This is a genomic window from Stenotrophomonas sp. STEN087, assembly GCF_056759115.1.
The window spans coordinates 1-54,957 of sequence record NZ_JBRRCR010000024.1; the positions used below are offsets into that span (position 1 = coordinate 1).

At 68.3% G+C, this 54,957-nt stretch carries 54 protein-coding genes and 2 tRNA genes (1 of these 56 only partly in view); 39 read left to right on the plus strand and 17 right to left on the minus strand.

Features of this window, described 5'->3' with window-relative positions; translation table 11 throughout:
- On the minus strand, nucleotides 1–448 hold a 448-nt coding region (locus ACVOK1_RS08625), incomplete at its 3' end, for a DUF6538 domain-containing protein (RefSeq protein ID WP_481561759.1).
- A gap of 84 nt (nucleotides 449–532) precedes the next feature.
- Nucleotides 533–625 (minus strand) — tRNA-Ser (locus ACVOK1_RS08630).
- Between the two features lie 145 nt (nucleotides 626–770).
- On the opposite strand from ACVOK1_RS08630, the gene dnaX reads away from it, so the two are divergent.
- The 4 genes from dnaX to ACVOK1_RS08650 all read left to right on the plus strand — a co-directional run bounded on the left by dnaX (nucleotide 771) and on the right by ACVOK1_RS08650 (nucleotide 4,259).
- Complete coding sequence (dnaX, locus tag ACVOK1_RS08635; protein ID WP_481561760.1) at nucleotides 771–2,831, plus strand: DNA polymerase III subunit gamma/tau; 2,061 nt, start codon at nucleotides 771–773, stop codon at nucleotides 2,829–2,831.
- A gap of 6 nt (nucleotides 2,832–2,837) precedes the next feature.
- Entirely contained in the window at nucleotides 2,838–3,158 is a 321-nt protein-coding gene (locus ACVOK1_RS08640; protein ID WP_005408298.1) for a YbaB/EbfC family nucleoid-associated protein, read from the plus strand.
- 81 nt (nucleotides 3,159–3,239) lie between these two features.
- On the plus strand, nucleotides 3,240–3,839 hold the full coding sequence (gene recR / locus ACVOK1_RS08645) for a recombination mediator RecR (protein ID WP_108760009.1): 600 nt from the start codon (nucleotides 3,240–3,242) through the stop codon (nucleotides 3,837–3,839).
- A 60-nt stretch (nucleotides 3,840–3,899) separates the two neighbouring features.
- Nucleotides 3,900–4,259: a histidine triad nucleotide-binding protein gene (locus ACVOK1_RS08650; RefSeq protein ID WP_108770623.1), complete on the plus strand. Its 360-nt coding sequence runs from the start codon at nucleotides 3,900–3,902 to the stop codon at nucleotides 4,257–4,259.
- Nucleotides 4,260–4,397: 138 nt separating this feature from the next.
- Here ACVOK1_RS08650 and ACVOK1_RS08655 read toward each other — a convergent pair whose 3' ends face one another.
- The 4 genes from ACVOK1_RS08655 to ACVOK1_RS08670 are packed head-to-tail and all read right to left on the minus strand — an operon-like array spanning nucleotide 4,398 to nucleotide 8,764.
- A complete protein-coding gene (locus tag ACVOK1_RS08655) occupies nucleotides 4,398–4,925 on the minus strand; it encodes a Slp family lipoprotein (RefSeq protein WP_108767977.1) in 528 nt (175 codons plus the stop codon).
- A complete protein-coding gene (locus ACVOK1_RS08660) occupies nucleotides 4,922–6,871 on the minus strand; it encodes a transglutaminase TgpA family protein (RefSeq protein WP_108767978.1) in 1,950 nt (649 codons plus the stop codon). Before ACVOK1_RS08660 ends, ACVOK1_RS08655 begins: the two co-directional genes overlap by 4 nt.
- Entirely contained in the window at nucleotides 6,864–7,814 is a 951-nt protein-coding gene (locus ACVOK1_RS08665) for a DUF58 domain-containing protein (RefSeq protein WP_406232753.1), read from the minus strand. Before ACVOK1_RS08665 ends, ACVOK1_RS08660 begins: the two co-directional genes overlap by 8 nt.
- Entirely contained in the window at nucleotides 7,811–8,764 is a 954-nt protein-coding gene (locus ACVOK1_RS08670; RefSeq protein ID WP_108770624.1) for an AAA family ATPase, read from the minus strand. The genes ACVOK1_RS08665 and ACVOK1_RS08670 overlap by 4 nt, the downstream gene beginning before the upstream one ends.
- Before the next feature lie 44 nt (nucleotides 8,765–8,808).
- On the opposite strand from ACVOK1_RS08670, the gene ACVOK1_RS08675 reads away from it, so the two are divergent.
- On the plus strand, nucleotides 8,809–10,647 hold the full coding sequence (locus tag ACVOK1_RS08675; RefSeq protein ID WP_481561761.1) for a glycosyltransferase family 39 protein: 1,839 nt from the start codon (nucleotides 8,809–8,811) through the stop codon (nucleotides 10,645–10,647).
- 119 nt (nucleotides 10,648–10,766) lie between these two features.
- Here the strand turns inward: ACVOK1_RS08675 and ACVOK1_RS08680 are convergent, their stop codons facing one another.
- Nucleotides 10,767–11,339 carry a Maf family protein gene (locus ACVOK1_RS08680; RefSeq protein WP_481561762.1) on the minus strand — a complete coding sequence of 191 codons (573 nt, stop codon included), beginning with the start codon at nucleotides 11,337–11,339 and terminating at the stop codon, nucleotides 10,767–10,769.
- Nucleotides 11,340–11,453: 114 nt separating this feature from the next.
- On the opposite strand from ACVOK1_RS08680, the gene ACVOK1_RS08685 reads away from it, so the two are divergent.
- The 14 genes from ACVOK1_RS08685 to ACVOK1_RS08750 all read left to right on the plus strand — a co-directional run bounded on the left by ACVOK1_RS08685 (nucleotide 11,454) and on the right by ACVOK1_RS08750 (nucleotide 22,944).
- Nucleotides 11,454–11,963: a YceD family protein gene (locus ACVOK1_RS08685; protein WP_108770625.1), complete on the plus strand. Its 510-nt coding sequence runs from the start codon at nucleotides 11,454–11,456 to the stop codon at nucleotides 11,961–11,963.
- A gap of 116 nt (nucleotides 11,964–12,079) precedes the next feature.
- Complete coding sequence (gene rpmF, locus ACVOK1_RS08690) at nucleotides 12,080–12,274, plus strand: 50S ribosomal protein L32 (protein ID WP_004154640.1); 195 nt, start codon at nucleotides 12,080–12,082, stop codon at nucleotides 12,272–12,274.
- Nucleotides 12,275–12,364: 90 nt separating this feature from the next.
- Nucleotides 12,365–13,345 (plus strand): beta-ketoacyl-ACP synthase III, encoded by a 981-nt coding sequence (locus ACVOK1_RS08695; protein WP_108767982.1) that lies wholly within the window; start codon nucleotides 12,365–12,367, stop codon nucleotides 13,343–13,345.
- 73 nt (nucleotides 13,346–13,418) lie between these two features.
- Nucleotides 13,419–14,201 carry a BUD32 family EKC/KEOPS complex subunit gene (locus ACVOK1_RS08700; protein WP_481561763.1) on the plus strand — a complete coding sequence of 261 codons (783 nt, stop codon included), beginning with the start codon at nucleotides 13,419–13,421 and terminating at the stop codon, nucleotides 14,199–14,201.
- 147 nt (nucleotides 14,202–14,348) lie between these two features.
- Nucleotides 14,349–15,293, plus strand: a complete 945-nt coding sequence (gene fabD / locus ACVOK1_RS08705) for an ACP S-malonyltransferase (RefSeq protein WP_481561764.1) — start codon at nucleotides 14,349–14,351, stop codon at nucleotides 15,291–15,293.
- 81 nt (nucleotides 15,294–15,374) lie between these two features.
- Entirely contained in the window at nucleotides 15,375–16,118 is a 744-nt protein-coding gene (gene fabG / locus ACVOK1_RS08710; protein WP_079220844.1) for a 3-oxoacyl-ACP reductase FabG, read from the plus strand.
- 153 nt (nucleotides 16,119–16,271) lie between these two features.
- A complete protein-coding gene (gene acpP, locus ACVOK1_RS08715) occupies nucleotides 16,272–16,511 on the plus strand; it encodes an acyl carrier protein (RefSeq protein ID WP_005415509.1) in 240 nt (79 codons plus the stop codon).
- A 141-nt stretch (nucleotides 16,512–16,652) separates the two neighbouring features.
- Nucleotides 16,653–17,915 (plus strand): beta-ketoacyl-ACP synthase II, encoded by a 1,263-nt coding sequence (gene fabF / locus ACVOK1_RS08720; RefSeq protein WP_481561765.1) that lies wholly within the window; start codon nucleotides 16,653–16,655, stop codon nucleotides 17,913–17,915.
- Between the two features lie 165 nt (nucleotides 17,916–18,080).
- A complete protein-coding gene (locus ACVOK1_RS08725) occupies nucleotides 18,081–19,445 on the plus strand; it encodes an aminodeoxychorismate synthase component I (protein WP_481561766.1) in 1,365 nt (454 codons plus the stop codon).
- Between the two features lie 227 nt (nucleotides 19,446–19,672).
- Entirely contained in the window at nucleotides 19,673–20,734 is a 1,062-nt protein-coding gene (mltG, locus tag ACVOK1_RS08730; protein ID WP_481561768.1) for an endolytic transglycosylase MltG, read from the plus strand.
- Complete coding sequence (gene tmk / locus ACVOK1_RS08735; protein ID WP_481561769.1) at nucleotides 20,731–21,396, plus strand: dTMP kinase; 666 nt, start codon at nucleotides 20,731–20,733, stop codon at nucleotides 21,394–21,396. The genes mltG and tmk overlap by 4 nt, the downstream gene beginning before the upstream one ends.
- On the plus strand, nucleotides 21,393–22,349 hold the full coding sequence (locus ACVOK1_RS08740) for a DNA polymerase III subunit delta' (RefSeq protein ID WP_481561770.1): 957 nt from the start codon (nucleotides 21,393–21,395) through the stop codon (nucleotides 22,347–22,349). Before tmk ends, ACVOK1_RS08740 begins: the two co-directional genes overlap by 4 nt.
- On the plus strand, nucleotides 22,346–22,699 hold the full coding sequence (locus ACVOK1_RS08745) for a PilZ domain-containing protein (protein WP_079220849.1): 354 nt from the start codon (nucleotides 22,346–22,348) through the stop codon (nucleotides 22,697–22,699). The genes ACVOK1_RS08740 and ACVOK1_RS08745 overlap by 4 nt, the downstream gene beginning before the upstream one ends.
- 170 nt (nucleotides 22,700–22,869) lie before the next feature.
- Nucleotides 22,870–22,944: transfer RNA gene (locus ACVOK1_RS08750), tRNA-Val, on the plus strand.
- Between the two features lie 82 nt (nucleotides 22,945–23,026).
- Here the strand turns inward: ACVOK1_RS08750 and ACVOK1_RS08755 are convergent.
- Nucleotides 23,027–23,431: a hypothetical protein gene (locus ACVOK1_RS08755; protein WP_481561771.1), complete on the minus strand. Its 405-nt coding sequence runs from the start codon at nucleotides 23,429–23,431 to the stop codon at nucleotides 23,027–23,029.
- Nucleotides 23,432–23,952: 521 nt separating this feature from the next.
- Here ACVOK1_RS08755 and ACVOK1_RS08760 point away from each other — a divergent pair.
- From ACVOK1_RS08760 to smqnr, 5 genes are all read left to right on the plus strand, one after another.
- Complete coding sequence (locus ACVOK1_RS08760; RefSeq protein WP_481561772.1) at nucleotides 23,953–24,333, plus strand: tautomerase family protein; 381 nt, start codon at nucleotides 23,953–23,955, stop codon at nucleotides 24,331–24,333.
- A gap of 249 nt (nucleotides 24,334–24,582) precedes the next feature.
- Nucleotides 24,583–25,026: a DUF2946 family protein gene (locus ACVOK1_RS08765; protein ID WP_481561773.1), complete on the plus strand. Its 444-nt coding sequence runs from the start codon at nucleotides 24,583–24,585 to the stop codon at nucleotides 25,024–25,026.
- Nucleotides 25,027–25,278: 252 nt separating this feature from the next.
- Nucleotides 25,279–27,414, plus strand: coding sequence for a TonB-dependent receptor (locus tag ACVOK1_RS08770; protein ID WP_481561774.1), 2,136 nt, complete (start codon nucleotides 25,279–25,281; stop codon nucleotides 27,412–27,414).
- A gap of 11 nt (nucleotides 27,415–27,425) precedes the next feature.
- On the plus strand, nucleotides 27,426–28,931 hold the full coding sequence (locus ACVOK1_RS08775) for a PepSY domain-containing protein (RefSeq protein WP_481561775.1): 1,506 nt from the start codon (nucleotides 27,426–27,428) through the stop codon (nucleotides 28,929–28,931).
- 119 nt (nucleotides 28,932–29,050) lie between these two features.
- A complete protein-coding gene (smqnr, locus tag ACVOK1_RS08780; protein WP_481561776.1) occupies nucleotides 29,051–29,698 on the plus strand; it encodes a SmQnr family pentapeptide repeat protein in 648 nt (215 codons plus the stop codon).
- A 50-nt stretch (nucleotides 29,699–29,748) separates the two neighbouring features.
- Here smqnr and ACVOK1_RS08785 read toward each other — a convergent pair whose 3' ends face one another.
- Both ACVOK1_RS08785 and ACVOK1_RS08790 read right to left on the minus strand, forming a co-directional pair.
- Entirely contained in the window at nucleotides 29,749–30,423 is a 675-nt protein-coding gene (locus tag ACVOK1_RS08785; protein ID WP_481561777.1) for a class I SAM-dependent methyltransferase, read from the minus strand.
- A gap of 59 nt (nucleotides 30,424–30,482) precedes the next feature.
- A complete protein-coding gene (locus ACVOK1_RS08790) occupies nucleotides 30,483–31,862 on the minus strand; it encodes an aminotransferase-like domain-containing protein (RefSeq protein WP_481561778.1) in 1,380 nt (459 codons plus the stop codon).
- A 132-nt stretch (nucleotides 31,863–31,994) separates the two neighbouring features.
- Here ACVOK1_RS08790 and ACVOK1_RS08795 point away from each other — a divergent pair, with 132 nt between their 5' ends.
- The 6 genes from ACVOK1_RS08795 (at nucleotide 31,995) to ACVOK1_RS08820 (ending at nucleotide 38,427) form a co-directional block, all read left to right on the plus strand.
- Nucleotides 31,995–32,858: a DMT family transporter gene (locus ACVOK1_RS08795; RefSeq protein ID WP_481561779.1), complete on the plus strand. Its 864-nt coding sequence runs from the start codon at nucleotides 31,995–31,997 to the stop codon at nucleotides 32,856–32,858.
- A 102-nt stretch (nucleotides 32,859–32,960) separates the two neighbouring features.
- The gene (locus tag ACVOK1_RS08800; RefSeq protein WP_481561780.1) at nucleotides 32,961–33,563 is read left to right on the plus strand and encodes an ECF-type sigma factor; all 603 of its coding nucleotides are present in this window, start codon (nucleotides 32,961–32,963) and stop codon (nucleotides 33,561–33,563) included.
- Entirely contained in the window at nucleotides 33,560–36,247 is a 2,688-nt protein-coding gene (locus ACVOK1_RS08805) for a protein kinase domain-containing protein (RefSeq protein WP_481561781.1), read from the plus strand. The genes ACVOK1_RS08800 and ACVOK1_RS08805 overlap by 4 nt, the downstream gene beginning before the upstream one ends.
- Before the next feature lie 70 nt (nucleotides 36,248–36,317).
- Nucleotides 36,318–36,536 (plus strand): hypothetical protein, encoded by a 219-nt coding sequence (locus tag ACVOK1_RS08810; protein ID WP_108768001.1) that lies wholly within the window; start codon nucleotides 36,318–36,320, stop codon nucleotides 36,534–36,536.
- Nucleotides 36,537–36,621: 85 nt separating this feature from the next.
- On the plus strand, nucleotides 36,622–37,500 hold the full coding sequence (locus ACVOK1_RS08815; RefSeq protein WP_481561782.1) for an SDR family NAD(P)-dependent oxidoreductase: 879 nt from the start codon (nucleotides 36,622–36,624) through the stop codon (nucleotides 37,498–37,500).
- 39 nt (nucleotides 37,501–37,539) lie between these two features.
- Nucleotides 37,540–38,427: a LysR family transcriptional regulator gene (locus ACVOK1_RS08820; RefSeq protein ID WP_481561783.1), complete on the plus strand. Its 888-nt coding sequence runs from the start codon at nucleotides 37,540–37,542 to the stop codon at nucleotides 38,425–38,427.
- A gap of 495 nt (nucleotides 38,428–38,922) precedes the next feature.
- On the opposite strand, the gene ACVOK1_RS08825 is transcribed toward ACVOK1_RS08820, so the two are convergent.
- Nucleotides 38,923–39,717, minus strand: a complete 795-nt coding sequence (locus ACVOK1_RS08825) for a hypothetical protein (RefSeq protein ID WP_481561784.1) — start codon at nucleotides 39,715–39,717, stop codon at nucleotides 38,923–38,925.
- 32 nt (nucleotides 39,718–39,749) lie between these two features.
- Entirely contained in the window at nucleotides 39,750–40,643 is an 894-nt protein-coding gene (locus ACVOK1_RS08830; RefSeq protein ID WP_481561785.1) for a LysR family transcriptional regulator, read from the minus strand.
- A gap of 106 nt (nucleotides 40,644–40,749) precedes the next feature.
- Between ACVOK1_RS08830 and ACVOK1_RS08835 the strand changes: the two genes are divergently transcribed.
- Together ACVOK1_RS08835 and ACVOK1_RS08840 are read left to right on the plus strand one after the other, a co-directional pair.
- The gene (locus ACVOK1_RS08835) at nucleotides 40,750–42,267 is read left to right on the plus strand and encodes an MFS transporter (protein ID WP_481561786.1); all 1,518 of its coding nucleotides are present in this window, start codon (nucleotides 40,750–40,752) and stop codon (nucleotides 42,265–42,267) included.
- A gap of 98 nt (nucleotides 42,268–42,365) precedes the next feature.
- Entirely contained in the window at nucleotides 42,366–42,539 is a 174-nt protein-coding gene (locus ACVOK1_RS08840; protein WP_164073627.1) for a hypothetical protein, read from the plus strand.
- Here the strand turns inward: ACVOK1_RS08840 and ACVOK1_RS08845 are convergent.
- The gene (locus tag ACVOK1_RS08845) at nucleotides 42,536–42,940 is read right to left on the minus strand and encodes a GFA family protein (RefSeq protein WP_313204426.1); all 405 of its coding nucleotides are present in this window, start codon (nucleotides 42,938–42,940) and stop codon (nucleotides 42,536–42,538) included. The genes ACVOK1_RS08840 and ACVOK1_RS08845 overlap by 4 nt on opposite strands.
- Nucleotides 42,941–43,112: 172 nt before the next feature.
- Here ACVOK1_RS08845 and ACVOK1_RS08850 point away from each other — a divergent pair, with 172 nt between their 5' ends.
- Both ACVOK1_RS08850 and ACVOK1_RS08855 read left to right on the plus strand, forming a co-directional pair.
- Nucleotides 43,113–44,090 (plus strand): Lnb N-terminal periplasmic domain-containing protein, encoded by a 978-nt coding sequence (locus ACVOK1_RS08850; protein WP_481561787.1) that lies wholly within the window; start codon nucleotides 43,113–43,115, stop codon nucleotides 44,088–44,090.
- Complete coding sequence (locus ACVOK1_RS08855) at nucleotides 44,087–46,108, plus strand: esterase/lipase family protein (protein WP_481561788.1); 2,022 nt, start codon at nucleotides 44,087–44,089, stop codon at nucleotides 46,106–46,108. Before ACVOK1_RS08850 ends, ACVOK1_RS08855 begins: the two co-directional genes overlap by 4 nt.
- A gap of 275 nt (nucleotides 46,109–46,383) precedes the next feature.
- On the opposite strand, the gene ACVOK1_RS08860 is transcribed toward ACVOK1_RS08855, so the two are convergent.
- The gene (locus tag ACVOK1_RS08860) at nucleotides 46,384–47,805 is read right to left on the minus strand and encodes an MFS transporter (protein WP_481561789.1); all 1,422 of its coding nucleotides are present in this window, start codon (nucleotides 47,803–47,805) and stop codon (nucleotides 46,384–46,386) included.
- 29 nt (nucleotides 47,806–47,834) lie between these two features.
- Here ACVOK1_RS08860 and soxR point away from each other — a divergent pair, with 29 nt between their 5' ends.
- Nucleotides 47,835–48,269, plus strand: coding sequence for a redox-sensitive transcriptional activator SoxR (gene soxR, locus ACVOK1_RS08865; protein WP_108768011.1), 435 nt, complete (start codon nucleotides 47,835–47,837; stop codon nucleotides 48,267–48,269).
- A gap of 67 nt (nucleotides 48,270–48,336) precedes the next feature.
- Here the strand turns inward: soxR and ACVOK1_RS08870 are convergent, their stop codons facing one another.
- Nucleotides 48,337–48,939, minus strand: coding sequence for a short chain dehydrogenase (locus tag ACVOK1_RS08870; RefSeq protein WP_481561790.1), 603 nt, complete (start codon nucleotides 48,937–48,939; stop codon nucleotides 48,337–48,339).
- Nucleotides 48,940–49,035: 96 nt separating this feature from the next.
- Between ACVOK1_RS08870 and ACVOK1_RS08875 the strand changes: the two genes are divergently transcribed.
- Nucleotides 49,036–49,908: a LysR family transcriptional regulator gene (locus ACVOK1_RS08875; protein ID WP_200751417.1), complete on the plus strand. Its 873-nt coding sequence runs from the start codon at nucleotides 49,036–49,038 to the stop codon at nucleotides 49,906–49,908.
- Between the two features lie 433 nt (nucleotides 49,909–50,341).
- On the opposite strand, the gene proC is transcribed toward ACVOK1_RS08875, so the two are convergent.
- Together proC and ACVOK1_RS08885 are read right to left on the minus strand one after the other, a co-directional pair.
- Nucleotides 50,342–51,169, minus strand: a complete 828-nt coding sequence (gene proC, locus ACVOK1_RS08880; RefSeq protein ID WP_481561791.1) for a pyrroline-5-carboxylate reductase — start codon at nucleotides 51,167–51,169, stop codon at nucleotides 50,342–50,344.
- Nucleotides 51,170–51,184: 15 nt separating this feature from the next.
- Nucleotides 51,185–51,862, minus strand: coding sequence for a YggS family pyridoxal phosphate-dependent enzyme (locus tag ACVOK1_RS08885; protein WP_406232695.1), 678 nt, complete (start codon nucleotides 51,860–51,862; stop codon nucleotides 51,185–51,187).
- Between the two features lie 87 nt (nucleotides 51,863–51,949).
- On the opposite strand from ACVOK1_RS08885, the gene ACVOK1_RS08890 reads away from it, so the two are divergent.
- The 3 genes from ACVOK1_RS08890 to ACVOK1_RS08900 form a co-directional block, all read left to right on the plus strand.
- Nucleotides 51,950–52,987 carry a type IV pilus twitching motility protein PilT gene (locus tag ACVOK1_RS08890; protein WP_004147099.1) on the plus strand — a complete coding sequence of 346 codons (1,038 nt, stop codon included), beginning with the start codon at nucleotides 51,950–51,952 and terminating at the stop codon, nucleotides 52,985–52,987.
- Between the two features lie 96 nt (nucleotides 52,988–53,083).
- Nucleotides 53,084–54,235 (plus strand): PilT/PilU family type 4a pilus ATPase, encoded by a 1,152-nt coding sequence (locus ACVOK1_RS08895; protein WP_108768016.1) that lies wholly within the window; start codon nucleotides 53,084–53,086, stop codon nucleotides 54,233–54,235.
- A 45-nt stretch (nucleotides 54,236–54,280) separates the two neighbouring features.
- On the plus strand, nucleotides 54,281–54,957 hold the 5' portion of the coding sequence (locus ACVOK1_RS08900; protein ID WP_481561792.1) for a hypothetical protein. 31 nt of this gene lie beyond the right edge of the window; only the first 677 of its 708 coding nucleotides appear in the window; the start codon lies at nucleotides 54,281–54,283; the stop codon falls past the right edge of the window.

Below are 54,957 nucleotides of genomic sequence, written 5' to 3' on the forward strand. Positions count from 1 at the left end.
GCCTGCTCAACCGCACCACGCTTGAACTCGGCACTGAACTTCCTACGCTTTGACATGAACACTCCTCATGGCCTGGATCGGCCTTCTTGTAAGTGTCCGTGAAAACGGGGGGTGAACCCATTTGCCAGTGCTCGGTCACCGTCCCGTCTGCTGCCTTGGTCCGGTTCAAAATCAACTGCTGTAGCGGGTCGCCACCGGTCATGCGCCTGAGCAGCGCGTCGATGTCCTCTTCCTTGATTGCCATGTGCCGCTCCCTCAATACCTCGAAGGCTTGAGAATACCGCGCCGCCAGTTGCAGGGCGCGCAGTTGGGCCACGGCCAGCTCCGAGGTGCGCAGGGTGCGTTTGAAGATGCGTCGGCCAACCATGGCCTGTAGATCGGTGGGGACCCGTTGCCGGAAAGACCAGAGCCCAGAGGGCGCGCGAACAAGGTGATGTGGGATGCGCATCGAGAGATGTGTCCCGATTTGTGTCCCGCCGAAGGTCACCCCAGAAAAGCAAAAACCCCTGCGTAAACAGGGGTTTGCGTAATCTGGCGGAGAGAGGGGGATTCGAACCCCCGAAGCGCGGTTTAGACGCTTACACACTTTCCAGGCGTGCTCCTTCAACCACTCGGACACCTCTCCGGATCCCTGCCATCGGCAAACGCCTCAGCAGGGGCGCAGATTCTAGCGGGCGGCGCGGCAGTACACAAGCACCCCCAGTCATCGATGTGCAGTGGGTGTGTCGAAGGCGAGGGGGCTGGACAGGCATGGCACAATGGAGCATCCGATGGAAGACGGTGGCCTGATGTCCTATCTCGTGCTTGCCCGCAAGTGGCGTCCGAAGCGTTTTGCCGAGCTGGTGGGCCAGGAACACGTGGTCCGTGCGCTCAGCAACGCGCTGGACAGCGGCCGGGTCCACCACGCGTTCCTGTTCACCGGTACCCGCGGCGTGGGCAAGACCACCATCGCGCGCATCTTCGCCAAATCGCTGAACTGCGAGCAGGGCACCAGCGCCGACCCGTGCGGCCAGTGTGCGGCCTGCCTGGACATCGACGCCGGCCGCTACATCGACCTGCTGGAAATCGATGCCGCGTCCAACACCGGCGTGGATGACGTGCGCGAGGTGATCGAGAACGCGCAGTACATGCCCTCGCGTGGCAAGTACAAGGTCTACCTGATCGACGAAGTGCACATGCTCTCCAAGGCGGCGTTCAATGCGCTGCTGAAGACGCTGGAAGAGCCGCCGGAGCACGTGAAGTTCCTGCTGGCCACCACCGATCCGCAGAAGCTGCCGGTCACCGTGCTCAGCCGCTGCCTGCAGTTCAACCTCAAGCGCCTGGACGAGGACCAGATCCAGGGGCAGATGACCCGCATCCTCGCCGCCGAGGATATCGAGGCCGACGGCAGCGCCATCGTGCAGCTGGCCAAGGCCGCCGACGGCAGCCTGCGCGACGGCCTGTCGCTGCTGGACCAGGCGATCGCCTATGCCGGCGGCGCGCTGCGCGAGGACGTGGTGCGCACCATGCTGGGCACGGTCGACCGTACCCAGGTGGCGGCCATGCTCGACGCGTTGGCCGAGGGCGATGGCCCGCGCCTGCTGCAGGTCGTGGCCGCGCTGGCCGAGTTCTCGCCGGACTGGAGTGGCGTGCTGGAAGCGCTGGCCGAAGGCCTGCACCGCATCCAGGTGCAGCAGCTGGTGCCCGGCGCCGCCGCCCCGGTCGAAGGCCTGGACGCTGCCGCGTTTGCCGAGCGCCTGCGCGCGGAAGTGGTGCAGCTCTGGTACCAGATGGCCCTGAACGGCCGTCGCGACCTGCCGCTGGCGCCGAGCCCGCGTGCCGGCTTCGAAATGGCGGTGCTGCGCATGCTGGCGTTCCGCCCGGCCGCCGCGGTGCCGCCGGTGCCGAAGTCGGTCGAAGGTGCGACGGGTGGTGCTGCGGGCGGCAACGCCGGCGGTGGCCATGCCGCCGGTGCCGGCAGCAACGACGCCGCACCTGTGGCTGCAGCCGCGGCGGCGAGTCCGTCGGCGGTGGCCGACGTGGCTGCCCCGATGCAGGCTGCGCCGCGAGAGCCCGAACCTGAGCCTGAGCCGGCCCCGCAACCGGAGCCGGAGCCGACCCCGGAGCCTGAACCGGTTCCGGTGGAAGAACCCGTGTCGCCGCCGCCGGTGAAGGCCGAAGCGGCGCCGCAGGTGGCCGAGGCGGATGATCTGCCGCCGTGGGCCACCGACGAAGCCGACGCGCGTGATCAGGCGCTGGCGGCGGAAATGGACGTGCCGGTCGCGATGGCGACGCCGGAGGCGGCCATGGTCGCCCCGTGGCAGGAACCGCCGGCCCCGGTGGCCGTGGCGGCCGAGCCGGAGCGCGCGTTCCATGCCGAGGGCATCGAGATCGCCCCGGCCGCGCCGGTGGCAACGCCGGCGCCAGCAGCGCATCAGGGCAGCATTTCCGACCTGGCCAGCGCCGAAGACTGGCTGGACCTGGTGGCCAACAGCGGCCTCAGCGGTCCTTCGCGGCAGCTGGCGGCCAACGCGGCCTTCATCAGCTGCCAGGGCGGCACCTTGAAACTGGGCCTTTCGCCCGGATTTGAGTACCTGCGTTCCGAACGCGCGCTGTCCGCCCTGGGCGACATGCTGGAAAAGGCCCTGGGCCAGGCGCCGAGGATCGTGGTCGAGACCGTGGAAACCGAGCAGGTCCCGGCCGAGACCCTGCACCAGCGTGCCGACCGCCAGCGTGGCGAGCGGCAACAGGCCGCCGAGGCCATTTTCATGGACGATCCGGAAGTGCAGCTGCTGATCCAGCAGCATGGCGCCCGGGTTGTTTCCGACTCCATCCGTTCTTTTGACGAGTAAGACACTATGCGCGGCAACATCGCCCAACTGATGCAGCAGGCCCAGAAGATGCAGGAAAACCTGCAGAAGGCCCAGGAAGAAATCGCCAAGATCGAAGTGACCGGCAGCGCCGGTGGCGGCATGGTCAGCGTGACCCTGACCGGCGCCAAGGAATGCCGCAAGGTGCGCATCGATCCGTCGCTGACCAGCGACCCGGAAATGCTGGAAGACCTGATCGCCGCGGCCTTCAACGACGCCTCGAACAAGATCGATGCCGAGTCGAAGTCGAAGATGGGTTCGGCCACTGCCGGCATGCAGCTGCCGCCGGGCATGAAGCTGCCGTTCTGATGTCCAGCGTGGCGCCCGCGCAAGCGGGTGCCACGGACCCCGTAGAGTCGAGCGTGCTCGACGCAATGAAAGCCTGCCGCCGTGTCCGCACCCCTGCTTGAACAATTGATCGATGCACTGCGGGTGCTGCCTGGCGTTGGCCAGAAGACCGCGCAGCGCATGGCCTACCACCTGCTCGAACGCGAGCGTGAAGGTGGGCAGCGGTTGGCCGAGGCGCTGGCGCTGGCGGTCGAACGCATCGGCCATTGCGCGCAGTGCCGCGATTTCAGCGAAACCGAGCTGTGCCCGACCTGTGCCAACAACAGTCGCGAGCGCAGCCAGCTGTGCGTGGTCGAGTCACCGGCTGATCGCCTGGCCATCGAAAATGCCACCGGCTTCCGCGGCGTCTACTTCGTGCTGCAGGGCCGTCTGTCGCCGCTCGATGGCGTGGGCCCGCGCGAACTGGGCCTGGAGCAGCTGGAACAGCGGCTGGCGCAGGGCGAAGTGCAGGAACTGATCATCGCCACCAGCGCCACCGTTGAAGGCGAAGCGACTGCGCACTACCTGGCCCAGCTGGCGCGTGCGCGCCAGGTGCAGCCGAGCCGTCTGGCGCAGGGCCTGCCGCTGGGCGGTGAACTGGAATATGTCGATCGCGGCACGCTGTCGCATGCCTTCGGGACGCGCAGCGAATTCCGCGACTGACCGCGGCCGCGCGTGGCGTGGCCGGCCTACAATGCGGAAGACATCCCGCCGAGGCCGACCATGACCACCGAAACCCTCTTCAGCAAGATCATCCGTCGCGAGATCCCGGCCACCATCGTCTACGAGGATGACGAGGTGCTGGGCTTCAAGGACATCGCACCGCAGGCGCCGGTGCACGTGCTGTTCATTCCGAAGAACGAGATCATCCCGACCCTGGACGACCTGCAGCCGTCGCAGGCGCACCTGATCGGCAAGCTCGCCCTGGCAGCAGCCGCGTATGCGCGCAGCGAAGGCTTCGCCGAGGATGGCTACCGCATCGTGATGAACTGCCGCGAAGATGCCGGGCAGACCGTGTTCCACATCCACATGCATCTGTTGGCCGGTGCGCCGCTGGGCCATTTCGGTACGCCGGGGCGTTGAGGCAACGGCAGCCATGGCTTCCGTGCCGACCAACGGTCGGCACCCACCGTGGATGGCGGTCGGCACCCACCGTGGATGGTGCACCAGCAAAAAGGCCGCCCGAGAGCGGCCTTTTGCGTCACGCGGGACGTGGCAGGTTTACCACCAGCCCCAGCCGCGGTAACCGCCCCAGTACGGGCCCCACGGACCCGGGCCCCACGGGCTGTACGGGTAGGGCACGACATCGACCTGACGCTGTTCCGGCCACAGGTAGATGACGTCGGCCGCCAGCTTGGGCAGGCGGTAGTCGTACTCGCCAATGCGGGTGTTGGCGTAGCCGTCGATCTTGCCGATGAAGGTCACGTCGCGACCGGCCTCGAACACCGCCGGATCATAGAAGCCGGCACGGCAGGCGATGAAGCGGCCGTCGCTGGCGTCGGACGAGGTCTGGTTCGGGCGGCCGCTGCCATTGAGCGGGCGCGAGATGATCTGGAAGCAGGTCTCGCCCTGGCCGGGCTGGGTTTCGATGATGCGGCCACCCCAGCGAACGGGGGTGCCCACCTGCTGGGTGGCAACCGAGTCGCGCGGGGAAACCACGCTGAACTGACCCTGCAGCGGCTTGGGGGCCGTGGCGCAGGCCGACAGGGCCAGGGCGGCCACGGCGGTGAGAAGGAACTTGGTGTTCATGAAGTAGCTCCGGAAGTCGGGCGATGCCTGCGCAGGTCCCGCAATAATGGGGCGAGCTCGGTACGAGTGCCAGCGTAGCGCGCTTCGGCGAAACGCTGGCTGAGTGCGATGAGGGCAGGATCGGGGCGCTGGGCATGGACCCGCTGGGCCCAGGCCAGGGCGGGTTCGTGCGGCTCGCGGGCCAGCCCCAGCCGTGCGTAGCGGCGGCCCAGCCGGTGCCAGGCGCGCAGCAGCGGGTCGCGCTCGCGTTCGCCACGGGCCAGCAGCCAGGCCATCCAGCCCATCGCCAGCAGGGCGGTGGCCACGAAGCCGGCCAGCAGCTGGCCGGGCTTCAGCTCATCCAGGCCCAGCGGCTGCAGCAGCTGCTGCTGGCGGCGCGCGTCGAAGGACAGCACCAGGTCGTTCCAGCCACGGCGCAGCCAATCGCCGATCTGACCGGCCTGCAGCCAGCGCTGCTGCAGGTCGAGGTCGGCGCCGGCCGGCAGCCGGTCTTCCAGCGTGTCGAGGATGCGCTCGGGTGCCACTGCCGCGGTCGGGTCCACCCGCACCCAGCCACGCTGGGGCAGCCAGACTTCGGCCCAGGCGTGGGCGTCCATGCGCCGCACGACCCAGTAGTTGCCGAGCCGGTTGCGGGTGCCGCCGGCAAAGCCGGTCACCACGCGCGCGGGAATGCCGGCGTTGCGCATCAGCACCACGAAGGCCGAACTGAAGTGCTGGCAGAAGCCGGCCTTGTAGTCGAACAGGAACGCGTCCACCGGGTCGCGCCCGGCCGCTGGGGTGTCCAGCGTGTAGGAGAAATCCGCGGTGATCCAGTCCAGGGCGCGGCGGACGACGGCGGCATCGTCGTCGCCGGCTTCCTGCCGCCATTGCCGGGCCAGCGCTGCCGTGCGCGGGTTGAAGTTGGCCGGCAGCTGCAGCGCCGCACGCCGCTGGTAGGGCGAGAGCTCGGCATCGAAGCGCGTCGCCGGTGCCGAGTGCAGGCGCCAGCGGGTCAGTGCGGAGAGCGGGCGCTGGCTGGCCAGGCTCATCTCAGAGTTGAGCGCGGTGCCTTCCGGGGCAGCCGTGGGCAGGTCCAGCGCCACCAGCAGGCGGCGGTCGGTGGGCTCGTAGTCGATCTGGTAGTCCCAGCCCGGGCCTTCGTGGGTCACCTGCGCTGGTCGGCGGTAGTCGGTGTTGCGGTCACGCGTCCAGACGTGGCCATCGAAGCGGGTCAGCACCGGACCACGCCAGTAGCGCTGCTCCGGCTGCGGCACGGGGCCGAAGAACTGCACGCGCAGTGCCGGGGTGTCATCGGCCATCAGGTCCAGCCACTTGTCCGGCTCCATCGAGTCGGACAGGCCGGGGGTACCGACCGCGCGTTCGGGCACGCCCCACAGCGGCGAGGACAGCCGCGGGAACAGCCAGAAGCAGGCCAGGGCCAGGGGCAGGCCGATCAACAGCAGGCGGCCGACGCCGCGCAGCTGGCCGGGCAGGGGCAGCGCCGCGCTGCGGCCTTCGTTGTGGGCCAGCCGCTGCAGGGCGAGCAGGCTGCTGATGCCGGCCAGTGCGGCCAGCAGCGTGGTCAGGGGCCCCTGGTCGAGCAGGAAGGCGGCAAACGGGCCGAACAGGGCGAAGCCGAGCAGGCTGCGTGCATCACGCACGCTGCGCAGTTCGCTGGATTTGATCGCCAGCATCGCTGCCAGCAGTGCGCAGCCGGTATCGCGCCCGGGCCGCACCGCGCCCATCTGCCAGACGATGGCGCCCAGCATGGCCAGCACCAGCAGCAGGCGCACCGGCATCGGCAGCACGCCTCGCAGCGACAACGCAGCGGTCGCCAGGCCGGCCACCGCGATCAGCGCGGCCAGCGCGCTGGGCAGCTGCAGCAGCAGCGGCAGCAGCGCCAGCGCGGCGCTGGCCAGGGTCCAGTTGCGCGCGTTGCGGTCCAGCAGGGGGGCGGGCTCAGTCATGGGGCATCAGCGCCAGTGCGCGCAGGCACGCATGATGGTGGCTCGCGCCCTGGCCGGGGCCGAGCGCGGGCTGCGAGGGCAGCAGCAGGGTGTAGCGTCGGCCTTCGCGCTCGGCGCTGTCGACCCAGCGCGCCAGGCGCGAGATGCGCGCTTCCGTCGGCAGGGTGGAGAGCGCGCGCCAATCCAGCACCACTTCGATGCCGACCGGCTTTTCGTATTCGCGCACCAGCAGCGTGTCGCGGCGTGCCGAATGCTTCCAGGCGATGCTGCGCGGCGGGTCGCCTGCGCGATAGGGGCGCAGCTGGTGCAGCTCCTCGCCGCTGGCGTGGGCGCGGGTGTGCAGCAGGTCGCTGCCCTGTTCGGGCAATGACGGCGCCACAGCCTCGGCCACCGGGTGCACCAGCAGCGGTTGTTCCGGCCACACCCAGGACCACGCGCGCACCAGGCCCAGCGGCTGGGTGCTGGACAGGCGGATGCGCGGAAGGTCGAGCCAGCCGCGCCGCTCGGTGGGCACGTCCAGCTCCACTTCACCACGGCCCTGTGCGGGCAGGTCGGTCCAGGCCTGGCTGTCGCCGACCTGCAGTTCCAGACCGTGGCGTGGCCGCGGGTCGCGCAGCGACAGGTCGACGCGCAGGCGCAGCGGCTGGCCCGCCGGCACCGGCTCGGCCGAGATGGCGTCGATCTGCACGCCCGACAGCTGCAGGTGGGCGGCGATGGCGCTGGCGATGGCGGCCGCCGCCAGCAGCAGGGCCAGCAGCATGGCCGGGTTGTTGTTGTAGTTCAGCGCGCCCAGCAGCATCGCCGACAGCAGCAGGGCCACGAACAGGCCGAAGCGCGTGGGCAGCACGTAGATGCGCCGGCGGTCGAGCCGCTGCGGCAGGGCTTCGGGCGTGCGCGGACGCGCCAGGCGAAGCAGGCGTGAGCCGCGTGCGGGCATCCTCAATCCACCGCGACGGTCTGCAGGATGGCGCGCGCCAGCGCCGGACCCGTGCTCGATTCGGACTCGCCCACCAGACGGTGGCCGGCCACGGCGACGAACAGGGTCTGCACGTCTTCGGGTACCACGTGGCCGCGGCCGAGCAGCAGCGCGTGGGCCTTGGCTGCGCGCAGCAGGGCCAGGCCGGCACGTGGCGACAGACCCACGCGCACGCCGGCATGCTGGCGGCTGCGGGTCAGCAGGGCCTGCACGTAGTCCACGAGCGCGTCGCTGACGTGGATCTGGCCGACCGCTTCACGCAGCTGACGCACCTGGTTGTCATCCAGCTGCGGCACGGCGCGCGCGATCAGATCGCGGCGGTCGGTGCCGCGCAGCAGCTCGCGTTCGGCCTGCGGGCTGGGGTAGCCCATCGCCAGCCGCAGCAGGAAGCGGTCCAGCTGCGAATCGGGCAGCGGGAACGTACCGGACAGATCGACCGGATTCTGCGTGGCGATCACGAAGAACGGGTCGGGCAGCGGATGGGTCTGCCCGTCCAGCGTCACCTGCTGTTCGGCCATCGCTTCCAGCAAGGCGCTCTGCGTGCGTGGCGGTGCGCGGTTGATCTCATCGGCCAGCAGCACGTGCGAGAACACCGGGCCGGGATGGAACTGGAACTGGCGCGTGCCGGCGTCATACACCGATACGCCGAGCACATCGGCCGGCAGCAGGTCGGAGGTGAACTGCACGCGCTGGAAGCTCAGCCCCAGGCTGCTGGCCAGTGCATGGGCCAGCGTGGTCTTGCCCAGGCCTGGCAGATCTTCGATGAGCAGATGGCCACCGGACAGCAGGGCGACGAAAGCCAGCCTGACTTCCGGCACCTTGCCGAGCACCAGGGCATTGACCTGATCCTGTGCCTCCCGCAGGGCCTGGCGCAGTTGATCGGTTAGCATGCTGGGCATGGGGGACGGAGCTGGCATGTTCGTCTCACGTTCGGGAACCATTCGATTCTATCCATAGAGCAATGCAGGGCGAACAGCGCGCACGTACGATTTTTCTCTGGTTATGGACGCTGGTCACAGCGGCCAAGCTGCTCGTGGCCGCGCGTCTGCCCCTGTTCGTGGACGAGGCGTTCTATTGGCAGGAAGGCCAGCACCTGGCGGCGGCGTACTCCGACCTGCCGGGATTGACCGCGTGGCTGGCGCGCGTGGGCGTGGAAATCGGCGGCCAGCACGTGCTGGCACTGCGTCTGCCGTTCCTGGCCATCGGCGCACTGCTGCCGTTGCTGGTCGCGCGTGTCGCCACGCGCTGGTTCGGCAACGTGGCCGGCTGGCAGGCGGGCAGCCTGACCCTGCTGATGCCGTTGTCGGCCACGCTGGGCCTGTTGGCCGTGCCCGATGTGCCGATGGCACTGGCTGCGGTGCTGTGCCTCGATGCCGGTGCACGCCTGCTGCGCAGCGTCGATGCGTCGTCCGCGATCAAGCTGGGCCTGGGCCTGCTGATCGGTGCGCTCAGCCACTACCGCTTCATTGGCGTGATCGGTGTCGGCTTCATCGCGCTGCTGGTGTTGCCGCAGGGACGGCGCATGCTGGCTGATCCGCGCGTGTGGGTGGCGCTGGCAGTGGGTGTATTGGCGTGGTTGCCGCTGCTGGCGTGGAATGCCGACAACCATGATGCCGGCCTGAAATTCCAGGTGGTCGAGCGCCATCCCTGGGCGTTTGAATGGCGCGGGATGTGGTTCCTGGTGATCCAGCCGATGCTGGTCACGCCCATCCTGTGCATCGCGATGTGGAAGGTGGCGTTGGCCGGTACGCGCAGCGGCGGTGGCGCGCGCACGCAGTGGCGCTACTTCGGCCTGGTCGGCGGCGTGTCAACGCTGAGCATTTTCCTGCTGGGCTTCTTCACCGATGTCGAGCGCATCAGCTTCCACTGGCCGCTGCCGGGCTACCTGGCGCTGCTGGTGGCGGTGCCGGTGGTGCTCAACGGCTGGCCGCGCTGGCTGCGCCGCACCGGCTGGTGGCTGGCCGGCATCGGCATGACACTGGCGTTCGGCTATTACCTGGTGGCGTCGACGCCGTCGTTGCGCGAACAGCTGGCCGGTGACAAGTACTACCCGCGCAACTTCGCCGGCTGGGAACCGCTGGCGGCCGCCGTACGCGACGAACTGCAGCAGATGCCGGAAGGCACACGCGTGCTGGCCGGCAACTTCAAGGTGGGTGCCGAGCTCGGCTTCCAGCTCGGCGACGGCAACATCACGGTGCTGCCGCACCCGCTCAACGACAAGCACGGGCGCACCGCGCAGCTGGCGCAGTGGGGCCTGGTACACGAGGGCGAGCGCGGCGGGCCGATGCTGCTGGTGCTGTCGCCCAGCGATCAGCGTTTCCGTGACCTGGTGCCGCGCTACCACGCGGTGTGCGCGCAGGTGGGACCGCTGCCGCCGCCGAAGGTGGTCAGCAACGATCATGGTTTCCAGCGCTTCCTGTTGTTCCGCCTGCCTGCGCAGCGCGTTGAAGGCGAGTGCGTGACGCCGGCCGTCGCCTATCTGGATTCACCGGCCAACGGCGAAGCGGTGTCGGGCACGCTTTCGGTGAAGGGCTGGGCGTTCAAGGACGGCATCGGCCTGGCCCGGGTGGAAGTGCTGGTGGACGGAAAGCCGGTGGGCGATGCGCAGTACGGTCGCGAGCTGGACATCCGCCCGTTGTGGCCGATGTCCAATGATCCGCAGCACCCGAATGCCGGCTTTGATGCCAGCGTGGATACGCAGGCGCTGTCACCCGGCCGGCATTGGCTGGGCCTGCGGTTGCATGGCCGCGATGGCAGCGTGGAAGACTGGCAGGAGCAGCCGTTCGAGGTGGAGCGGTAAGCCGTCCATGTAGAGTCGAGCCATGCTCGACTGCTCTTCGCTCCCTGTAGAGCCGAGCCATGCTCGGCTGGCTGTGAGAGGCAGCCGAGCATAGGCTCGGCTCTACAAAAGCCAGTGGCTTACGGCACGGCGAAGCCGGCCCGGCGCAGCAGCCCGCACAGTGCGATCAGCGGCAGCCCGACCAGGGCGGTGGGGTCGCGGTTGTCGATGGCCTCGAACAGGCTGATGCCCAGACCCTCGCACTTGAAGCTGCCGGCGCAGTCCAGCGGCTGCTCTGCGGCCACGTAGCGGGCGATCTCCTGCGCCTGCAGCGGGCGGAAGCGCACTTCGGTCAGGTCCATGGCCGCGAACGATTCTCCATCGTGCGTGAGACTGATCGCGGTATGGAAGCGCACCGTCTGCCCGGCCATTGCCGCCAGCTGGGCGCAGGCGGCCTCGACCGTGCCTGGCTTGCCCAGCGGCTGGCCGTTCAGGTCCGCAACCTGGTCCGAGCCGATCACCCAGGCGCCGGGGTGGCGCGCGGCGACCTCGGCGGCCTTGGCAGCCGCCAGCCTCCCGGCCAGGGCCAGCGGGGCTTCGCCGGCCTGCGGGGTCTCGTCCACCGCCGGGCTTGCGCAGTCGAAGGGCAGGCCGAGGCGCTGCAGCAGCTCGCGCCGGTAGCGGGAGGTGGAGGCCAGAAGCAGGGCAGTCATGCGACAATTCCGGGGCAGGGCGCGGCAGTCTGGCCCGGCGCCGAGGCTGCCAGCAAGCCCCTGTATGGCGGGCATTTGACAGCGGCGGTCCCGATCCTTAGTATTCAGCGGCTTATGTCCGCGAACGTGCCCGAAACGCTGGATGCTTGGCGGATGGTCGTAGCGCGAAGGCGCTTCGACGGCCAGGTCTCTTTGGCTGATTTGACTCGCCTGCAAGGGTTGGTCGCCGATACCGACGGTGAGTGCAATTACTCGCTTGAATTCGGTCGCGACGACGTCTTGCGGGTATCCTATGTGGAACTGACCATCGATACCGCGTTGCCGCTGACCTGTCAGCGCAGCATGCAGCGATTCCTGTTGCCGGTGAAGATGACCCAGAGGCTTGGCCTGATCCGCGACGAGGACGAGGAATCGTCCCTGCCCGAGGAGTACGAGGCGTTGCTGGTGCCGGAAGATGGGCAGCTGCGTCCGCTGGACCTGGTCGAAGATGAATTGGTGCTGGCGGTACCCGTGGTACCGCTGTCGCCGGACGGTGAGGCAGTCAACAGGGACTGGGCACCGACCGAAGAAGAAACGAAGCAGGCCAACCCGTTTGCGGCGTTGGCGGCACTGAAGAAAGAGTAAAAGCATTAGCAGCCGGATTGTCGTCGGCGGCTGCGGCGAAAGCGAAAGTGTGCTGGGCGCTGGCGTCCTGCGCGACGATACGACGAAGCAAATCGAACCGAGTTTGGAGCAATCCCATGGCTGTCCAGAAATCCCGTGTCACCCCGTCCCGCCGCGGTATGCGCCGTGCGCATGACGCCCTGAGCGCCAAGCAGCTGTCGACCGACCCGACCACCGGCGAAGTGCACCTGCGTCACCACATCACTGCTGACGGTTTCTACCGCGGCAAGAAGGTCATCCAGACCAAGACCTCGGCCGTCGAAGAAGATTGATGTGCCGGAAGGCCGCTGCCCCAGGGCAGCGGCCTTTGCCTTCTTCCCCGGGCATGCCGGTGATCGGCAGCCTGCGCAACAGGAAACATGATGAGCAAGCGGATCTACTCGAGGATCGCGGGCACCGGTAGCTATTTGCCGGAAAAAGTCCTGACCAACGCCGACCTGGAAAAAATGGTCGAAACCTCGGACGAGTGGATCCAGTCGCGCACCGGTATTCGTGAACGGCACATCGCGGCCGAAGGCGAAACCACCAGCGACCTCGGCTACCACGCCGCGGTGCGTGCGCTTGAAGCGGCCGGTATCGACGCTTCGCAGCTCGACATGATCGTGGTCGGTACGACCACGCCTGACCTTATTTTCCCGTCCACCGCGTGCCTGATCCAGGCCAAGCTCGGTGCGTCGGGCTGCCCCGCCTTCGACGTCAACGCGGCCTGCTCGGGCTTCGTGTTCGCGCTCAGCGTGGCCGACAAGTTCATCCGTTCCGGTGATGCCCGCTACGTGCTGGTCATCGGCGCCGAAACGCTCACCCGCATCGTCGACTGGGAAGACCGCACCACCTGCGTGCTGTTCGGCGACGGTGCCGGCGCGGTCGTGCTCAAGGCCGACGAAGAAACCGGCATCCTCAGCACCCACCTGCATTCCGATGGCAGCAAGAAAGAGCTGCTGTGGAACCCGGTCGGCGTGTCGGTCGGTTTCAAGGATGGCAGCGGCAACGGCGGCGGCACCATCAACATGAAGGGCAACGACGTGTTCAAGTACGCCGTCAAGGCGTTGGACTCGGTCGTGGACGAAACCCTGGAGGCCAACGGCCTGGGCAAGTCCGATCTGGATTGGCTGATCCCGCACCAGGCCAACCTGCGCATCATCGAAGCCACCGCCAAGCGGCTGGACATGTCGATGGACCAGGTCGTGGTCACCGTCGACCGCCACGGCAACACCTCCTCCGGCTCGGTGCCGCTGGCGCTGGACGCCGCGGTGCGTTCGGGCAAGGTCGAGCGCGGCCAGCTGCTGCTGCTGGAAGCCTTCGGTGGCGGCTTCACGTGGGGTTCGGCCCTGCTGCGCTATTGATAGCGTAGTTACGACAAAGTGAAGTCTGTCGTTACGGCCCCTCTGGGGCCGTAACGCGTTCAGGAGATCCGTCATGGTTGAGCCCATCGTCATCGAAGGGCAGCGCGCCTGGCTGAAGCAGTACGGCAAGGGAAGCCGCGCATTCGCCCTGGGCCTGCTCAATTTCATCGCCCGCCGCTTCCACCTCGATGCCCTGCGTCCGCCGCCGCACCGCGGGGGCGATGCCGCGCGCGAGACCGAGGCCCGCCGCTTGGGCGAGCTGCACGCGCAGGGCGTGAACGTGCCCGAAGTGATCGGCAGCGGCCACGCCGCGCTGGTGATCGGCGACAACGGCGGTTCCTTCAATACCTGCCTGCGCGAAGCCGATGACGCCGGTCGTGACCGGCTGGTGGCCGCCGCGATGAAGGCCCTCGCCGAAGCCCATGCCCGTGGCGCCTATTTCGGCCAGCCGGTGCCGCGCAACCTCACCTGGGACGGCCAGAGCGTGGGCTTCATCGATTTCGAGGAAGACCCGCTGGAAGTGATGGACCTGGCCGAGGCGCAGGCCCGCGATTGGCTGATGTTCGGCTACGGCGTGGCCAAGTACTACGGCGACCGCCCCGAACGCCTGCAGGCGATGATGGCCGAGGCCATGAACAGCGTGCAGGGGCCGGTGCGCGCCCACGTGCATTCGGTCAGCGGGCGCCTGCAGGGCCTGGCCCGGGTCTGCATGAAGATGGGGCGCTCGGCGCGCGCGTTGGCGCATTCGATCTTCATCACCCATGGCGCCACCACGCTGGGCCTGATCATGGTGGTGGGGCTGTGCGTGGACTGGTTCGCCGATGGCGAGCTCGACATCCTGCAGCTGTTCTGCTGATCGGGGCAGGGGTCAGAGCCCTTTTCCATGGGAAAAGGGATCCGACCCCGTCGTAGGTCCATACGCCCTGCATACGCGCACGTACAGACGACACGGGGGATTCGCCCTTATCATGGCCCGCTTCGATTGCAACAAGCGGATGACCGCGTGACCGTATCCACCCTCGCATTTGTCTTCCCCGGTCAGGGCTCGCAGTCCGTGGGCATGCTGGCCGAGCTGGCCGAGCTGCACCCGCAGGTGCGTGAAGCCTTCACCGAAGCATCCGATGGTGCCGGCGTCGACCTGTGGGCGCTGTCCCAGGGTGGCCCGGAGGAAATGCTCAACCGTACCGAATACACCCAGCCGGCCCTGCTGGCGGCGAGCATCGGCGCGTGGCGCGCCTGGAACTCCATCGGGGGTCCGCGTCCGTCGGTGCTGGCCGGCCACAGCCTGGGCGAATACACCGCCCTGGTCGCTGCTGGCGCGCTGAGCCTGCATGACGGTGCGCACCTGGTGCGCCTGCGCGGCCAGCTGATGCAGGAAGCCGCGCCGGCCGGCGTCGGTGCCATGGCCGCCGTGCTCGGTGCTGAAGACCAGCTGGTGCTGGACGTCTGCGCCGAAGCCGCTGGGAGCCAGGTCGTGGTGCCGGCCAACTTCAACTCGCCGGGCCAGATCGTCATCGGTGGCGACGCGGCTGCGGTCGACCGCGCGCTGGCGCTGCTGGCCGAAAAGGGCGTGCGCAAGGCCGTGAAGCTGGCCGTCAGCGTGCCCTCGCACACCCCGCTGATGCGCGAAGCCGCCAATCGCCTGGCCGAAGTGATGGCCGGCCTGTCCTGGCAGGCGCCGCAGCTGCCGGTGGTGCAGAACGTCGATGCCAAGGTGCACGACGGCGTCGACGCCATCCGTGCCGCGCTGGTGCAGCAGCTGTACCAGCCGGTGCAGTGGACCGGTTGCGTGCAGGCCCTGGCCGCCCGTGGCATCACCCAGATCGCCGAATGCGGTCCGGGCAAGGTGCTTACCGGCCTGGTCAAGCGTATCGACAAGACCATCGACGGCCGTTCCCTGGCCACCCCGGGCGACTTCGAAGGCGCCCGCGAGGCGTGGTCGGCTTGATCCCCCTGTTCCTGCCGACCGTGCCGGTGGCCGCTGCAAGCGGCACGGGCGCGGTCGCTGCCCACGTCTGAGGACAACATCATGAGCAAGCCCCTGCAGGGTGAAATCGCACTGGTCACTGGCGCCAGCCGTGGCATTGGTGCCGCCATCGCCGATCTGCTGGCCGCCCAGGGCGCCACCGTCATCGGCACCGCCACCACCGAATCCGGCGCTGCCGCGATCGGCGAACGCCTGGCCGCCCACGGCGGCCACGGCCGCGCGCTGAACGTCACCGACGCCGCCGCGCTGGACAGCGTGCTGGACGGCATCGCCAAGGAATTCGGCGCGATCTCGATCCTGGTCAACAACGCCGGCATCACCCGCGACAACCTGCTGATGCGCATGAAGGAAGACGATTGGGCGTCGATCATCGACACCAACCTGACCAGCGTGTTCCGCACCAGCAAGGCCGTCATGCGCGGCATGATGAAGGCGCGCAAGGGCCGCATCATCAACATCGCATCGGTGGTGGGCGTGACCGGCAATGCCGGCCAGGCCAACTACGCCGCTGCCAAGGCCGGCATCATCGGTTTCAGCAAGTCGCTGGCCAAGGAAATCGGCTCGCGCGGCGTCACCGTCAATGTCGTCGCCCCCGGCTTCATCGATACCGACATGACCAAGGCGCTGCCGGAAGAAGCCCGCACCGCCCTGATCAACGATATCGCCCTCGAACGCCTCGGTTCGCCGGAAGACATCGCCCATGCGGTGGCCTTCCTGGCCAGCCCGGCGGCCGGCTACATCACCGGCGAAACCCTCCATGTGAACGGCGGCATGTACATGCCGTAAGCAAGGGGCGCATGGATTGCGCCGCAAGTGGTTGATCTGCTGGGTTTTTTGCATGCATGCAAGGCCCCGCCGGTTTCCACTACACTATCCCACGGCCATCGCCATCCGATGGCGATCACTTTTGAACCACTACTCCATCTGGAGCGATACCCCATGAGCACCATCGAAGAACGCGTCAAGAAAATCGTCGTCGAACAGCTTGGCGTCAAGGAAGAAGAAGTCACCAACAGCGCATCGTTCGTCGATGACCTGGGCGCTGACTCGCTGGACACCGTTGAGCTGGTGATGGCCCTGGAAGAAGAGTTCGAGTGCGAGATCCCGGACGAAGAAGCCGAGAAGATCAGCACCGTGCAGGCCGCCATCGACTACATCAAGGCCCACGTCAAGGCCTGATGTCAGACGGCAGTGCGCGCGCGGGTTCCGCTCGCCGCGCACCGCACCCCATGGGGCCGCAGTTGCGGCCCCGTGTGTTTGAGCATCACATCGAAGCAAACCGAGTTGCCCGTTGACATCATCGGGTCAGGAGAATCAGCAATGAAGCGTCGCGTCGTCGTAACCGGCCTGGGTATCGTCTCGCCGTTGGGCAATGATCTGGCCAGCAGCTGGGAAGGCATCACCCATGGTCGTTCGGGCATCGGTCCGCTGACCAACGTTTCTGATGCCTACCTGGATCGGTTCACCACCAAGATTGCAGGTGAGGTCAAAGGCTTTGACATCACCGCCGACAACGAACTGTTCGGCAAGTACCGGGTCAGCGGCAAGGATGCCAAGAAGATGGACCCGTTCATCCATTACGGCCTCGGTGCCTCCTTCATGGCCCTGCACGATGCGGGCCTGGACATCACCGAAGCCAATGCCGAGCGCATCGGCGCCATCGTCGGCGCCGGCATCGGCGGCCTGCTGGGTATCGAAGAGCAGACCATCGATTTCCACGAGGGCAAGAAGATCTCGCCCTTCTACGTGCCCAAGACCATCATCAACATGCTGCCGGGCCAGCTGAGCATCATCACCGGCCTGAAGGGTCCGTCGTTCTCGGCGGTCTCGGCGTGCGCGACCTCGAACCATTCGATCGGTACTGCGATGCGCATGATCCAGTACGGCGATGCCGACGTGATGGTGGCCGGTGGCGCCGAGCGCGGTTCCTCGCCGACCGCCCTGGGCGGCTTCTGCGCGATGAAGGCCATGAGCACCCGCAATGATGCCCCGGAACAGGCCTCGCGCCCGTGGGACAAGGACCGCGACGGCTTCGTGCTGGGTGACGGCGCCGGCATCCTGGTGCTGGAAGAGTACGAGCACGCCAAGGCGCGTGGCGCGAAGATCTACTGTGAGCTTGCCGGCTTCGGCGCCAGCTCTGACGCGTACCACATGACCGCCCCGGCCGAGAACGGCGAAGGCGCGGCGCGTTGCATGACCATGGCGCTGAAGGACGCCGGCGTGACCCCGGACCAGGTCGGTTACCTCAACGCACACGGCACCTCCACGCCGCTGGGCGACCTGGGCGAAACCATGGCCATGAAGACCGCCTTCGGCGACCATGCCTACAAGATGATGGTCAGCTCCACCAAGTCGATGACCGGCCACCTGCTGGGTGCCGCCGGCGGCGTGGAAGCGATCTTCTCGGTGATGGCGCTGCAGGACAACATCATTCCGCCGACCATCAACCTGGAACAGCCGGGCGAAGGCTGCGACCTGGACTACGTGCCCAACGAAGCACGCCAGGCCAAGGTGGACGTGGTGATGTCCAACGGCTTCGGCTTCGGCGGCACCAACGGCACGCTGATCTTCAAGCGCGTCTGACCGGTGAGGTAGAGTCGACCGTTGGTCGACTGCCTTTCGATCCGCCGCAATGATCGCTGATGGGAAAGCAGTCGACTGACAGTCGACTCTACCTGTCGGCATCCGGAGCAACACGGAGCCGCCGCAAGGCGGCTTCCGTGCATCTGAACCCCCGAACTGGCCGCCATGACCCACGCCCCGCTGATCCACCCGCTGCCGCACCCGATCGACCTGCTGGCCCTGCAGCAGCACGACCCGGCGCGCTTCCCGCTGCTGATGGAATCCACCGCCTCGGGCACCGCCCAGGGCCGCTGGAGCCTGCTGCTGGCCGCGCAGGGCGACTGCCTGCGGCTGGACGCTGACGGCCAAGTGCGCGACCAGCACGACGTCGTGCAGCCGGGCAGCTTCCTGCAGGTGCTGGACCGCGCCTGGCAGGCCGTGCGCCTGCCGCATGACGGCAGCCACAGCCTGCCGTTCCGCGGTGGCTGGGCGCTGATGCTCGATTACGAAGTGGCCAGCCAGATCGAAACCGTGCTGCCGGCGCGCGCACGCGATGACGGCCGCCCGACCGCGCTGGCCCTGCGCTGCCCGGCCGCGCTGCTGCACGACCACGAGAACGGTGCCAGCTTCGTCATCGCCGAAGCCGGCGAGCAGGCCCTGCTGGACGCGCTGGTGGCACAGGCCACCGCCGCGCTGCCCGAAGCAGGGCAGGGCTGGCAGCCGCCGCAGTCGGTGGGCGAGGACGCGCCGCAGCGCTTCACCGACGGCGTGCGCCGGGTGATCGAGTACCTGCGTGCCGGCGACGTGTTCCAGGTGAACCTGTCGCGGCGCTGGAGCGCGCAGTTCGCCGCGCCGGTCAGCCCGCAGGCGCTGTACGCGCAGTTGCGCCGCGCCAATCCCGCACCGTTCGCCGGCCTGTTCACCGCGCATGGCCGCCACGTGGTCAGCTCCTCGCCGGAGCGGCTGGTGTCGGTGCATGCCGGCCACGCGCAGACCCGGCCGATTGCCGGCACTCGTCCGCGCTTTGAAGGCGACGATGATGCCGCGCGCATCCAGGAGCTGGTCGGCCACCCCAAGGAGCGCGCCGAGCACGTGATGCTGATCGACCTGGAGCGCAACGACCTGGGCCGCATCTGCCTGCCCGGTACTGTGGTCGTCGATGAACTGATGACCGTGGAAAGCTATGCCCACGTGCACCACATCGTCAGCAACGTCAGCGGCCACCTGCGCCCCGAGGTCACCCCGGGCGAAGTGATCGCCGCGACCTTCCCGGGCGGCACCATCACCGGCTGCCCCAAGGTGCGCTGCATGCAGATCATCAGCGAGCTGGAACAGGTGCCACGCGGCGCCTACACCGGCGCCTTCGGCTGGCTGAACCGCGATGGCGACCTGGACCTGAACATCCTCATCCGCACCGCCGAAGTGGACGGGCAGGAAGTGAGCTTCCGCACCGGCGCCGGCATCGTGGTCGACTCGGACCCGGACAAGGAACTGGACGAGACCCGCGCCAAGGCCCGCGGCCTGCTGCGGGCGCTGGGCCAGCAGGGGTAACCGGATCCCCGGTGGGGCCGGTCATGGATTGTGGTGGGTGCCGACCGTTGGTCGGCACGGACGCCTCCACCGGGCATGGCCCGGCGCTACCGACGGTTCATCCACGCATGGCGTGGCTCTACTGGTAGGTGCCGACCGTTGGTCGGCACGCAGACGCCGCCCCGGTCATGACCCCACACCACCCGGCACGGTATCCTGCACGGCGGAATCGCATTCAGAGGTAGTCCATGGCGGGAGCCAAGCGCGGGTGTCTGTTCGTGGTCACGCTGGTGGTGGTGCTGGGCGCCGTCCTCGCCGGCGCGGGCGCGTGGTTCTTCTACCAGCAGGGCCAGTTCGCAGACCGCCACATCACCCCGTCCGCCGAGAGCGTGGTCATCGCCAGCGGCGATGGCATGAACAGCGTGCTGCGCAAGCTGCGCGAGGCCGGCGTGGACGAAGGCCAGGACACCCAGTGGCAGCTGCTGGCCCGCCAGCTGGATGCCGCCGGCAAGCTGAAGGTGGGCGAGTACGCGCTGGACAACAGCCTGACCCCGCGCGAGCTGCTGCTGCGCATGCGTGCCGGCAAGGTGCTGCAGCACCGGGTCACGATTGTCGAGGGCTGGAACATCCGCCAGGTGCGTGCCGCGCTGAAGCGCGCCGAGCCGCTGCTGCACACCACCGATACCCTGGATGACGCCGCGCTGATGCAGCGCCTGGGCTTCGATGGCCAGCATCCGGAAGGCCGCTTCCTGCCGGAGACCTACGTCTACCAGCGCGGCGACAGTGACATGGACGTGCTCAAGCGCGCCCATGCCGCGATGGAAAAGGCGCTGGACGAGGCCTGGGAAAGCCGCGCTGCCGACCTGCCGATCAACAGCCCGTATGAACTGCTGACGATCGCCTCGATCATCGAAAAGGAAACCGCGCTGGCCAGCGAGCGTCCGCAGATTGCCGGGGTGTTCATGCGCCGCCTGAAGATCGGCATGCGCCTGCAGACCGATCCCACCGTCATCTACGGCATCGGTACGGCCTACGACGGCAACATCCGCCGCCGCGACCTGACTACCGATACGCCCTACAACACCTACACCCGTGCGGGCCTGACCCCGACCCCGATCGCCATGCCCAGCCGCGATGCGCTGATGGCCGCCGCACAGCCGGCCGCCGGCGATGCGCTGTACTTCGTCGCCGTGGGCGATGGCAGTGGCGCGCACGTGTTCTCGCCCAGCCTGGACCAGCACAACGCCGCCGTAGCACGCTACCTGCAGCAGCTGCGCCAGCAACGTACCAAGGAGACCCCGGCGCAATGAGTTCCGCGCTGCTTCGCCACCCGCGTTTCGTCAGCCTGGAAGGCGGCGAGGGCGCGGGCAAGACCACCGCCATCAACGCCATCCGCGATTGCCTGCGCCGCCACGGCCACGAGGTCGTGCTGACCCGCGAGCCGGGCGGTACGCCGCTGGCCGAGCGCATCCGCGGCCTGGTGCTGAAGCCCGACGCCGAGATCGCTGCCGAACCGCTCAGTGCCGAAGCCGAGCTGCTGCTGGTGTTCGCCGCACGCGCCCAGCACGTGCGCCAGGTCATCCAGCCGGCACTGCAGCGCGGCGCCTATGTGCTGAGTGATCGCTTCACCGATTCCAGCTACGCCTACCAGGGCGGTGGCCGTGGCCTCGACCCGCAGTGGATTGCCGACCTGGAGCGCCGCGCCGTCGGCCTGCTGCCGGGCCTGACCCTGCTGCTGGATGTGGACGTGGCCGTGGGCCGCGCCCGCGCCAATGGCCGCGACCTGTGGCCGGACCGCATCGAAAGCGAGCAGGACGATTTCTTCGAACGAGTGCGCCAGGTCTTCCGCAGCCGCGCCCAGCAGGATCCGCAGCGCTTCGCCCTGATCGATGCCGGCCAGGTGCAGGAACGCGTGGCCGCCGATGTGGTGGCCAGCGTCGAGCGCTGGCTGCAGGCCGGGGAGGGCGCATGAGCAGCTTCTCACCTTGGCAGCAGCGCGCCTTCGACCAGACCGTGGCCGCGCTGGATGCCGACCGACTGGGCCATGGCCTGCTGATCTGCGGCCCGGCCGGGCTGGGCAAGCATGAAGTGGCGCTGGCCCTGGCCGACCACGTGCTGGCCCGTGGCGATGCCGAGCACGCCACACGCACGCGCCAGCTGATCGCCGCCGGTACCCATCCGGACCTGCAGCTGGTCAGCTTCATTCCGAACAAGAGCGGCGACAAGCTGCGCACCGAGATCGTCATCGAGCAGGTGCGCGAGATCACCAACAAGCTGGCACTGACCCCGCAGTACGGCGTGGCGCAGGTGGTGATCGTCGACCCGGCCGATGCCATCAACCGCTCGGCCGCCAACGCGCTGCTGAAGACCCTGGAAGAACCGCAGCCCGGCCGCTACCTGTGGCTGATCAGCAGCGACCCGGCGCGTCTGCCGCAGACCGTGCGCAGCCGCTGCCAGCGCCTGGAATTCAAGCTGCCGCCGCGCGATGAAGCGATGGCCTGGCTGCAGCAGCAGGGCCACAGCGAAGCGGCCGCGCGCGAAGCGCTGGACGCGGCGCGCGGCCATCCCGGCCAGGCCGACAACTGGCTGCGCGAGGACGGCTTGAGCCTGCGCCGCGACGTCGGCCGCGAGCTGGAACAGCTGGCCGCCGGCAAGACCGGCGCGGTGGAGCTGGCGCAGAAGTGGTGCGGTGATGAAAACGCGGCGCTGCGCCTGCGCTTCGCCGCCGATCTGGCGCTGGCCCAGGCCAGCACCGATGCCTTGACCGCGCCGGACCGATTGCACAAGCTTGCAGCCTGGTTCGATGCTGCCAACCGCACCCGCGACCTGCTGCGCACCACCGTGCGTGCAGACCTTGCGGTGGTCGAGTTGCTGCTGGCCTGGAACAAGGTGAACGAGCGGCCTGCCGCAAGGGGAAATCGATGAGTGCCAGCAACGCCCGCCAGGGCATCCTGTCCCTGGCTGTAAAGGACAAAGCCGCGCTGTACAGCGCGTACATGCCATTCGTGAAGAATGGCGGCATCTTCGTGCCCACGCCCAAGCGCTACTTCCTGGGCGACGAAGTGTTCCTGCTGCTGACCCTGCCCGATTCCAGCGAGCGCCTGCCGGTGGCCGGCAAGGTGATCTGGGTGACCCCGGCCGGCGCACAGGGCAACCGCGTGGCCGGCATCGGCGTGCAGTTGGCCGACGGCCAGGAAGGCGAGAACGTGCGCCACAAGATCGAGACCCTGCTGGCCGGCCTGACCAGCTCGGACAAGCCGACGCACACGATGTGAGGTAGCGCCGGGCCATGCCCGGCGACGCCCCTCGAAACACCCGTGAACCGCTGTCCAGTAGAGCCGAGCCATGCTCGGCTGCAGGCCTCGAAAAGGCCCGTGAACAGAAATGTGAAAAACTGTTGACGGCCTCTGAAAAGCCCCTATAATGAGCGGCTCAGCAACACACCGGGCGGTTAGCTCAGCGGTAGAGCATTGCCTTCACACGGCAAGGGTCACAGGTTCGATCCCTGTACCGCCCACCATGTTGCAGAACGAAAGAAGCCTCCAGCAATGGGGGCTTTTTTGTTGCCCGCGATTCCGTACAGATGCCGTATTGGCGCATCGTCATGCGGAACCTGCCAGACAGTGGTTTGCCTCGCGCACCAGTTGCCGCGCCGCCACGATCAAACCATCGGTGTGGAAGTTGCCCAACTGTTCCTCCGGCACACCTTCGACGCGCGCACGGTCTGCGGCCTGCAGAAGATCGAGCAGCGCGCTGAGCCCCGCCAGCGAGCGACTGAGTGATGCGTGATTGCCGGCGCCGAGCCGGCGGGCGTGACATGGCTGACCATCTGCACCATCACCTTTGCGAATGGCATCGAGACAGGCGAAGAACGTGGGTGCCTGCACGGGCAGATTCTGTTCTTTCAATGCGCACTCGATCTCACGCGCGAGGTCTTCGGGCACGTCCTTGGCGATGTCGCCGATGAGGGCGTGCAGGCGTGGGTGGGATGCGGTTCGATTGCTCATGGCGAAACCCTCACTGGCGTAGAGCCACCTTCGGAAGCGAAGGTGGCGGACGGTGCGGGTTGGCGTACCAAGGCAGAAAAGCTCACAGGGAGAAAAGGCCTGGCGGATCCTGCGATCCCCACGCACCGCCCGCCATTGAAGGCAGTCGGTGCATTCTCTTTGCTGCGACCAAGATCGCAACTTCCTGTGAGCCTATTCGTTTATTCGAGACGCCAATCCCGACCAAGGCAATCTGCCTTGGCGAGGCGATCATCGATTCGCGCAAACACGGAAGTCAGTGAGGAAAGTTGCAACAACGTTAGCCACGACGGTGTACCAGCATCCATGGCGTAGCCAGCCGCGCTACCTGAACCAAGCCGTGCAATTACACGGCCCCGGCAGGTGGCAATCACGTCACCCGGCGCAGCCCCGGGCGAACGTGCCATGGATGAAAGCAGACGTTCCATCCATGCGCTGTGTCGCCGATCCCGGCAGGCGTAGTCTCGGCCCACGGTTGTCCCCTCTGGCTCTGGAGTCCCATCATGCCGCTCGCCCGTATCGATCTTCGCAAAGGTAAATCCGCCGATTATCTGCAGCGCGTGGGGGAGGCCATCTACCAGGCCCTGCGCGCGGTGGGTGTTCCGGAAAACGACCGCTTCCAGGTCTTCCAGGAACACGAGGCCGGCACCCTCGTCTTCGACCCCGGCTACCTGGGCGTGGCCCGCACCGATGACTTCATCTGCGTGCAGATCACCTGGAGCGAGGGGCGCACGCAGGAGCAGAAGAAGGCGCTCTACCTCGGCATTGCCAATGGCCTGCATGAGGCGGTGGGCGTCCGCCGCGAGGACGTGTTCATCAATCTGGTGGAAGTGAAGCCGGAGAACTGGTCGTTCGGGAATGGCGTGGCGCAGTACGTGAGTTGATTTGCCACGAGCAAGAGCATCCACGCATGGCGTGGATCTACTGGATTCGCCGCGGATCAGTCGTTGGTGGGGTAGCGCGTCCACGCCGAGGGGGCGATTTCATCGGCGTGGCCCGAGTCTGGTCCCTGCGTCACCGTGTCGCAGGGGCAAAACCCTGAACGTGGTCCAGGGTTGGCCGCCGCGCCGTAGAATGGGCGGGTGCGTCGCCCCCGATTCCACCGCCGGTTCCAGACCCTGGCATGGCTTGCCATGCTGCTGGTGCTGCTTGCCCCGCTGGTGAGCCGCTGGATGGCCCATGGGCCGGCGCCAGCCGTCGCGCCCGTGATGGCGGACATGGATCATGGCGCGATGGATCACGGCGCCATGGATCACGGCGCCATGGACCACGGCGCGCACGCCGAACACGCGCAGCACGCGATGGAAGGGCACCACGACCACCACGCGATGGCGATGGCGCACGGCGAGACCGCCGCCAAGCCGGCGGTCGATCCACACGCCGAGCATGAAATGGGCGTGGACTGCGAGTACTGCCTGATCGCGGCACGCCTGATCACCTTGCTGGTGGCGGCGTTCCTGCTGCTGGTGCCTTTGGCGCCGGTGTGCCGGGCATTGGCGGGATCTGTCAGAGCGCTGCCCTCGCGGCTGCGCGGAACACTGGGCGCGCGTGGGCCGCCGCTGGCGTTCGCTGGCTAAGCCGCGCACGCGAAAGCCGCCGGGCATGGCCCGGCGCTACCGATCTGGTTGAGGCCGCCGGGCATGGTCCGGTGATATCGATCTGGTTGAAGACGCCGGGCATGGTCCGGTGTTATCGATCTGGTTGAGGCCGCCGGGCATGGCCCGGCGCTACCGATTCGGTTGAAGCTGCCGGGTATGACCCGGTGCACTCGCGTGCGACTTTCTTTCTGCTGCTCCCATTGATGGGGCGGCATTGCATGCCGTGGAAACATGAAAACGAACCCGAACGTCGTTGCCCTGCGCTGGGCGACGCTGCCGGCGCTGTGCGCCTGCGCCCTGTACACCGCACCGGCCCGCGCCGATGCCGCAGACCCCACCACCCTGGACACCGTGCGCGTGGTCGATACCCGCCATGGCGAACTGTCGGCCGTGCCCAGCGCGGGCTCCGCTCTTGGCCTGAGCGTGCTGCAGACGCCGGCCGCACTCACCGTCATCGACCGCGACCAGCTGGAACAGCGCGGCGACAGCAACCTCAACGATGCGATCAGCCGCGCGGGTGCGATCACTGCGATGCCGCACCCGGGCAACGGCCTCAGCGCGCTGTCCAGCCGCGGCTTCACCGATGGCGCGTCGGTGATGCGCCTGTACGACGGCCTGCGCCAGTACGGCGGGGTAGGCGTCACTTTCCCGTTCGATACCTGGTCCATCGAGCGCATCGAAGTGCTGCGCGGCCCGGCTTCGGTCATCCATGGCGACGGTGCCATTGGCGGGGTCATCAACATCGTGCCGAAGAAGCCGACGCGCGGTGCCATCGAGAACGAGATCAGCGTGACCGTGGGCAGCGAGGACACCGCGCGCCTGGGCTTCGGCAGCGGTGGTGCGCTGACGCCGGAGCTGGCCTACCGCGTGGACGTGAGCGGCAATTACAGCGGTGGTTGGGTCGATCGCGGCCGCAACAACGATGCGACGTTCTCCGGCGCGCTGCTGTGGCAGCCGCGCACGGACCTGCAGCTGACCCTGACCCATGCGCAGGGCTACCAGCAGCCGATGCGCTACTTCGGCACGCCGCTGGTGGATGGTCAGCAGCTGGATGCGCTGCGTCATCGCAACTACAACGTGGCCGACAGCGAGATCCGCTTCCGCGACCGCTGGACCCAGCTGGATGCGCTGTGGACGCCGACCGCGAACGTCGAATGGCGCACGCGTGTCTATCAGATCGACAGCCAGCGCGACTGGCGCAATGCCGAGGCCTATGTCTACAACGATGCGACGGGCCTGATTGATCGCTCGGACAACACGCAGATCACCCACAACCAGGACCAGACCGGGCTGACCTCGACGCTGCGCGTGCAGGGGCAGGTGGGCGGGCTGGCCAACAGCTTCGCGGTGGGCCTGGATGCCAACCGCGCGCACTTCAAGCACACCAACAACATCTACGCAGGCAGCTCCGGGCCGGTCGATCCGTTTCATCCGGTGCCGGGCGAGTTCGCCAGCGATGCGCCGAACCTGCCGCGCTACCGCAACAGTGCCGAGCAGTACGCGTTGTTTGCCGAAGACCACCTGACGCTGAGTGAACGCTGGTCGGTGCTGGGTGGGCTGCGCCATGACCGCGCCACCATCGACCGCACCGATCTGATCAGCGGCGCGGCAGCGTTCTCCAAGACCTACAGCAGCACCGGCTGGCGCGCGGGCACGGTATTCGCGCTGCGGCCGACTTTGAGCCTCTACGCGCAGTATTCGCAGGCGGCCGATCCGGTCAGTGGCCTGCTGATGATCAGCCCGGCCAACGGTGCGTTCGACCCGGCCAAGGGCCGGCAGTTCGAGGTGGGCATGAAGCAGGCCTTCGATGGCGGCGAGTGGACGCTGGCGGCGTACCGCATCCGCAAGACCGGCCTGCTCAGCCGTGATCCGCTGCAGCCCGATCGCCGCGTGCAGGTGGGCGCGCAGACCTCGCGTGGTATCGAGGCATCGTTGAACTGGGCGTTCGCACCGCACTGGTCGCTGGATGCGAATGCCACGGTGCTGAAGGCCGAATTCGAGGACTTCCTGGAAACCACCGGCTCGCCGGCGGTGGTGGTCTCGCGCGATGGCAACGTGCCGCCGAACGTGGCCGAGCGGATGGCCAACGTGTGGCTGAGCTGGCAGTTCCTGCCGGACTGGACCGTGGCCGGTGGCGCGCGCTATGTCGGCAAGCGTTATGCGGACAACGCCAACACGCTGGAACTGCCGGGCTACAGCACCACCGACCTGGCCCTGACCTGGCAGGCGGCGCCGCGCACGCGGGTGAGCGCGCGTTTGTTCAATGTGTTCGACAAGGCGTACTACGCGACGGCGTACTACACCAGCACGCAGTGGCTGCTGGGCGCGGACCGCCGCGTCGAGTTCACCGTCGACCATCGCTTCTGAGGATGTAGCTGATGTCGCTGCGATCCACCGCCAAGCGCTGGACCTACCTGCTGCACCGATGGCTGGGCATCGGTGGCTGCCTGTTAATGCTGCTGTGGTTCGTCAGCGGCATGGTGATGCTGTTCATCGGCTACCCGAAGTTGACCCCGGGCGAGCGGCTGGCCGCGTTGCCGGTGCTTGATGGCACACGTGTGCCGCAGGGCCTGCCGGTGCTGCCCAAGGCGGTGCAGGCCGAGCCGGAAAGCGTGGCGTTGACCACGCTGCGCGGCGAGCCGGCCTACGTGGTGCGCAGCGGTACCCAAGTTGGCGCGTGGTCGGCAGAGACCGGCCACGCGCTGCTGCCGGTGTCTGCGCAGCGCGCCGAACTGTCGGCGGCGACGTTTGCTGGTGGCCCGGCGTTCCCGGGTGCGGTGCGCGTGGACGAGGATCGCTGGACGCATTCGCGTGGGCTGGACGCGCATCGGCCGCTGTACAAGGTGGAGGTGGGCGGCCGCCAGCCCGGCAGCCTGTACGTTTCCTCGCGCACCGGCGAAGTGGTGCTGGATGCGCCGTACCACCAGCAGCGCTGGAACTACGTCGGTGCGTGGCTGCACTGGCTGTACTTCCTGCGCATGCAGTCGGTGGACCCGGTGTGGACGTGGGTGGTGATCGTGCTGTCCGCGCTGTGCACGGTGGCGGCCATCAGCGGCATCGTGGTGGGCGTGTGGCGCTGGCGCTTCCGTGGCCGCTACCGCTCGGGTGCGAAGACGCCCTACGTGGAGCCATGGATGCGCTGGCATCATCTGGTCGGCCTGATGGCCTGCGCCTTCGTGTTCACCTGGATCTTCAGCGGGCTGATGTCGATGAACCCGCTGCAGGTGTTCAGCACTACGGCAGGTGCCGTGGATGCCGCGCGCTATCGCGGTGCGACGGTGGCGCTGGATACCGCCGTGGCGCAGCCGCAGGCCTTGCTCGCGGCAGCGTCGAGCGAAGGCTTCGCACCGGTGGAAATCCAATGGCGTCGTATCGGCGGTGAGCTGTTCGCGGTGCTGCTGGACGGGCAGGGCGGTACCCGCATCGTTTCGCAGGCAGAGGGGCAGCTGCGGGTCGCCCAGACCCTGCCGACCGCGTGGCTGCAGCAGCACGCGCAGGTGATGGGTTCGGCGCCACTGCGTGGGTTCTCGATCCTGCGCACGCCCGATGCGTACTTCTACCCGCGCGCCCCCGAGGCGATGAACGGTGCGGCCGTGCGGCGCTTCCCGGTGGCAGTGGCTGATTTCGGCGATGCGCACGCCACGCGTGTGTACTTCGATCTGGCGACCGGCGATCCGCTGCTGACCCTGGGCCATCGCGAGCGGGTCGGCCGTTGGCTGTTCTACTTCCTGCACAGCTGGGACCTGCCGGGCATGCTGCGGCAGGAGAACACGCGGCTGGGCGTGCTGCTGCTGTTGAGCGTGGCGGGTGCGGGGCTGTGCGCCACCGGTGTGGTGATCGGCTACCGTCGCCTGCGGATGAAGTTGCGGCGCCGTCGACACTGACTTCGGCTGTGCTTTGTACACAGCACGGCTGGACTGCCGGTGAACCTCACGGCGCGGCCGCTTACGGAAGACCCCGTTTGCCCGGCATCATGTCGGGCAACCGTGACATGGAAATCCAGATGTCCCCCAGCATCCACCGCGCGCTGCGCATCACCGGCGACCAGTACGCCGGCCAGAAAGTGGTCGACCAGCAGTTCCACGGATGTGACTTTTCCGGTGCCGACCTGACTGCCACCGAGTTCGTGAACTGCAGCTTCTATGACGCCGAAAGCCGCACCGGCTGCCGCTTCAATGGCGCCACGCTGAAGGAAGCCAGCTTCCGCAGCTGCGACATCAGCATGTGCCACTTCAACTTCATCAAGGCGCTGGGCCTGGAAATCAGCGAGTGCCGCGCGCAGGGCGCCGATTTCAGCAACGCCAGCTTCATGAACCAGATCACCACGCGCACCTGGTTCTGCAGTGCCTTCATCAAGAAATCGAACCTGCGCTACGCCAACTTCTCGCGGGTGACGCTGGAGAAGTGCGAGCTGTGGGAAAACCGCTGGGACGGTGCCAACCTCAGCGGCGCGAGTTTCGCCGGTTCGGATCTGTCGGCCGGCCAGTTCGAGGGCATCGACTGGAGCAGTGCCAACTTCACCGATTGCGACCTGACCGGCTCGGAGCTGGGTGACCTGGACCTGCGCGTGGTCAACCTGCGTGGCGCACGGCTGGATGTGCAGCAGGTGGCGCTGTTGACGCAACGCATCGGCATCACCGTGGTGCCGTAGAGTCGAGCTTGCTTGACTGATCCGCGAACAGCAGTCGAGCAAGCTCGACTCTACGATGCGTACGCCACCCACCCCTTGAAACTGAAGCCGGCGTAGAACAGCTCCACGCCCTCGAAACCGGCCTGCTGCAGCAGCGCCACTTCCTGTTCGGGGGACTGCAGCGGCAACCGCTCGATCATGACCTCGATGGTGCGCTGTGCATCGGCGTGCGCCACACCCGACGCCTCGGCAAAGGCGACGTAGCGCTGCAGCCAGCGGCGCTTGCCCGCATCGTCGGCCGGTACGCTGTGGTGGGCCACCACCAGCGGTGCACCCGGGCGCAGGCGGCGGTGCAGCTCGCGCAGCGTGTGCAGGCGCTGGCTGGCATCGAGGAAGTGCAGGGTCAGCAGGCAGCTGGCGCCGTCGAAACGAACGTCCGGCGCATCGTCGATGTAGCCCTCCAGCAGCTCCACCTGCGTCATCAGCGGTCCCAAGATCTGCTTCGCGAGCGCCAGCATCGGCGCGGCCGGATCCACGCCCAGCAGGCGCCACCCCGGATGCGCTTCGGCGAAGGCCTTCAGCTCCAGCCCGCCACCGGCGCCCAGCACCAGCACACGTCCTTCGAGCGGCACATGTTCGGCCAGCAGCAGCTGACTCATCTGCTGCAGTGCCAGGAAGCCCGGCACCTGCCGCAGCGGGCCCTCGGCGTAGCGGGCGACGGCCTGCGGGTCTTCGAAGGTCGACATGGCGTGCGTTCCTGCGGCAGTGGTGACATTCCACTGTAGCGCGCTCGTCAAGCGCTGCTTCAGCGCAGCGCCCGCGCCAGCACCTGCCAGATGCGGGGGGCCTGGCACTGCGACACGTTGAAGCGCACATAGTCGGCCACGCGCTGCGACTGGCTGAAGGCATTGCCCGGCGCCACCACCACGCCTTCGCGCAGGCAGTGCCGGGCCAGCGTGGCGGCATCGCGGCCATCGGGCAGCTGGCACCACAGGAACAAGCCGGCTTCAGGCACCAGCCACGGCGTGATGCCCAGGCGCTGCACCTGACGCAGGGTGTGCTTGCGGGCATCGGCCAGGCGCGCGCGGATGGCCTGCATGTGCCGGCGGTAGCCGCTGTCGGTCAGCGCAATCTGCATCAGGTGCGCGGCCAGGTGGCCGCCGCCGAAGCTGGTGGCCAGTTTCAGGTCGACCAGTGCGTCGATCCAGTCCGCGCGCGCAGCGATGTAGCCACAGCGCGACGCGGCCGAGACGGTCTTGGAGAAGCTGCCCACGTGGATCACCCGTGACAGCCCGTCCAGTGCGGCCAGGCGCGGGGCAGGGCGCAGCTCGAAGTCGGCGAAGATGTCGTCCTCGACGATGGTCATCCCGCTGCGTTCGGCCAGGCCCAGCAGCCGGTGTGCGGTGGCTGCCGACAGCACCGCGCCGGTCGGGTTGTGCAGGCCGGAGTTGGTGATGTACAGCCGCGGCGCGTGCGCCTGCAGGGCCGCCGCGAACGCGTCCAGATCCGGCCCGCTGTGCGTGTACGGCACGCCGATGGCCTGCACCTGGTGCGCCTTCAGCAACGCGTGGTAGTTGAAGTAGCTGGGATCGTCGACCAGCACGCTGTCGCCCGGCTTCAGCAGCAGGCGGCAGACCAGGTCCACCGCATGCGTGCCCGATTCGGCCAGCAGCACCTGGTCCAGCGGCACCTCGATGCCGAGCCCGGCCGCGCGCCGCTGCAGCGACTGGCGCAGCGACGGCAGCCCGAGCGGGCTGGCGTAGTCGGTGAGTGCTGAAGGCTCGGCACGCGCCATCCGACGCAGGCCGCGGCGCAGGCCGTCCTGGTACAGCCACTCGCTGGGCATCCAGCCGCAGCCGGGCTTGAGGTGTTCGGCCGGCGTTTCCAGCGATTGCCGCGACACCCATAGCGGATCCACCGCGCGATCCTGGCGTGGCTCGATCGCCGCCAGGGCCAGCGGCGGCAGCGGCCCGGCCACGTAGAACCCCGAGCCGGCGCGCGCGGCGATCACGCCTTCGGCCGCCAGCCGCTCGTAGGCCTCGACCACGGTGGACACCGAAACGCCCATGGTCGCCGCCTGTGCGCGCACCGAGGGCAGGCGCGCGCCGGGTCCATCCTGGCGTGCGGCGATGCGCGTGCGCACGGCATGGATGACGCTGTCGATACGGCTGGGGGATCGGGACATGGCGGCGACTGTGTGGGAAGTGTGACCAGTACAGTTACTTGCGACTGTACTGGATTGTAGCTGGGTGCAGGCGTGCGGCAATGGCCCAATGGCTGCCCGGGCCGGATGTGGCCCATCGCAACGGATATCGGCGTGGAACGGTCGGCACGTGGGTGGATCAACGGCTTCATCGGTGTGGTGATCTTTGCCGGCTCGCTGCCGGCCACGCGCTTGGCGGTGCTGGAGCTGGATGCCGGCTTCGTCACCGCCGCGCGCGCCAGCATCGCCGCCGTGCTCGGCCTGGTCCTGCTGCTGGCCCTGCGGCAGCCACGGCCGGCGCGCGCGGACCTGCCCGGCCTGGCGATGGTCAGCCTGGGCGTGGTGGTGGGTTTCCCGTTGCTGACTGCGCTGGCCCTGCGCCACGCGTCGTCGGCCCACACCATCGTCTTCGTCGGCCTGCTGCCGCTCAGCACCGCGCTGTTCGGCGTGCTGCGCGGTGGTGAGCGGCCACGGCCGGCGTTCTGGCTGTTCTCGCTGTTGGGCAGTGCCTGCGTGGTCGGCTACGCGGCACGCAACGGCATCGAGGCCTCGCTGCAGGCCGATCTGCTGATGCTGGCAGCCATCGTGGTCTGCGGACTCGGTTACGCCGAGGGCGGGCGCCTGGCCCGGCATCTGGGCGGCTGGCAGGTGATCAGCTGGGCGCTGCTGCTGGCGTTGCCGGTGATGCTGCCGCTGACGGTGGTGATGCGCCCGGCCTCTTTGGGAGCCATCGGCGCACCGGCCTGGTGGGCACTGGGCTACGTGGCGGTATTCAGCATGCTGGTCGGCTTCCTGTTCTGGTACCGCGGGCTGGCCCAGGGCGGCATTGCGGCCGTCGGCCAGCTGCAGCTGCTGCAGCCGTTCTTCGGCCTGGCGCTGGCGGCGCTGCTGCTGCATGAAACGGTCAGCGCCGGCATGCTGCTGGTGACCCTGGCGGCAGTGGCCTGCGTGGCGGGAGCGCGCCGCTTTAGTCGATGACCGCGGCGGTCCCTTGGCACGCTGTGTGTCGGCCTGCGATGTCGATTTTGGCCCGCCATGGGCAATAATGCGGTCTCTACCAGGGCATGGATCGCGATGTAGATGACGGTTTCCGGATCGCCTGCCGACGATGGCGTCACCACGCTGCTGAAGCGCTGGAGCACGGGCAACGATCTGTCCGCGCGCGATCGCCTGCTGCAGATGCTGTACGCACAGCTGCGTGGCATGGCCGCGGTGCGGCTGAGCGGTGATTCGCCCGGCCTGCTGCAGCCGACCATGCTGGTGAACGAGGCGCTGATGCGCATGCTCGACCCCGGCACCGCCTACAACGATCGTGTGCACTTCCTGGCCTTGGCGGCGCTGAAGATGCGCAGCGTCATGGTCGACCACGCACGTGCGATGGGTGCGGCCAAACGTGGTGGCGACCAGCTGCATCTCACCCTGGAACACGCGGACCGCGAAGGCGTGGACGACCAGGATGCCGTGGACGTGCTGGCCCTCGATGCGGCACTGCTGGCCTTGGCCGATGTCGATGCACGCGCCAGTTCCACGATCGAGTGGATGTACTTCGGCGGCATGCGCCGCGAGGAAATCGCCGCGGCACAGGGCGTCTCGGTGCCGACCGTCGATCGCGACCTGCGCTTCGCCAAGGCCTGGCTCAAGCGCCACCTGGGTGGCATGCCTTCACGGGATGACGGTGTATGAACGACGCGGTGGACTGGGGCGCGGTCCGCGCGCTGTTCGATTCGGTCTGCGAACTGCCTGAGCCCCTGTGGGAGAGCGAGCTGCATGCCCTGACCGGCGACCCTGCGCTGGTGCACGAGACACTGGCCCTGCTGCGCGCACAGACCCAGGCACTGGGCGGCATGCAGGGTTCGATTGACAAGGTGCTCGCCTCGCTGGATGCAGATGACATCCAGGTGGGGCAGCTGATCGGGCCTTGGCGGCTGGTGCGGCTGCTCGCGGCCGGCGGCATGGGCCGGGTCTTCCTGGCCGAGCGTGCCGACCAGCTGTATCGCCGCCAGGTGGCGATCAAGGTGATGCGCCGCAGCCTGGATCCCGCGCTGGCGGAGCGGCTGCAGGCGGAGAGCCAGATCCTGGCCGACCTGCAGCACCCCAATATCGCCCACCTCTATGACGTGGGCCGTGCGGGCGCCGACCAGCCCTACCTGGTGATGGAATTCATCGATGGGCAGCGCCTGGATGAGGCCTGCCGCTCGCCGGACATCACCCTGACGGGGGTGCTGGGCCTGTTCTGCAAGGTCTGCCGCGCGGTGCAGGCCGCACACGCGCAGGGCGTGATCCACTGCGACATCAAGCCGGCCAACGTGCTGGTGCGCAGCGATGACGAGCCGGTGCTGCTGGATTTCGGCATCTCGCGGTTGATGAGTGACGGCAGCAGCGAGGTGGGCGCCTACGCCACGCCGCGCTACACCAGTCCGGAGCGGCGCTCGGGACGCCCGGCGGCGGTGGCCGATGACATCTACAGCCTCGGGGTGATGCTCGACGAACTGCTGGCGCTGGGTGGGCCGGCCGTGCGCCTGGATGGCGACCTGATGGCCGTGGCCGCGCGCGCGCGCGCGCCGGTCGCCGCCGATCGTTACGCATCGGTGGATGCGCTGGCCGAAGACGTGATCCGTTTCCAGCAGCATCGCCCGGTGCGTGCGCTGCGCCCCAGCCGCGTGCGGCGCGCACGGCTGTTCCTGCGCCGGCAATGGCGCGCCTGCGCCGTGGCGGCCTGTGCGCTGCTGATGGCGGTGGGCTTCGTGCAGCGCATCGGCGATGCCCGCGCCCGCGCCGAAGAGAACGCGGCGGCCGCCTCCGGCATCGCCGATCTGCTGGTGGCAGCGTTCGATTCGGCGGAGCCGGGCATCCGCGGTGACCGCCCGATGACGGCGCGCGAGGTCCTCGATCTCGGTGCGCTGCGGATCGACCAGGACATGTCCGCCTCGCCGCTGGTGCGTGCGCGGCTGCAGGCCGCACTCGGCCGCGCCTACCGCAACCTGGGCCAGCCGCGCGAAGCCGGCGCGCTGCTGCAGAGCGCCGTGCTTGGCCTGCGTGACGCCGCTGCGCCACCGCACGAGATTGCCGCGGCTGAGGCGGCCCGCGCCCTGCTGCAGGTGGAGGACGGCCAGCAGGATGCCGCGCTGCAGGGAGCACGCCGCGGGCTGGCGCTGCTGGAGGACGACGATGAACCCGGCGTGCGCATCGACCTGCTCAATGCCGTGGGGCGCGCCCACGCCAGCCGCGAGGATTTCGATGAAGCCGCCGCTGCCTATGCAGAAGCGCTGGCGCTCGCCCGGCACGGCACCGGCGTGGCATCCGACGCTGGCCTGATGACCACGCTGTCCAACCTGGGCACGCTGTACCGGGCGCAGGGCAAGCTGCCGCTGTCCGAGCAGACGCTGCGCGAAGCTGCCGCCATCGGTGGCGTTGCGTCGCCCCTGCATGGGCCGGCCCGCCTGCGTGTGCTGCGATCGCTGGTCTACACGCTGCTGGCGCAGGGGCGTGCCGACGAGGCGATGCGCCTGGCCGAAGAGACCTTCGCCATCACCCGCCAGCTGTTCGGTACCGGCAGCAGCTACACGGCTGCGGCCGAAGCGGCGCTGGCCGGCCAGTACCTCGATCTGGGCCGCTACAGCGAATCGCAGCAGCACTTCGATGCGGCCATCGCCACCAGCGTCCGCGTGGACGGTGCCGACAGCCTGGCCTACGCCGACATGATCTACGGCCGGGCGATCATGGAGGAGGCGCGCGGTGACCTCGCCACGGCCGAGCGGGGCTACCGGCAGACGCTGGCGCTGCACCAGCGCCTGCTGGGCAACCAGCATCCGCGCAGCCTGGACGTGCAGATGGTGTTGGCACGGCTGCTGATGCGCGCCGACCGCACCGACGATGCCGAGCCGCTGCTCCGCGAAGTCGGCGAGGTGTGGCGGCGGACCCTGGCGGCCGATTCACAGCAGCTGGTGATGCTGGAACTGGTGGAGCTGGAGTGGCTGACCCGCGCCGGACGCATCGCCGAGGCGCGCGAAGCGCTGGCCGCGTTCGATCGACGCAATCCCTCGCCGGTGCCGAGCCTGGCGCTGCGCCAGCAGATGCAGGCCGCATTGCTGGCCCAGCGCGGTGGCGACCGTGATGCCGCCGCGCGTTGGGCGACCGTGGTGGCCACCTTCGAGGGCTTCTACGGCGCCGATTCCACGGCCACGGCCAAGTGGCGCATTCCCTACGCGGAGAGCCTGCTGCAGGCCGGCGATGTGGCATCGGCAACGGCCCAGCTGCAGCGCGCGCGTCCGCAGCTGGTCGGTCTTTCGCCGCAATCGGAGTTCCTGCTGCGCGCGGCGGCCCTGGATGCGCAGCTGGGCAATGCGAAGGTGGCCGGGGCGCGATAGGTTGCGTGCGGTTTCTCCGGTTGTTCCATGACAGGCATACGCACTGCTGGAATAACAGGGGAAACGCAACATGCACGATGATCAACCGGTCCACCGCCCGGAAAAGCGGAACGGCGGGGTGCTGCACCGCTTTGCCAAGGCCTACGGCAAGGCACGGGAATGGCATTGCTCACGCCTGCGTGCATCGCTGGTCGGGGTGCGTTTTGCGGTATGGGGGGACAGCGGGCGCTTCACCTCGCACGGCGGATGGCGCATTTCGCGTATCAGCCGCAGCGATTGGGATGCCTGAATCCATGGGCGATACGCAGCAACTATCGTGCGCGGGGGAAATCGGTATTGGCCGTAGCGTGGGCGTATCGCCCATGCTGCGGCGGATGAAACCTTCCCCCATTTCCTTTGCAGGCCAGGTCGGCCTGGTGACCGGCGCGGCCGGCGGTCTCGGCCTGGCCTACAGCCGTTTGATGGCCCAGCGCGGCGCGCACGTGGTGATGCATGACGTGGGTGCCGGCCTGGATGGTCGCGGCAGCGACGCCAGCCGCATCGGCGACGCGGTGGCCGCACTGCAGGCGCAGGGCCTGTCGGTGGAGGCGGCCTCCGGCGCGATCGACGAGCGTGCGTGCTGCCACGCACTGGTCCGCGACGTGCTGCAGCGCCACGGCCGCATCGACTTCATCGTGCACAACGCCGGCTGGGTGGCGTACGAACTGCTCGAGGCGGTGGATGACGATGCGCTGGAGCAGATGCTGCGGGTGGCGGCCAAGACGCCGCTGTGGCTGGCCCAGGCCGCCTGGCCGGCGATGCGCGAGGCCGGTGGTGGCCGCATCGTGGTGACCACCTCCGACCGCGCGCTGTACCCGCAGTACGCGCAGAAGGGCCTGGCCGGTTACGCGATGGCGAAGATGGCCGCGCTGGGGCTGGCCAACGTGCTGGCGCTGGAGGGCGCCGAGCACGGCATCGTGGTCAATGCGGTTTCGCCGGTGGCCAAGACCCGCATGTGGGGCATCGACGGCGAACCCGACGAACTGCACCCGGACGCGGTGGCCAGCGGCGTAGCGTTCCTCGCATCGACGCGCTGTCGCGAAGGCGGCTGGGTGCTGCGTGCGAGCAACGGGCAGTTCCACGCGTTGCGCCTGCAGGAAGCCGAACACGTGGGCTACCCGCGCGACCTGCGTGCGGTCGTCGCGGACAGCATCGAATCGGTGGCCCTGCAGTGGCCGGTGATCGCCCGGCCGAGTGTCGACGCACGCGGCTGAGCGCGTACCCTAGGCAGCCTTCCTGCTGCCCGTGTCGACATGATCGATCTGCGCCTGCTCCGCCAGTTCGTGGCGGTGGCCGAAGAACTGCATTTCCATCGCGCCGCCGCGCGCCTGCACATGTCGCAGCCACCGCTGACGGCGGCGATGCGGCGGCTGGAAGATGAGGTCGGTACCCGCCTGATCGTGCGCGGCAACCGCACGCTGGGGCTGACCGCCGCCGGGCAGACCCTGCTGGTGGAAGCGCGTGCCACGCTGCAGCAGGCCGGTCAGGCCCTGCAGCGCACCCGCGAAGCGGCGGCCGGGCAGATCGGCAGCCTGCGCGTGGGTTATGTGGGCAGCGCCCTGTATGGTCGCCTGCCGGATCTGATCCGCCGGTTCCGCCAGGCATTTCCGCAGGTGCAGCTGCACCTGCATGAGGCCACCTCGCGGCAGCAGCAGCAATGGCTGCGCGAGGAGCGCATCGACCTGGGCGTGCTGATCCCGCCCATTCCATCCACCGAACTGGCGTTGCAGGGCTTCGACCACGATCGCCTGGCCATCGCCTTGCCGCGCAGCCACGCTTTGGCCGCATGTGAGCCGCTCAGCGTGGCGATGCTGGTGGACGAACCCTTCGTGTCCTGGCCGGCAGGCGAGGGCATCGGCTTCCATGCGCAGGTGCTGGGCCTGTGTACCTCGGCTGGATTCACCCCGCGCGTGGTGCAGGAAGCGCAGGGCATGCATGCGGTGCTGTCGCTGGTGGCGGTGGACGCGGGCGTGGCGATCGTGCCGGCCAGGATGGCCAGCTTCCGTCCGCAGGAAGTGGTGTACCGCGTGATCGATGGCGCCGAGGCTGGTTTCGAACTGCAGTTCTGCACACGGCCAGGCGCGGCGGGGCCGGTGCTGCAGCACTTCCTGGCGATGGCTGCCGGGCCGGATCTGTCGTGATCGACATCGTGGCATGCGTTCGCCGGCCACGCAGCACCTGATACGCGGGCTGCAGCACGCTGCTGCGCCGCTGCGCGGGCACCGCAGGGCAAGGGTTTCAGGGCAGCGGGATGACGATCCGTAGATTCCTGATCGGTGCCTGCGGGTAAGCCCTACAGCCAGCGTCGGTGCAGGCGGTCAGCATCCCTTCGCCGGCTGTCATGGCTGGCTGGGATTGGCGTCCCACAAACAACTCTGGCGCGTGTCCGGAAAGATGTCCAAGGAGGGCGTTTTCCGGATGACGCGGCCCGCTGGTCCGTGGTGGGTGATGTGTGGGGATCACCGCGATCCGCCGGTCCGCTCCAGAGTTGCCGGTACGCCAACCCGCATCGCCCGCCGCCCATCCACGGTATTGCGTGGGTGTGAGTGCTGCAGCCCTGTCCAGGCAGGGCGCACCTCATCTGGGGAGTGGCGGCGGGTGGTGCATTTATCGCGTGTGTGGCGGCGCGTCCTGTCCTAAGGCAACAGGTCGCGCGTCATGCGGAAAACATCGGTGACCGCGTACAGGCCGGAGTGCCGCGCAAGATGGGTGCTGTCAGGGCCCTGCGCGATGCCGCTGGCGAGCAGGCGGAACTGGTGGGCCGGGTCGGGCTGGTGCTGCAGGCCGTACAGCGCGTGGCGGTCCAGGTAGTGACGGCCATCGTTGAGCCGCTGGCCACGGGCGATGACACCCTGCAGGTGTTCCCATGCCAGTGGCGTGGCCTGCACGATGTCGTAGAACTCGACGATGGGCGCGCCCTGGCTGACCTCCAGTACGTGGAAGGCATGGTGGCGGTCGGCGACCTGCATGCCCACGACGTCGCCGGCGCGCCAGGCGGTGTGCGCTTTCAGCAGCGGGGGGCGGCGTGCCGGCATCACTGCCGGGCTGCGCAGCAGCGCCTCGATATCTGCACTGCGGCGATGGAAGGTGTCGTTCAACGCGACGGCGGCATTCAACGCCGCAATGGCCGCAACCGCTGCGTCGGTGAGCTGCACATCGACGAAGCCCTGCCGGTGCAGGCACACCGCCAGCGCCAACGCGGTCTTGTGCACATACAGCGGCGCAACCTCGGCCGGGTCGGCCTGCAGGATGCAGTTCCAGCGCAGCAGCACGTTTTCGATCACCTCTGCACCGATCTGCGCAGGCTCGCGCGCGGTCGCCTCAGGGCCGAGGCGCGCCCAGTGCGCGCAGCGCTTCACGTCGCCATCGATGGCCTCGACCAGGCCGGCGGCGGCAAGCAGTTTCAGTACGTCCAGGTGTTTGATCGCCATATGCGCGGCCGCTTCCGATGTGGCCGCCCAGTCTATCGAGCGCCGAACAGGTGTTCGACCATGTAATCGATGAACACCCGCAGGCGCGCGCTGGGCTGGCGGTTGCCGGGCCACAGCAGCGAGAACTGACCCTGCTGGTGCGGCAGCGCGGGCAGCACGTCCTGCAGGCGACCATCGGCCAGTGCATCGGCCGCAAGGAAATCGGGCATCCAGCCCGCGCCCATGCCGCCGATGGTGGCCGACAGCATCGCCTCCATGTTGTTGCAGGTCATGCTGGTGGCCATGTCGGCGGCGGCGTCGCCGTGATGGCCGGGCAGGGTCCACGGCTGCAGCTTGCCGCTGCTGGGAAAGCGGAAGCGCACCGCCGCCAGCCGCTGCAGGTCCGCTTGCTGCTGCGGCATGCCGCATGCCTGCAGGTACTGCGGCGATGCACACACCATGAAGCGGAACGTACCCAGCTGGCGTGCCATGAGGCTGGAGTCGGCCAGCTCGCCACTGCGGATCACCGCATCCAGTCCTTCGTTGACCACATCCACCAGGCGGTCGTTGAAATCCAGTTCCAGCTGCACCTGCGGATAGCGCTGCTGGAAGCCGGGAAGCACCGGCAGCAGGAAGCGGTAGCCGATGGTCGGCAGGCCGATGCGCAGCACCCCGCGCGGCGCGTGCTGCCGATGGGCGAGATCGGCCTGCGCGTCGGACAGCTCATCCAGGGCGCGCCGGCAGCGCTGCAGCAGCAGTTCGCCTTCGTCGGTCAGGTGCAGGCGGCGGGTGGTGCGATGGAACAGGCGCGTGCCGAGGTCCTGTTCCAGCCGGGCGATGCGCTTGCCGACCGCCGAAGCGGTGAGGCCGAGAACGCGGGCGGCGCCGACGATGCTGCCGGCCTCGGCAGTGCGGACAAAGGCGAGCAGGGCGGAAATCGAGTCCATGTCGGGATGATTGCGGAATGTATAGACGCAATCAACATCCTTGCAACGCGTTTTTCCCGGACCGACGCACATTCATCATCACGGCCCTTCGTGAAAGGAGGACCGCATGGACCCCCGTGGTACCCAGGATTCCCGCGCCGCTGGACGCGGTGCGCTGCTCGCCGTGTGCCTGGCCGCGCTCGCGCTGCCGCTGGCCTTTTCCGCAGGTGCGGTGGTCGTCCCGTCGCTGCAGCTGGGGCCGGGCGCTTCGCCGCTGGCGCTGGCCTGGGTGACCAATGCCTTCATGCTGACCTTTGGCGGCCTGCTGCTGGCGGCCGGTGCGCTGGCCGACCGGCTGGGCCGGCGTCGCGTGTTCCTGGCCGGAACCGCTGGCTTCGCTGCCACCACTGCCTGCGTCTGCCTGGCGCCTGACCTGGTGTGGCTGGATATCGCGCGCGGCCTGCAGGGCGTTGCCGCCGCCGCCGCGCTGGCCTCGGGCACGGCGGCATTGGCGCACGCCTGGCAGGGGCCCGGCCGTGCGCGCGCGTTCGCCCTGCTCGGCACCACCTTCGGTGCCGGCCTTGCACTGGGACCACTGCTGGCCGGGGCCCTGCTGCAGCTGGCCGGCTGGCGCAGCGTGTTCGCCACCAGCGGCGTGCTGGCCCTGCTGGCCTGCGCGCTGGGTGCGCGCGTACTGCGCGAAAGCCATGGCGATCGCGTGCGCCTGGATGTGGCGGGCATGCTGGTCTTCAGCCTGATGCTGGCCAGCCTGACCCTGGCGCTGCTGTGGCTGGGTGAGCACGGCATCGGCATGCCGCGCGTGCAGATCGCGTTCCTCGCCTGCGTCGTGCTGGCGTCGCTGTTCGTCTGGATCGAGCGCCGGCAGGCTGCACCGCTGCTTGATCTCTCGCTGTTCTCGCAGCGCGCCTTCGTCGGCGTGCAGCTGCTGCCGGTGGCGACCTGCTTCGGCTACGTGGTGCTGCTGGTGGTGCTGCCGCTGCAGCTGCTGGGCGTGCACGGGCAGGGCACGGGCATCGTCGGCCTGCAGATGCTGGCGTTGTCGGCGCCGTTGCTGGTGCTGCCGATGCTGGCCGCACGCTGGGCGCAGCACGTCGGCAGCACGCTGCTGTGCACGCTGGGCCTGCTGCTGTGCGCGCAGGGCCTGTGGTGGTTGTCGCGGCATGCCGCCACGCCGGTGCCGATGCTGTGGATTCCGCCGTTGCTGCTGATCGGTGCAGGCGCGGCGCTGCCGTGGGGCCTGATGGACGGCCTGTCGGTCAGCGTGGTGCCGGTACAGCGTGCCGGCATGGCCGCCGGCATGTTCGGCACCGTGCGCGTGGCCGGCGAAGGCATTGCCCTGGCGGCGGTGACCGCGCTGCTGGCGGGGCTGATCGGACGCTACCTGCCGTCGGCCTGGCCGGAGGCTACGGCATCGGCATCGATGTATCTGGTGACCGGTGATCTGGAGACCGCGCAGGCATGGCTGCCGCACGCCACAGTGGCCGAACTGCAGCAGGCCAGTGGCGAGGCATTGGCCACCCTGCTGCGCGTGCTGTCTGCGCTGACCTTTGCCTGCGCGCTGCTGCTGCAGCTGCTGCTGGGGCGCAGCGCCCCGTCGCATGAAGGCGTGGCCGACTCGGCGTAAGTCGCGCGGGATGTCATCGCCGTGTAGGCAAGGACTCACGCGGCCTATGCCGCCGTACGCCTAGAGTCGGTCATCCCCGTCCCCCACGGAGACCTGCCATGTGGCTGCTTGATCATCTCTGGCCCAGCCGCCGTCCGTTGCCGCCGCCGATGGCCCTCGAACCGCCGTTGCCACCGCGCAGGCCGTGGCTGAAGCGCCCCGCACGCGCCGGGCGCAGCGGCATGGCACCGTGGCAGAAGGTTGCCCCGGCCACGCGCCGCACGCGCCACTAGGCCGTGCGGTCGGCGGGATGGTTGACCCCGTCATTGACAGGGATGATGCCCAGCGCAAAGGGATCGATGCCTTCCAGGCAGGCGACGTTGTAGCCGTACTGGTCCGGGTTGGAGCGGCGCCGGTGATGGGTGTAGATGCCGCAGACGCCGCAGAAGTAATGTTCCGCCACGTGGGTGTTGAACTGGTACAGGCGCAGCTGGTCCTGGCCGCGCACCACCTGCAGCCCCTCGCGGGTGACGCTGGCGGCGATGGCACCGCGGCGCCGGCACATCGAGCAGTCGCAGCGGCGCGGGTCGACGATGCCGTCGGGCAGGTCCAGCAGCAGCTCCACTGCGCCGCAATGGCAGGTGGCGCGGTGCCGGGGCTGCACGGCCACGCCGGCTACGGAGGTGATTCCCATCGCTGTTCCCTGCTGTGGTGACCCGGCCAGTATGCGCTGACAGGCTGGCCCGCGCCCGTTGCTGAATGGGTCGGTGATGCCAGCGTCAGCCGGCTTGTGGCTAACTATGCCGCCCCCCGTACGCGACAGGATGCCCGTGAGAGCCGCAGGACGTTGGATGACAGCATGTGCCATGGCGCTGCTCGCGCTGTGGGTGGCCGGTTTGTTCGCCTACCAGCTGCCCGGGCCGGGCTGGCTGTCGGCGGGCGTGGCCGTGCTGTGGCTGCTGGCCGCGCTGTGGACGGCGTTGACGGTGGCGCGCGGGAAAGGCACGAAGCGCTGGACCGGCTTCTACGTGGCGTCGGTGGCGCTGGCGGGCCTGTGGTGGCTGCTGCTGACCCCACGCCAGGACCGCGACTGGGCTGACGACGTGGCCCAGCGCCTGCACGTTGAATCCTTCGATGGCCGCCACGTGGTGCTGGACAATGTGCGTGACTTCACCTGGCGCACGGAGACCGACCATGACGCGCGCTGGGTGCGCCGCGAATACGATCTGGACCAGCTGCGCTCGGCCGATCTGGTGCTGTCGTACTGGATGGGCCCGGCCATCGCCCACACCCTGGTGTCCTTCGGTTTCGACGATGGCCGCCACCTGGTGTTCTCGCTGGAAATCCGCAAGGAGCAGGGCGAATCGTTCTCGGCCCTGGGTGGCTTCTTCCGTCGCTTCGAGATGACTTTGGTCGCCTCCGAAGAGACCGATATCCTGCGCACGCGCACCAATGCCCGTGGCGAGGACGTCTACCTGTACCGCCTGTACGGGCTGGATCGCGGCCAGCTCAAAGCGTTGTTCGCTGCCTATCTCGATGAGGCGAAGCAGCTGGATGCCGCACCGGCGTTCTACAACACGGCTACCAGCAACTGCACCACGATCGTCTTCGACCTGGCCCGGCATATCGCCCCCGGCCTGCCGCTGGACTATCGCCTGCTGCTCTCCGGCTACCTGGCCGAGTACGCACAGGAGGTGGGGGCGCTGATGCCCGGCGTGCCGTATGCCGAGCTGCACGCCAAGGGCCGCATCACCGAGCGCGCGCTGCACATGGCCGCGGGCGAGAACTATTCCACCGTGATCCGCCGCGGCATTCCCGGCACCGAGCAGGACCCGCAGCAATGACCCTCGATTTCCCGATCCGCTGGCAGCGCGTGCTGCCGGCGCTGCTGGCTGCGTTCGTCCTGCTGGGTGGCAGCGGCTGCGCCATGGTTACCGTCAAGCAGGTGGCGTCCAGCGATTCGCTGGTGAACAAGCGCGCCGACGTGCTCAACACCGGCAAGCTCAGCCCGGCCTCGCGCGAGACGCTCAGTGCCGCCGGCCTGGACGAATCGCAGTGCGAGAAGGACTTCCTGGTCTGCCGCAGCACGCTGCTGATGACCGATGACCTGAATGTCGAGCAGCGGCTGTCGACCCTGTCCGAACTATGGGTGAAGGCCGCGCTGGCGCTGACCCCGAAGAAGCACGCCGCCGGCGAGCCGCCGATGAGCGATGCCGCACTCGATGCCTGGCTGGAGGCCGCGCGGTACGGCTATGCCTACCTGTTCTTCAGCGGTCGCTCGCCCTCGGACCGTGCGTTCGAGGACCGGCAGACGCAGGTGCGCGACTACTACAACTACGCGGCGGAAAAGGCCGCCGTGGTGCTGTTCGCGCGTGCACGGGCGGCGGCGCTGGCCGGCGAGGATTACACCCGGCCGATGTCTGCCGGCAGCTGGACGCTGGCGGCCAACTACCAGCAGCTGGCACTGAAAAGCATTCCTTCGCAGCTGGTGCCGGCCGGTTCGGTCAGCTTCGTCGGCCTGCGCAGCACCTACCGCCGCGATGGCTTCGGTGCCGAGCTGGTGATGGTGATGGATCCGCCGAAACTGGTGGTGCCGGTGGTGGCCGCCGACGGACCCAAGGCTGAGACCCCACCGGACGAAGATGACGGCGCGCGCGGACGCCGCCATCGGCATGACGACAGCGTGCCCGAGTTCAGCGAGATGTCCTCGGTCAATGTCACCGCGCTGCTGCGCTTCGAGGGCGACAGCCTGGACGATGTGATGCGCACGCGGCGGGTCGAACTGGATGCTTATTCGCCGGAAGCCACCGAGCGCATCACCCTGCATGGCGAACAGGTGCCGCTGGCCGGCAACTTCACCGCGGCCTATGGCCTGTGGCTGGCGCAGAGTGGCTTCGCCACGCAGTCGCTGCGCACGCTGTTTGGCCTGAGCGAGGGCATCGGCGAGCCGCACATCTACCTGATGCAGCCGTGGGACCCGAACCGCCGCATCATCTTCATGCTGCACGGCCTGGCCAGCAGCCCGGAAGCGTGGGTGAACCTGGCCAACGAGATCATGGGCGACCCGGAGCTGCGCCGGCAGTTCCAGGTGTGGCAGGTCTATTACCCGACCAACGCGCCCATCGCCCTGAACCGCTACGAGATCGCCAACGCCTTCAACGACACGTTGCAGCACTTCGATCCCAGCGGCAGCACGCGTGCATCGAAGGACATGGTCTACATCGGCCACAGCATGGGCGGCGTGCTGGCGCGGCTGCTGGTGAGTGATTCCGGTGATGTGCTGTGGAACGACCTGCTGGCCAACTATGACCTGAAGGGCGAACGCCTGAACCGCGTGCAGAGCAAGCTGGGGCCGCTGCTGCACTTCAAGGCGCAACCCAACGTGGAGCGTGCGATCTTCATCGCCGCCCCGCACCAGGGCACCGACATTGCCGGCAACAAGGTCGGCCGCCTGATCGGCCGGCTGGTGCGCCTGCCGCTGACCATCCTGGGCAAGTTCGAGGACGTGTTCCTGGCGCTGGCGCAGGCCGAGCAGCAGGTCGATGGCACCGCCAAGCCAAAGATCCCCAACAGCATCGACAACCTCAAGGCCAGCGATCCGTTCGTGAAGGCCGCCGCGCAGCTGCCGATCGAGCCGGGGCTGAAGTACCACTCGATCATCGCCCAGCGCAAACCGGAACTGCCGCTGGAGAAATCCGACGATGGCCTGGTGCCGTACTGGAGCGCGCACCTGCCGGGCGCGCAGTCGGAGAAAGTGATCATCTCCGGGCACAGCGTGCAGGAAAGCCCGCAGGCGGTGCTGGAAGTGCGGCGCATCCTGCACCGTGACATCGATGAGGTGGCGACCGGTAACCGGCCGTGACATGCGGGGGTCGGAGCCGTTTTCTGCGAAAACGGATCCGACCCCGGGGTGGCAAGCCGCTTAGGCCAGGAGGGGGGGGTGGGCCCACCAACCCAGCCCCCCCACCCGGGGCCCCGCCCCCCGCCCCCCCCCCCCCCCCCCGGGGGGCGGCCGCGGCGCGGCCCCCCCCCCCGGGCGCGCGTGGGGGGGGGGGCCGCCCTCCGCCGCCACCCCCGCCCCCCCACCCCGGGGTCAGATCCCTTTCCGCAGGAAAGGGCTCTGACCCCAAACAGCGACTACACCCGCCGCGCGACCACCGCGCCCAGCACCGCCAGCCCCACCGTGATCGCCAGGCACAGCACGTAACCGGTATGCGGCGCCTGCTCGACGAACAGCGCGAACAACGCACCCGACAACGCAAGCGCGGTAGCCACGCACAGCGCCTCGCTCAACTGCAGGGCCGAACTGTTGCGGCCCTGTTCCTGCGGCGCGGACAGCGACAGCGTCAGCACCGACAGGCTGGCGTAGATCATGCCCATGCCGAAACCGGTGACCGTCCAGCCGAGCAGCGCGACAGGCAGTGGCACCGCGTTGAACAGCACCGCCAGGGTGGCGGTGATGCCGATGGTCATCAGCACCGTGCCCACGCGCAGCAGCTGCTGCCGCGACCAGCCGCGCTGCTGGTGGCCCTGGAGCCACGAGCCACTGAACCAGCCCAGTGCGCCCAGGCTCAGCACGGCGCCCGCCCAGCTCGGCGACAGGCCGCGCTCACGTTGCAGCAGCAGCGGCAGGTAAGCCTCGCAGGCGAAGAACGCCGCGGCGGCGACACCACGCAACGCAATCACGCTGGGCAGGCCCCGGCGCAGGCGCAGCGTGCCCGGCGGCAACAGGCGGTGCCCGCACAGCAGCAGACTGACCACGGCCACGCCCATGCAGGCCAGCGCCGGCACGCCCTGCTGCTGGCCACCGAAATAGAGCAGCAGCGCGGCCAGCGATGCACCGATGGCCCAGCGCACGACATCGCCGCTGCTGTCCTCGTCGCGGGCTTCAACGGGCGCCTGCCGCGCCAGCGCCGGGCGCAGCATCAACGCCGCCGGAATCGCCAGCAGTGGCACGATCAGGAACACCCAGCGCCAGCCCAGGTGCTGCACGATCAGGCCGCTCAGCGCCGGCCCCACCATCGACGGCACCACCCAGCCGGCCGAGAACGCAGCGAAGACCTTCGGCCGCAGCCCCTCGGGATAGTTGCGGCCGACCATCACGTACAGCGCCACCGAGATCGCGCCGCTGCCCAGGCCCTGCAGCAGGCGCCCTGCGACCAGCGTGCCCATGCGCGTGGCCAGGCCGGCCAGCAGCAGGCCCAGCACGAAGCAGGCAAGGCCCCACCACAGCGGTCGCGCCGGGCCGCTGCGGTCGGTCCAGCGCCCGGCCACGGTCATGCCGACCACGCTGGTGGCCAGGGTGCCGCCGAAGGCCAGCGCGTACAGGCGCAGGCCATCCAGTGCCTCGGCCACGGTGGGCATCGCCGCGGCCACGGCCAGTGCTTCGAAGGCGAGCAGGGCGACCAGCACGACCATGCCGATGGTGGTGCTGCGGTGGGCGGGCGAAAGGATGGAATCGGGTGCGGACGTGGCCGTCGCTGGTGCTGCGGTGGGGGTGTTCATGCGGGGGAAGATGCTCGGGCCGCGCTTGTCATCCGGCGGCGAAGGACGCAGCATGACACCTGAACCATGGTTGAGGTCAAGCAATGCAGGAAGCGGAACTGAGCGTGGGCGACGTGGCCCGTCGCAGCGGCGTCGCGGTGTCGGCGCTGCACTTCTACGAGCGCAAGGGCCTGATCAGCAGCCTGCGCACGGCGGGCAACCAGCGTCGCTATGCGCGCGACGTGCTGCGCCGTCTGGCGGTGATCCGCGTTGCACAGCGCGTGGGCATGCCACTGGAAGCGGTGGCCCGCGCATTCGAGACCCTGCCGCAGGGCCGCGCGCCGACCAAGGCCGACTGGGCGCGGCTGTCCGCGCGCTGGCAGCAGGAACTGGAAGAGCGCATCCACATGCTGCAGCTGCTGCGCGATGAACTGACCGGCTGCATCGGCTGCGGCTGCCTGTCACTGAGGCGCTGCCGCCTGGCCAACCCCGACGACGTGCTCGGCGAACGCGGCGACGGCCCCATGCGCTGGGGCTGACAAAAAGGGGACGGAGGGGATTAAGTCGTTTGTGCACAAACGACTTAATCCCCTCCGTCCCCTTTTTTTACCAGACGGTGAGGGTCTCGCCGCTCTGGATGCCTTCCACGGCGCGCTGGAAGGCCAGTGCCGCACGCTGCGCGGGTACGGCTTCGAAGCCGGGGAAGTAGGGGCCGTAGGACGCCAGTGATTCGGCCAGCACGTTCGGGCTGACCGCGTTGATGCGCAGGCCGCGCGGCAGCAGTTCGAGCGCGGCGGCGCGCACGAAGCCCTCCAGCGCCTGGTTCACCGCGGTGGCGTTGACGCCGTCGCGGATCGGCTGCGCGCTGATGATGCCGGTGGTGAGGGTGATCGAGCCGCCCGGGGTCAGGTGATGTTGCGCCGCCAGCGCCAGCCGCACCTGGCCGAGCAGCTTGTCCTGCAGGCCGCTGTTGAACTGCGCGGCGGTCATCGTCTGCAACGGGCCGAAATGCACGTTGCCGGTGGTCGAGATCACCGCATCGACCGGGCCGGTCTGCGCGAACAGGGTCGAGACACTTTCATCGTCGGCCAGATCCACGCGCAGCGCGCCGCTGCGGCGGCCGGCGGCAAGAATCTCGTGATGCTGGCCAAGGTGGCGGGCGACCGCCTGGCCGAGAGTGCCGCTGGCACCGACAAGCAGGATCTTCATCGTGGCGTCCTCATGGGGAAGGGCTCCAGTCTGCGCCGCCGGATATGGGTTTGGTAAGCGGCGTATGATTCGCATATTCCTAACCAAGAGTTAGCAATGGATACCTTGCGCTGCATGCAGGCCTTCGTGGCCGTGGCCGAGCACGGCAGCTTCGCGGCGGCCGCCGTGCAGCTGCAGGTGTCGGCGGTGATGGTCGGCAAATACATCCAGCAGCTGGAAGCGCACCTGGGCACCGCGCTGCTGCAGCGGAACACCCGTCACCAGCGGCTGACCGAGGCGGGCGCGGCCTACCTGGCGGGTTGCCGACAGGTGCTGGAGCAGGTGCAGCAGGCCGAGGCCGATGTGGCCGGGCTGCAGCGGCAGCCGCAGGGCCTGCTGCGGATCAGTGCGCCCACCACCTGGGGCAGCTGCGTGCTGGCACCGTTGCTGTCGGGCCTGCTGCGCGCGCAGCCACTGTTGAACATCGAATTGGATCTCAGCAACCGCCGGGTGGACCTGATCGAAGATGGCTTCGATGCGGCGATCCGGGTCGGGCCGCTGCCCTCGCAGGAACTGGTGGCGCGCCCGCTGCCGCCGTATGCGATGAGCCTGTGCGCATCGCCGGCCTACCTGCGGCGGCGAGGCACGCCACGGACGCCGGCCGACCTGGCCGGGCATGACTGCCTGAGCCATCTGGCCTGGCGCGGCGGCCATGGCTGGCAGCTGGCCAATGGCGAACAGGTCGATTGGGATGCACGGTTGACCAGCAACGATGGCTATGCGCTGCGTGAAGCGGCGGTGGCCGGTGCCGGATTGATCCTGCAGCCGACGGCGCTGCTGGCGGCGGATATCGCGGCCGGGCGCCTGAAGCCGCTGCTGCGCGGGTACGTGCCGGAGCCGCGGCCGATGCATCTGATCTACCTGCCGGACCGGAGGCCACGCCCGCGGCTGCAGTGTTTCGTGGAGTACGTGCTGCAGCACGTGGGGTAGATCGACGCCATGCATCGATCCAAGCGGTCAGTAGATCGACGCCATGCGTCGATGCCGGCGTGTCGGTGCACTGGGGAAGGCTCCATCCACGCACGGCGTGGATCTACTGGTGGTCGGGTCAATCATTCGCCGCCGACAACGCCCGCCCACGCTGCTGCATCGACGCCATGCATCGATCCAAGCGGTCAGTAGATCGACGCCATGCGTCGATGCCGGCGTGTCGGTGCACTGGGGAAGGCTCCATCCACGCACGGCGTGGATCTACTGGTGGTCGGGTCAATCATTCGCCGCCGACAACGCCCGCCCACGCTGCTGCATTGACGCCATGCATCGATCCAAGCGGTCAGTAGATCGACGCCATGCGTCGATGCCGGCGTGTCGGTGCACTGGGAAGGCTCCATCCACGCACGGCGTGGATCTACTGGTGGTCGGGTCAATCATTCGCCGCCGACAACGCCCGCCCACGCTGCTGCGCCGCCTGCAGCGCCTTGGCCACCAGCGCCTCGAAACCATCGGCCTGGAAGCTCTCGATCGCCGCCTGGGTGGTGCCGTTGGGCGAGGTCACCCGGCGCCGCAGTTCGGCCGGGCTCTCACCGGCTTCGTCCAGCATCCGCGATGCGCCCAGCAGGGTCTGCACCACCAGCGCACGGGCGGCGTCGGCCGGCAGGCCCTGGGCAATGCCGGCCGCCTCCATCGCTTCGGCCAGCAGGAATACATACGCCGGGCCGCTGCCGGACACGGCGGTGACCGAATCCATCAGCGCCTCGTCATCAATCCACACCGTGCGCCCGGCGCTGGCCAGCACGCGATCAGCCTGCGCCTGCTGCTGCGCATCCACCGCCGCCGTGGCATACAGGCCGGTCACGCCGGCGCCGAGCAGTGCAGGGGTGTTCGGCATCGCGCGCACCACCGGCAGCGCACCGCCCAGCCAGCGCTGCAGCTGCGCACTGGTGATGCCTGCGGCAATGGACACCACCAGCGGTGCCTGCGCCTGCGCCTGGGCCAGCGCCTGCAGCGACTGGCAGACCTCGCGCAGCACCTGCGGCTTCACCGCCAGCAGCCAGGTCTGGCCCTGCGCGGCGGCCTCGGCGGCGTTGTCATGGATCTGCACGCCGAAATCGGCGGCCAGTGCCTCGCGCAGGGCCGCCACCGGCTCGGCCACGTGGATCTGCGCTGCCGGCACGCCCTGGCGGACCAGCCCGGCAATCAGGCTGCGGGCCATGTTGCCGCCGCCGATGAAGGTGATCGATTCAACTGTCATGCGGAATTCCTTGGTTCAGGCCGGGCGCGGGCGCGCACCGAACAGGGCGGTGCCGATGCGCACCAGGGTGGCACCTTCGGCGATGGCCTCGGCGTAGTCGCTGCTCATGCCCATCGACAGGGTGTCCACCTGCGGATGGCGCGCGGCCAGCGAGTCAAAAAGTGTGCGCATGCGCACGAAGGCGTCGCGACGGCGCTCGGCTTCCGGCCACGGCGCGGGAATGGCCATCAGCCCGCGCAGGCACAGCGTGGGCTCGGCGCCGATGGCCTCGGCCAGCGCGTCCACGTCCTGCGGCGCACAGCCGTGCTTGCTGGATTCATCGTCGATGTTGACCTGGATGAGCACGTTCAGCGGCGCGCGCCCGGCCGGGCGATGGCGGGCCAGGGCCGCTACCAGCTTGGGCCGGTCCACGCTCTGCACCCAGTCGAAGTGGCTGGCCACGGCCTCGGCCTTGTTCGACTGCAGGTGGCCGATCAGGTGCCATTCCAGCCCCAGCGCCTGCAGCGCCTGCATCTTGGCCAGGGCTTCCTGCACGTAGTTCTCGCCGAAGGCGCGCTGGCCCTGCGCGGCCAGGGCGGCCACGGCCTCGGCCGGCTGGGTCTTGGAAACCGCCAGCAGGCGCGGCGGTGGCCGCCCGGCGGCCTCGGCGGCGTTGTGCAGGTTGCTCAGGATCTCGGGCAGGGCAGTGGCCACGTAACGCGTTCCAGTGTGACAGGAGGCTATACTGCCGCCAGGGGAAAGATCCTTCCAGTCGAAGCCGTTATTGGGGAGTAGCCGCTCATGGATATCGCCGAGCTGTTGGCGTTTTCCGTAAAGAACAAAGCGTCCGACCTGCACCTGTCTGCAGGCCTGCCGCCGATGATCCGCGTGGACGGCGATGTTCGCCGGATCAACATCCCGGCCCTGGACCACAAGCAGGTCCATGCGCTGGTGTACGACATCATGTCCGACAAGCAGCGGCGCGATTACGAGGAATTCCTCGAAGTCGACTTCTCCTTCGAGATTCCGTCGCTGGCGCGCTTCCGTGTCAACGCCTTCAACCAGAACCGCGGCGCCGGTGCGGTGTTCCGTACCATTCCGTCCGAGGTGCTCACCCTTGAGGACCTGGCCTGCCCGCCGCTGTTCCGCGAGGTGATCCAGCAGCCGCAGGGCCTGATCCTGGTGACCGGCCCGACCGGTTCGGGCAAGTCGACCACGCTGGCGGCGATGATCGACTACATCAACAAGAACGAATACGGCCACATCCTCACCGTCGAGGATCCGATCGAATTCGTGCACACCTCGCAGAAGTGCCTGATCAACCAGCGCGAAGTGCACCGCGATACGCACGGCTTCAACGAAGCACTGCGCTCGGCACTGCGTGAGGATCCGGACATCATCCTGGTGGGCGAACTCCGCGACCTGGAAACCATCCGCCTGGCGCTGACCGCCGCGGAAACCGGCCACCTGGTGTTCGGCACCCTGCACACCAGCTCGGCGGCCAAGACCATCGACCGCATCATCGACGTGTTCCCGGCCGGCGAAAAGCCGATGGTGCGCTCGATGCTGTCCGAATCGCTGCGCGCGGTCATCTCGCAGGCGCTGCTGAAGAAGGTCGGCGGCGGCCGTACCGCAGCGTGGGAAATCATGGTCGGCACCCCGGCCATCCGCAACCTGATCCGCGAAGACAAGGTCGCGCAGATGTACTCGGCCATCCAGACCGGCCAGCAGTACGGAATGATGACCCTGGACCAGCACCTGCAGGACCTGGTCAAGCGCAGCCTGATCACCCGCAACCAGGCCCGCGAGTACGCCAAGGACAAGCGTCTGTTCGAGTAAGGCGAGGCAACGGTGGGGCGGTGCGCATGCATGCCGCCGTCCCGCGATGTCCTGTCCACCGACCGATCTCTGGCAAACGCCCATTCGGAGCCCGCCATGAACAGCACCGCCAGTACCGCCAGCACCATCGATTTCACCTCGTTCCTCAAGCTGATGGCGCACCAGCGCGCCTCGGATCTGTTCATCACCGCGGGCATGCCGCCGGCGATCAAGGTCAACGGCAAGATCTCGCCGATCACGCAGACGCCGCTGACCCCGCAGCAGAGCCGCGACCTGGTCCTCAACGTGATGACCCCGGCACAGCGCGAGGAATTCGAGAAGACCCACGAGTGCAACTTCGCCATCGGCCTGGCCGGTGTCGGTCGTTTCCGCGTGAGCTGCTTCTACCAGCGCAACCAGGTCGGCATGGTGCTGCGTCGTATTGAAACGCGCATCCCGACCGTGGAAGAACTGAGCCTGCCGCCGATCATCAAGACGCTGGCGATGACCAAGCGCGGCATCATCCTCTTCGTCGGCGCCACTGGCACCGGCAAGTCGACCTCGCTGGCGGCGATGATCGGTTACCGCAACCAGAACTCGACCGGCCACATCATCACCATCGAAGACCCGATTGAGTTCGTGCACAAGCACGAGGGCTGCATCATCACCCAGCGCGAAGTCGGCATCGATACCGACAGCTGGGAAGCGGCCCTGAAGAACACCCTGCGCCAGGCGCCGGACGTGATCATGATCGGCGAGGTGCGTACCCGCGAGGGCATGGACCACGCCATCGCCTTCGCCGAAACCGGCCATCTGGTGCTGTGCACCCTGCATGCCAACAACGCCAACCAGGCGATGGACCGCATCATCAACTTCTTCCCGGAAGACCGCCGCAACCAGCTGCTGATGGATCTGTCGCTGAACCTCAAGGGCGTGGTCGCGCAGCAGCTCGTTCCTTCGCCCGATGGCCGTTCGCGCAAGGTCGCGATGGAGATCCTGCTGGGCACGCCGCTGGTGCAGGACTACATCCGCGACGGCGAGATCCACAAGCTCAAGGAGCTGATGAAGGAATCGGTCGAGTTGGGCATGAAGACCTTCGACCAGAGCCTGTTCGAGCTGTACCAGGCCGGCGAGATCAGCTACGAGGACGCGCTGCGTTACGCCGATTCGCAGAACGAAGTGCGCCTGCGCATCAAGCTCAGCCAGGGCGGCGATGCGCGCACCCTGTCGCAGGGCCTGGATGGCGTGGAGATTTCCGAAGTTCGTTGATCGCTGCGGGCGCCATCGGGCGCCCGCCACGCCAGGGAGGGCGACATGCGTGCGACAGCGGTGATGATCCTGATGGCGGCCGTGCTGCTGCAGCCGGCCTGCAGCCGGGCGCCGTCGCCGGCCGCAGCGCCTGCGGTTGCGGTTGCGGCCCAGGGCTGCGCGGATCCGCAGGCACAGCAGTGGTATGTGCCTTCGGCCGAGGCGCTGCTGCCGCCCCCGGGGGAACTGCTGCCTTTCCCCGGTTTCCATGCTTTGAGCACGACCAGCTACGTGCGCCAGCTGCGCTGGGTCGAGGGGCTGCCCGAGCCCTCGTTCCGCTGCGGACTCCTGCCTGTGCAGGCCTACCGTTTTGCCTGGATTCCCTCGTTCTTCTCCGGCATTACCGTACGCGCGCAGCGCAATGCGGCGGGCCAGGCGTGGATCATTGCCCGTGCTGGCCCGGGATTGGAGCCGCACCTGCAGCCACCGCCTCCACCGGGTGTCGAAGACCCGGACGCCATACGCTGGTCGTGTCCGCCGCCGCGTGCGTTGAGCGAGCGCGAATGGGCATCCGTCGTTGCCGCGTTCGCTGCGATGCAGGGCGAGGACGAGCGGTTCGGTCTGGATGGTTCGACGTGGGCGTTCGAGTCGCTGCGCGACGGCGAGCAGCGTCTGATCACCCGTTGGGAGCCCCGTGATCCGACCTTCCGCAATGCCGGGCGACTGATGATGGCGCTGGCCGG

Bases quoted from the DNA above. Each gene is read 5' to 3' on its own strand.
- dnaX (WP_481561760.1), top strand. From the start codon at position 771: ATGGAAGACGGTGGCCTGATGTCCTATCTCGTGCTTGCCCGCAAGTGG.
- ACVOK1_RS08640 (WP_005408298.1), top strand. From the start codon at position 2,838: ATGCGCGGCAACATCGCCCAACTGATGCAGCAGGCCCAGAAGATGCAG.
- ACVOK1_RS08650 (WP_108770623.1), top strand. From the start codon at position 3,900: ATGACCACCGAAACCCTCTTCAGCAAGATCATCCGTCGCGAGATCCCG.
- ACVOK1_RS08655 (WP_108767977.1), bottom strand. From the start codon at position 4,925: ATGAACACCAAGTTCCTTCTCACCGCCGTGGCCGCCCTGGCCCTGTCG.
- ACVOK1_RS08660 (WP_108767978.1), bottom strand. From the start codon at position 6,871: ATGACTGAGCCCGCCCCCCTGCTGGACCGCAACGCGCGCAACTGGACC.
- ACVOK1_RS08670 (WP_108770624.1), bottom strand. From the start codon at position 8,764: ATGCCAGCTCCGTCCCCCATGCCCAGCATGCTAACCGATCAACTGCGC.
- ACVOK1_RS08675 (WP_481561761.1), top strand. From the start codon at position 8,809: ATGCAGGGCGAACAGCGCGCACGTACGATTTTTCTCTGGTTATGGACG.
- ACVOK1_RS08680 (WP_481561762.1), bottom strand. From the start codon at position 11,339: ATGACTGCCCTGCTTCTGGCCTCCACCTCCCGCTACCGGCGCGAGCTG.
- ACVOK1_RS08685 (WP_108770625.1), top strand. From the start codon at position 11,454: ATGTCCGCGAACGTGCCCGAAACGCTGGATGCTTGGCGGATGGTCGTA.
- rpmF (WP_004154640.1), top strand. From the start codon at position 12,080: ATGGCTGTCCAGAAATCCCGTGTCACCCCGTCCCGCCGCGGTATGCGC.
- ACVOK1_RS08695 (WP_108767982.1), top strand. From the start codon at position 12,365: ATGAGCAAGCGGATCTACTCGAGGATCGCGGGCACCGGTAGCTATTTG.
- ACVOK1_RS08700 (WP_481561763.1), top strand. From the start codon at position 13,419: ATGGTTGAGCCCATCGTCATCGAAGGGCAGCGCGCCTGGCTGAAGCAG.
- fabG (WP_079220844.1), top strand. From the start codon at position 15,375: ATGAGCAAGCCCCTGCAGGGTGAAATCGCACTGGTCACTGGCGCCAGC.
- acpP (WP_005415509.1), top strand. From the start codon at position 16,272: ATGAGCACCATCGAAGAACGCGTCAAGAAAATCGTCGTCGAACAGCTT.
- fabF (WP_481561765.1), top strand. From the start codon at position 16,653: ATGAAGCGTCGCGTCGTCGTAACCGGCCTGGGTATCGTCTCGCCGTTG.
- ACVOK1_RS08725 (WP_481561766.1), top strand. From the start codon at position 18,081: ATGACCCACGCCCCGCTGATCCACCCGCTGCCGCACCCGATCGACCTG.
- mltG (WP_481561768.1), top strand. From the start codon at position 19,673: ATGGCGGGAGCCAAGCGCGGGTGTCTGTTCGTGGTCACGCTGGTGGTG.
- tmk (WP_481561769.1), top strand. From the start codon at position 20,731: ATGAGTTCCGCGCTGCTTCGCCACCCGCGTTTCGTCAGCCTGGAAGGC.
- ACVOK1_RS08740 (WP_481561770.1), top strand. From the start codon at position 21,393: ATGAGCAGCTTCTCACCTTGGCAGCAGCGCGCCTTCGACCAGACCGTG.
- ACVOK1_RS08745 (WP_079220849.1), top strand. From the start codon at position 22,346: ATGAGTGCCAGCAACGCCCGCCAGGGCATCCTGTCCCTGGCTGTAAAG.
- ACVOK1_RS08755 (WP_481561771.1), bottom strand. From the start codon at position 23,431: ATGAGCAATCGAACCGCATCCCACCCACGCCTGCACGCCCTCATCGGC.
- ACVOK1_RS08760 (WP_481561772.1), top strand. From the start codon at position 23,953: ATGCCGCTCGCCCGTATCGATCTTCGCAAAGGTAAATCCGCCGATTAT.
- ACVOK1_RS08765 (WP_481561773.1), top strand. From the start codon at position 24,583: ATGCTGCTGGTGCTGCTTGCCCCGCTGGTGAGCCGCTGGATGGCCCAT.
- ACVOK1_RS08770 (WP_481561774.1), top strand. From the start codon at position 25,279: ATGAAAACGAACCCGAACGTCGTTGCCCTGCGCTGGGCGACGCTGCCG.
- ACVOK1_RS08775 (WP_481561775.1), top strand. From the start codon at position 27,426: ATGTCGCTGCGATCCACCGCCAAGCGCTGGACCTACCTGCTGCACCGA.
- smqnr (WP_481561776.1), top strand. From the start codon at position 29,051: ATGTCCCCCAGCATCCACCGCGCGCTGCGCATCACCGGCGACCAGTAC.
- ACVOK1_RS08785 (WP_481561777.1), bottom strand. From the start codon at position 30,423: ATGTCGACCTTCGAAGACCCGCAGGCCGTCGCCCGCTACGCCGAGGGC.
- ACVOK1_RS08790 (WP_481561778.1), bottom strand. From the start codon at position 31,862: ATGTCCCGATCCCCCAGCCGTATCGACAGCGTCATCCATGCCGTGCGC.
- ACVOK1_RS08800 (WP_481561780.1), top strand. From the start codon at position 32,961: ATGACGGTTTCCGGATCGCCTGCCGACGATGGCGTCACCACGCTGCTG.
- ACVOK1_RS08805 (WP_481561781.1), top strand. From the start codon at position 33,560: ATGAACGACGCGGTGGACTGGGGCGCGGTCCGCGCGCTGTTCGATTCG.
- ACVOK1_RS08810 (WP_108768001.1), top strand. From the start codon at position 36,318: ATGCACGATGATCAACCGGTCCACCGCCCGGAAAAGCGGAACGGCGGG.
- ACVOK1_RS08815 (WP_481561782.1), top strand. From the start codon at position 36,622: ATGAAACCTTCCCCCATTTCCTTTGCAGGCCAGGTCGGCCTGGTGACC.
- ACVOK1_RS08820 (WP_481561783.1), top strand. From the start codon at position 37,540: ATGATCGATCTGCGCCTGCTCCGCCAGTTCGTGGCGGTGGCCGAAGAA.
- ACVOK1_RS08825 (WP_481561784.1), bottom strand. From the start codon at position 39,717: ATGGCGATCAAACACCTGGACGTACTGAAACTGCTTGCCGCCGCCGGC.
- ACVOK1_RS08830 (WP_481561785.1), bottom strand. From the start codon at position 40,643: ATGGACTCGATTTCCGCCCTGCTCGCCTTTGTCCGCACTGCCGAGGCC.
- ACVOK1_RS08835 (WP_481561786.1), top strand. From the start codon at position 40,750: ATGGACCCCCGTGGTACCCAGGATTCCCGCGCCGCTGGACGCGGTGCG.
- ACVOK1_RS08840 (WP_164073627.1), top strand. From the start codon at position 42,366: ATGTGGCTGCTTGATCATCTCTGGCCCAGCCGCCGTCCGTTGCCGCCG.
- ACVOK1_RS08845 (WP_313204426.1), bottom strand. From the start codon at position 42,940: ATGGGAATCACCTCCGTAGCCGGCGTGGCCGTGCAGCCCCGGCACCGC.
- ACVOK1_RS08850 (WP_481561787.1), top strand. From the start codon at position 43,113: ATGGCGCTGCTCGCGCTGTGGGTGGCCGGTTTGTTCGCCTACCAGCTG.
- ACVOK1_RS08855 (WP_481561788.1), top strand. From the start codon at position 44,087: ATGACCCTCGATTTCCCGATCCGCTGGCAGCGCGTGCTGCCGGCGCTG.
- ACVOK1_RS08860 (WP_481561789.1), bottom strand. From the start codon at position 47,805: ATGCTGCGTCCTTCGCCGCCGGATGACAAGCGCGGCCCGAGCATCTTC.
- soxR (WP_108768011.1), top strand. From the start codon at position 47,835: ATGCAGGAAGCGGAACTGAGCGTGGGCGACGTGGCCCGTCGCAGCGGC.
- ACVOK1_RS08870 (WP_481561790.1), bottom strand. From the start codon at position 48,939: ATGAAGATCCTGCTTGTCGGTGCCAGCGGCACTCTCGGCCAGGCGGTC.
- ACVOK1_RS08875 (WP_200751417.1), top strand. From the start codon at position 49,036: ATGGATACCTTGCGCTGCATGCAGGCCTTCGTGGCCGTGGCCGAGCAC.
- proC (WP_481561791.1), bottom strand. From the start codon at position 51,169: ATGACAGTTGAATCGATCACCTTCATCGGCGGCGGCAACATGGCCCGC.
- ACVOK1_RS08890 (WP_004147099.1), top strand. From the start codon at position 51,950: ATGGATATCGCCGAGCTGTTGGCGTTTTCCGTAAAGAACAAAGCGTCC.
- ACVOK1_RS08895 (WP_108768016.1), top strand. From the start codon at position 53,084: ATGAACAGCACCGCCAGTACCGCCAGCACCATCGATTTCACCTCGTTC.